Origin of the sequence: Pseudomonas sp. AL10 (genome assembly GCF_029960685.1) — a bacterium.
Lineage (GTDB): Bacteria > Pseudomonadota > Gammaproteobacteria > Pseudomonadales > Pseudomonadaceae > Aquipseudomonas > Aquipseudomonas lactis.
Window position 1 is genome coordinate 54,408 of sequence record NZ_JASBQZ010000006.1, and the last position, 57,671, is coordinate 112,078.

General features: G+C 55.8%; 47 protein-coding genes and 1 pseudogene (1 of these 48 only partly in view). 17 read left to right on the plus strand and 31 right to left on the minus strand.

What is annotated here, in order from left to right; genetic code table 11:
* The first annotated feature begins 399 nt into the window (after positions 1-399).
* Positions 400-651 carry an outer membrane lipoprotei OprI gene (gene oprI / locus QK296_RS08940; protein ID WP_003172710.1) on the plus strand — a complete coding sequence of 84 codons (252 nt, stop codon included), beginning with the start codon at positions 400-402 and terminating at the stop codon, positions 649-651.
* A gap of 102 nt (positions 652-753) precedes the next feature.
* A pseudogene (locus tag QK296_RS29040) lies at positions 754-828 on the plus strand (outer membrane lipoprotein carrier protein LolA); the annotation flags it as partial.
* On the opposite strand, the gene QK296_RS08945 reads toward QK296_RS29040, so the two are convergent.
* The 3 genes from QK296_RS08945 to QK296_RS08955 form a co-directional block, all read right to left on the minus strand.
* The gene (locus QK296_RS08945) at positions 824-1,789 is read right to left on the minus strand and encodes a L,D-transpeptidase family protein (RefSeq protein ID WP_282390828.1); all 966 of its coding nucleotides are present in this window, start codon (positions 1,787-1,789) and stop codon (positions 824-826) included. The pseudogene QK296_RS29040 and the gene QK296_RS08945 overlap by 5 nt on opposite strands.
* 78 nt (positions 1,790-1,867) lie before the next feature.
* Positions 1,868-2,161 (minus strand): hypothetical protein, encoded by a 294-nt coding sequence (locus QK296_RS08950; RefSeq protein WP_003189866.1) that lies wholly within the window; start codon positions 2,159-2,161, stop codon positions 1,868-1,870.
* Positions 2,162-2,219: 58 nt separating this feature from the next.
* A complete protein-coding gene (locus QK296_RS08955) occupies positions 2,220-2,825 on the minus strand; it encodes an arylesterase (protein WP_014717658.1) in 606 nt (201 codons plus the stop codon).
* A gap of 10 nt (positions 2,826-2,835) precedes the next feature.
* Between QK296_RS08955 and QK296_RS08960 the strand changes: the two genes are divergently transcribed.
* Both QK296_RS08960 and QK296_RS08965 read left to right on the plus strand, forming a co-directional pair.
* Positions 2,836-3,519 (plus strand): ABC transporter ATP-binding protein, encoded by a 684-nt coding sequence (locus QK296_RS08960; protein WP_003189864.1) that lies wholly within the window; start codon positions 2,836-2,838, stop codon positions 3,517-3,519.
* Positions 3,519-6,029 (plus strand): ABC transporter permease, encoded by a 2,511-nt coding sequence (locus QK296_RS08965; protein WP_282390829.1) that lies wholly within the window; start codon positions 3,519-3,521, stop codon positions 6,027-6,029. Before QK296_RS08960 ends, QK296_RS08965 begins: the two co-directional genes overlap by 1 nt.
* Positions 6,030-6,066: 37 nt before the next feature.
* Here QK296_RS08965 and greB read toward each other — a convergent pair whose 3' ends face one another.
* Complete coding sequence (gene greB / locus QK296_RS08970) at positions 6,067-6,546, minus strand: transcription elongation factor GreB (RefSeq protein ID WP_032897540.1); 480 nt, start codon at positions 6,544-6,546, stop codon at positions 6,067-6,069.
* Positions 6,547-6,670: 124 nt separating this feature from the next.
* Positions 6,671-7,717: a hypothetical protein gene (locus QK296_RS08975; protein ID WP_003189860.1), complete on the minus strand. Its 1,047-nt coding sequence runs from the start codon at positions 7,715-7,717 to the stop codon at positions 6,671-6,673.
* A 240-nt stretch (positions 7,718-7,957) separates the two neighbouring features.
* On the opposite strand from QK296_RS08975, the gene QK296_RS08980 reads away from it, so the two are divergent.
* From QK296_RS08980 to QK296_RS08990, 3 genes are read left to right on the plus strand one after another with little or no spacing between them, the layout of a single operon-like run.
* Positions 7,958-8,884, plus strand: coding sequence for an ABC transporter ATP-binding protein (locus QK296_RS08980; RefSeq protein WP_003189858.1), 927 nt, complete (start codon positions 7,958-7,960; stop codon positions 8,882-8,884).
* On the plus strand, positions 8,881-9,606 hold the full coding sequence (locus QK296_RS08985) for a hypothetical protein (RefSeq protein ID WP_003189857.1): 726 nt from the start codon (positions 8,881-8,883) through the stop codon (positions 9,604-9,606). Before QK296_RS08980 ends, QK296_RS08985 begins: the two co-directional genes overlap by 4 nt.
* Before the next feature lie 17 nt (positions 9,607-9,623).
* Positions 9,624-11,360 carry a Gldg family protein gene (locus tag QK296_RS08990; protein WP_003189854.1) on the plus strand — a complete coding sequence of 579 codons (1,737 nt, stop codon included), beginning with the start codon at positions 9,624-9,626 and terminating at the stop codon, positions 11,358-11,360.
* A gap of 4 nt (positions 11,361-11,364) precedes the next feature.
* Here the strand turns inward: QK296_RS08990 and QK296_RS08995 are convergent, their stop codons facing one another.
* From QK296_RS08995 to QK296_RS09005, 3 genes are all read right to left on the minus strand, one after another.
* On the minus strand, positions 11,365-11,673 hold the full coding sequence (locus QK296_RS08995) for a hypothetical protein (protein WP_003189853.1): 309 nt from the start codon (positions 11,671-11,673) through the stop codon (positions 11,365-11,367).
* A gap of 259 nt (positions 11,674-11,932) precedes the next feature.
* On the minus strand, positions 11,933-12,367 hold the full coding sequence (locus QK296_RS09000; protein ID WP_003189852.1) for a DoxX family protein: 435 nt from the start codon (positions 12,365-12,367) through the stop codon (positions 11,933-11,935).
* A 103-nt stretch (positions 12,368-12,470) separates the two neighbouring features.
* Positions 12,471-13,892, minus strand: a complete 1,422-nt coding sequence (locus QK296_RS09005; RefSeq protein ID WP_003189850.1) for a transglycosylase SLT domain-containing protein — start codon at positions 13,890-13,892, stop codon at positions 12,471-12,473.
* Between the two features lie 236 nt (positions 13,893-14,128).
* Between QK296_RS09005 and QK296_RS09010 the strand changes: the two genes are divergently transcribed.
* From QK296_RS09010 to QK296_RS09040, 7 genes are all read left to right on the plus strand, one after another.
* On the plus strand, positions 14,129-14,935 hold the full coding sequence (locus QK296_RS09010; RefSeq protein ID WP_137204632.1) for a TatD family hydrolase: 807 nt from the start codon (positions 14,129-14,131) through the stop codon (positions 14,933-14,935).
* A 96-nt stretch (positions 14,936-15,031) separates the two neighbouring features.
* A complete protein-coding gene (locus tag QK296_RS09015) occupies positions 15,032-16,501 on the plus strand; it encodes a methyl-accepting chemotaxis protein (protein WP_282390830.1) in 1,470 nt (489 codons plus the stop codon).
* Positions 16,502-16,699: 198 nt separating this feature from the next.
* Positions 16,700-21,526, plus strand: coding sequence for an RHS repeat-associated core domain-containing protein (locus QK296_RS09020; protein ID WP_282390831.1), 4,827 nt, complete (start codon positions 16,700-16,702; stop codon positions 21,524-21,526).
* A gap of 3 nt (positions 21,527-21,529) precedes the next feature.
* Positions 21,530-21,895: a hypothetical protein gene (locus tag QK296_RS09025; protein WP_169900119.1), complete on the plus strand. Its 366-nt coding sequence runs from the start codon at positions 21,530-21,532 to the stop codon at positions 21,893-21,895.
* A 169-nt stretch (positions 21,896-22,064) separates the two neighbouring features.
* Positions 22,065-22,475 carry a hypothetical protein gene (locus QK296_RS09030; RefSeq protein ID WP_057710895.1) on the plus strand — a complete coding sequence of 137 codons (411 nt, stop codon included), beginning with the start codon at positions 22,065-22,067 and terminating at the stop codon, positions 22,473-22,475.
* Positions 22,476-23,179: 704 nt separating this feature from the next.
* Positions 23,180-23,569 carry a hypothetical protein gene (locus tag QK296_RS09035; RefSeq protein WP_212613986.1) on the plus strand — a complete coding sequence of 130 codons (390 nt, stop codon included), beginning with the start codon at positions 23,180-23,182 and terminating at the stop codon, positions 23,567-23,569.
* A gap of 117 nt (positions 23,570-23,686) precedes the next feature.
* A complete protein-coding gene (locus QK296_RS09040) occupies positions 23,687-24,049 on the plus strand; it encodes an Mpo1-like protein (RefSeq protein WP_003189844.1) in 363 nt (120 codons plus the stop codon).
* Positions 24,050-24,058: 9 nt separating this feature from the next.
* Here QK296_RS09040 and QK296_RS09045 read toward each other — a convergent pair whose 3' ends face one another.
* From QK296_RS09045 to QK296_RS09055, 3 genes are all read right to left on the minus strand, one after another.
* Positions 24,059-24,856 (minus strand): thioesterase family protein, encoded by a 798-nt coding sequence (locus QK296_RS09045; RefSeq protein WP_003189843.1) that lies wholly within the window; start codon positions 24,854-24,856, stop codon positions 24,059-24,061.
* Positions 24,857-24,945: 89 nt separating this feature from the next.
* Positions 24,946-25,707, minus strand: a complete 762-nt coding sequence (locus tag QK296_RS09050) for a CHAD domain-containing protein (RefSeq protein ID WP_034135144.1) — start codon at positions 25,705-25,707, stop codon at positions 24,946-24,948.
* Positions 25,708-25,749: 42 nt separating this feature from the next.
* Positions 25,750-26,028 carry a hypothetical protein gene (locus tag QK296_RS09055; protein WP_003189839.1) on the minus strand — a complete coding sequence of 93 codons (279 nt, stop codon included), beginning with the start codon at positions 26,026-26,028 and terminating at the stop codon, positions 25,750-25,752.
* A 217-nt stretch (positions 26,029-26,245) separates the two neighbouring features.
* Here QK296_RS09055 and QK296_RS09060 point away from each other — a divergent pair, with 217 nt between their 5' ends.
* Entirely contained in the window at positions 26,246-27,283 is a 1,038-nt protein-coding gene (locus QK296_RS09060; protein ID WP_003189836.1) for a patatin-like phospholipase family protein, read from the plus strand.
* A 115-nt stretch (positions 27,284-27,398) separates the two neighbouring features.
* Here QK296_RS09060 and QK296_RS09065 read toward each other — a convergent pair whose 3' ends face one another.
* The 7 genes from QK296_RS09065 to QK296_RS09095 all read right to left on the minus strand — a co-directional run bounded on the left by QK296_RS09065 (position 27,399) and on the right by QK296_RS09095 (position 40,903).
* Complete coding sequence (locus tag QK296_RS09065; protein ID WP_003189833.1) at positions 27,399-28,088, minus strand: response regulator; 690 nt, start codon at positions 28,086-28,088, stop codon at positions 27,399-27,401.
* Between the two features lie 140 nt (positions 28,089-28,228).
* Entirely contained in the window at positions 28,229-30,871 is a 2,643-nt protein-coding gene (locus QK296_RS09070; RefSeq protein WP_282390833.1) for a sensor histidine kinase KdpD, read from the minus strand.
* A gap of 127 nt (positions 30,872-30,998) precedes the next feature.
* Complete coding sequence (gene kdpC / locus QK296_RS09075) at positions 30,999-31,544, minus strand: potassium-transporting ATPase subunit KdpC (protein WP_057710890.1); 546 nt, start codon at positions 31,542-31,544, stop codon at positions 30,999-31,001.
* Between the two features lie 112 nt (positions 31,545-31,656).
* Entirely contained in the window at positions 31,657-33,714 is a 2,058-nt protein-coding gene (gene kdpB / locus QK296_RS09080) for a potassium-transporting ATPase subunit KdpB (protein ID WP_205884972.1), read from the minus strand.
* 15 nt (positions 33,715-33,729) lie between these two features.
* Positions 33,730-35,424 (minus strand): potassium-transporting ATPase subunit KdpA, encoded by a 1,695-nt coding sequence (gene kdpA, locus QK296_RS09085; RefSeq protein WP_282390834.1) that lies wholly within the window; start codon positions 35,422-35,424, stop codon positions 33,730-33,732.
* 9 nt (positions 35,425-35,433) lie between these two features.
* On the minus strand, positions 35,434-35,523 hold the full coding sequence (kdpF, locus tag QK296_RS09090; RefSeq protein WP_003218754.1) for a K(+)-transporting ATPase subunit F: 90 nt from the start codon (positions 35,521-35,523) through the stop codon (positions 35,434-35,436).
* A gap of 223 nt (positions 35,524-35,746) precedes the next feature.
* A complete protein-coding gene (locus QK296_RS09095) occupies positions 35,747-40,903 on the minus strand; it encodes a hypothetical protein (protein WP_282390836.1) in 5,157 nt (1,718 codons plus the stop codon).
* Between the two features lie 393 nt (positions 40,904-41,296).
* Between QK296_RS09095 and eat the strand changes: the two genes are divergently transcribed.
* On the plus strand, positions 41,297-42,661 hold the full coding sequence (gene eat, locus QK296_RS09100; RefSeq protein ID WP_169855529.1) for an ethanolamine permease: 1,365 nt from the start codon (positions 41,297-41,299) through the stop codon (positions 42,659-42,661).
* A 111-nt stretch (positions 42,662-42,772) separates the two neighbouring features.
* Positions 42,773-42,940, plus strand: a complete 168-nt coding sequence (locus tag QK296_RS09105; RefSeq protein ID WP_003172675.1) for a DUF2897 family protein — start codon at positions 42,773-42,775, stop codon at positions 42,938-42,940.
* Positions 42,941-42,948: 8 nt separating this feature from the next.
* Here the strand turns inward: QK296_RS09105 and QK296_RS09110 are convergent, their stop codons facing one another.
* The 13 genes from QK296_RS09110 to QK296_RS09170 form a co-directional block, all read right to left on the minus strand.
* On the minus strand, positions 42,949-43,797 hold the full coding sequence (locus QK296_RS09110; RefSeq protein ID WP_169855528.1) for a DUF1989 domain-containing protein: 849 nt from the start codon (positions 43,795-43,797) through the stop codon (positions 42,949-42,951).
* A gap of 14 nt (positions 43,798-43,811) precedes the next feature.
* Positions 43,812-44,456, minus strand: a complete 645-nt coding sequence (locus QK296_RS09115; protein WP_169855527.1) for a GntR family transcriptional regulator — start codon at positions 44,454-44,456, stop codon at positions 43,812-43,814.
* Positions 44,457-44,599: 143 nt separating this feature from the next.
* Positions 44,600-44,932 carry a ComEA family DNA-binding protein gene (locus QK296_RS09120; protein WP_044272981.1) on the minus strand — a complete coding sequence of 111 codons (333 nt, stop codon included), beginning with the start codon at positions 44,930-44,932 and terminating at the stop codon, positions 44,600-44,602.
* Positions 44,933-45,865: 933 nt separating this feature from the next.
* Positions 45,866-47,860: a nucleoside-diphosphate sugar epimerase/dehydratase gene (locus QK296_RS09125; RefSeq protein WP_044272980.1), complete on the minus strand. Its 1,995-nt coding sequence runs from the start codon at positions 47,858-47,860 to the stop codon at positions 45,866-45,868.
* Between the two features lie 96 nt (positions 47,861-47,956).
* On the minus strand, positions 47,957-48,979 hold the full coding sequence (locus tag QK296_RS09130; protein ID WP_169855526.1) for a glycosyltransferase family 4 protein: 1,023 nt from the start codon (positions 48,977-48,979) through the stop codon (positions 47,957-47,959).
* Between the two features lie 52 nt (positions 48,980-49,031).
* Entirely contained in the window at positions 49,032-49,985 is a 954-nt protein-coding gene (locus QK296_RS09135) for an NAD-dependent epimerase/dehydratase family protein (RefSeq protein WP_120247698.1), read from the minus strand.
* Between the two features lie 18 nt (positions 49,986-50,003).
* A complete protein-coding gene (gene galE, locus QK296_RS09140; RefSeq protein WP_120247697.1) occupies positions 50,004-51,005 on the minus strand; it encodes a UDP-glucose 4-epimerase GalE in 1,002 nt (333 codons plus the stop codon).
* A 12-nt stretch (positions 51,006-51,017) separates the two neighbouring features.
* Complete coding sequence (locus tag QK296_RS09145) at positions 51,018-51,824, minus strand: glycosyltransferase (RefSeq protein ID WP_044272976.1); 807 nt, start codon at positions 51,822-51,824, stop codon at positions 51,018-51,020.
* Between the two features lie 40 nt (positions 51,825-51,864).
* Entirely contained in the window at positions 51,865-52,749 is an 885-nt protein-coding gene (locus QK296_RS09150; protein ID WP_169855525.1) for a glycosyltransferase family 2 protein, read from the minus strand.
* Positions 52,742-54,082: a hypothetical protein gene (locus tag QK296_RS09155; RefSeq protein WP_169855524.1), complete on the minus strand. Its 1,341-nt coding sequence runs from the start codon at positions 54,080-54,082 to the stop codon at positions 52,742-52,744. Before QK296_RS09155 ends, QK296_RS09150 begins: the two co-directional genes overlap by 8 nt.
* Entirely contained in the window at positions 54,079-54,990 is a 912-nt protein-coding gene (locus tag QK296_RS09160; protein ID WP_120247695.1) for a glycosyltransferase family 2 protein, read from the minus strand. Before QK296_RS09160 ends, QK296_RS09155 begins: the two co-directional genes overlap by 4 nt.
* A 761-nt stretch (positions 54,991-55,751) precedes the next feature.
* Complete coding sequence (locus tag QK296_RS09165; protein ID WP_120247694.1) at positions 55,752-56,999, minus strand: O-antigen translocase; 1,248 nt, start codon at positions 56,997-56,999, stop codon at positions 55,752-55,754.
* 2 nt (positions 57,000-57,001) lie between these two features.
* A protein-coding gene (locus tag QK296_RS09170) for a DegT/DnrJ/EryC1/StrS family aminotransferase (RefSeq protein ID WP_044272971.1) crosses the window boundary here: on the minus strand, positions 57,002-57,671 show its 3' portion. 458 nt of this gene lie beyond the right edge of the window; 670 of the gene's 1,128 nt are visible here — the last part of the coding sequence; its start codon lies beyond the right edge, outside the window; the stop codon is at positions 57,002-57,004.

Genomic DNA, 57,671 nt, shown 5'->3' on the forward strand with positions numbered 1-57,671 from the left:
TCGGCGACCGATAGCCTGAACATTGCCGGCAGTTGAACCTTGAGACGAACTGGCGCTCTTAAAGTCACCTCTAGATGCGCAAAAGATGCCTGGCGCAGTAAAGCCAAGCGCGACCAAAGTGCCCCGCTTCGTTATATAAAATTTCATCGATTTACAAGGCTTAACACATGCGGGCCGGCCCTTTCAGCCTGGATCCAATGTTCGTCGAGGCGCAAAAAACTGGACGGTTTTCATACAAACCGTCAAAAGATTAGCCAAAATAGATTCGGCACAAGAATTTTTTTTGCTTCTTGCGCAACGTCAGTTTACTTACTACAAGTAATGGGTAGTATGTACGCCGGCTATTAGCTCACTCTGAGAAAGTAGCCATTAAATTGAAAGTCCTTGAAGGGGAACACGATGAACAACGTTCTGAAATTCTCTGCTCTGGCTCTGGCCGCAGTTCTGGCTACCGGTTGCAGCAGCGTCTCCAAAGAAACCGAAGCTCGTCTGACTGCAACTGAAGACGCAGCAGCTCGCTCCCAGGCCCGTGCAGACGAAGCCTACCGTAAAGCTGATGAAGCTCTGGCTGCTGCTCAAAAAGCACAACAGACTGCTGACGAAGCTAACGAGCGCGCTCTGCGCATGCTTGAAAAAGCAAGCCGCAAGTAATAATCCTTCGGGGTTGTTATCAAGCCGATCCATTTATGGGTCGGCTTTTTTTTGCCTTTTATTTGGCACGCGCCACCTGTAGGAGCGAGCTTGCTCGCGAAGATGGTCAACGATGACGCGGGCGTCCTGAATGACAGCGGCGCCCTCAGGTTTTTCGCGAGCAAGCTCGCTCCTACAGCAGGTCGGCCGGCGTACTTGAGGCCACAGGCGCCGCGCCTGGCACACCAATTTCGGTCGGCAAGCCATCCTCGGCGGCGACCACGTCACGTACCTGGTCCCAGTTGACCCGCAGGTTATTGGACAGGTCTTCGCGCTTGAGCAACGCATTGATAACTGCGGTGTGCTTGTCGACCACCGAGGGCGTACCGTCATCGTTCAACGGCGTGTGGGCTTCAAGGTAGACCTTGCCGCCGCTGCTGCCGAACTTGTACGCGTCGTTGATGATGCGCACTGACGTGCCCACCGGCACCATGCCCGCCATTTCCAACACGTTGTTATTGAACATGCGGAAGCAGCCGTGGCTGGTGCGCGTGCCGATCCCGAATTTCATGTTGGAGCCGTGAATCAGGTAACCCGGCGTGCCCAGGGTGAACTTGAACGGCCCCAGTGGGTTGTCGGGGCCGGCAGGCACCACATTGGGCAGCGGGTCACCGTTGGCGGCGTGCTCGGCCTTGATCGAGGCCGGTGGTGTCCAGGTCGGGTTGGGCGTCTTGGCGATGATACTGGTATGGGCAATCGGCGAGCCCCAGCCTTCCCGGCCAATACCCAGCGGGAAGGTATAGACGACGTTTTGGCCTTTGGGATAGTAGTAGAGCCGGTATTCCGCCAGGTTGATCACAATGCCTTCCCGCGGCCCGGGCGGCAGGATAAAGCGTGTAGGCAGCACAATCTCGGTGCCCGCGCCCGGCAACCAGGCGTCGACGCCCGGGTTGGCCGCGACCATTTCCGAATAGCCCAGGTCGTAGGTGGTGCCAAGGTCAGCAAAGGTATCTTCGTACTTGGCCTTGATCACTTGGACCTGGCCAACGATGTCCTCACCGGGCGGAGGCAAGGGCAACTGCAAGGCCGCCGCCGAACCCGCCGCACAAAGCGCAGCAAGAGACAGGGAGCAGGTGACGACGGAAAGGCGCGACAACATCCGGAAAATCCTTCGCAAGACGACGGGTAGGGAAAAACTGATTGTATACGGCTTCGCAGCGCCAAGCTTCAAGCTGTTTTACAGCTCGAAGCGCAGCTCCGGCCAGATCGGCGGCGTGCCGCGCTTTTGCGATTCGAGAATCGCCCGGCATAACGGGCAGAGTCGCTGGTCTTGAAAAATCGAGCGGTTGACCGATGACCAGCGTGGCTGTGCGGGCAATAAAGTGCCGCAGAGCGTGCGATCAATGGAGCCGCCCAGTTCCAATTGACGCGCCACCAAATGCACCCGCACTTCCTGGCAGGCGAACAGGTCCAGCTGCTCGTCCGGCTCGATCAGTTGGTAGTTAAACAGGGACCAGGCAGGGCGCGACATCGAGGGCTCCAAATCAGGGGGGCGCCACCTTAGCCGAAAGCCTGCCGGTAGAAAAGCGTCATAGCAGCGGTTTTAGCGCCGGCCAGACATTTTCCAGCAACTTGTCTTGCGCCGCGACCGCCGGGTGCAGCCCGTCAGCTTGCATCAACTCCGGATGGCCACCCACGCCCTCGAGGAAAAACGGCACAAACGGCACCTTTTCTTTCTGTGCCACATCACCGAATACCTTGGCAAAAGCTTCGACATAGCGCTTGCCGTAATTGGGCGGAATCTGCATACCCAACAGCAGCACCTTGGCGCCGCTGTCCCGGGACTGCTGAATCATCGAAGCAAGATTTTGTTGCAATTGCGCAGGCGGCTGGCCGCGCAAGCCATCGTTGCCACCCAACTCGATCACCACCACGTCCGGTTTGTGCGTTGCAAGCGCCGCGGGCAGCCGCGCGAGGCCTCCTGCACTGGTGTCGCCACTGATGGAAGCATTGACCACTTTGTCGTCAAAACCCTCCTGCTTGAGCCGTTGCTCCAGCAACGCGACCCACCCTTTGCGGGTATCCAGGCCGAAACCGGCACTGATACTATCGCCAACGATCAGGACTGTACCCGCCGCTGCGTTCTGGGCCATGCACATCAAGGCCAGGCCAGCACTCAAAAACCACACTCGCATCGGATTCTCCATGGGCGCAAGCATTCTCACCGCGCGAAACCTTAGCAAAGTGGTTCCCAGCGCGGAAGGTGAACTGACTATCCTGCACGAACTGAGCCTGGAACTGAACAAGGGCGATAGCCTGGCTATCGTCGGCAGCTCCGGTTCCGGCAAATCCACGCTACTGGGCCTGCTGGCCGGCCTCGACCTGCCCAGCAGCGGCGAAGTCACCCTGGCCGGGCAAGCCCTGAGCACCCTCGACGAAGACCAGCGCGCACGCATCCGCGCCGAGCATGTGGGCTTCGTATTCCAATCCTTTCAGTTGCTCGACAGCTTGAACGCGCTGGAAAACGTGATGCTGCCGCTGGAGCTGGACGGTCGCCAGGACGCCCGCGAGCGAGCCAAACACCTGCTGGAGCGCGTAGGCCTGGGCCAGCGCCTGACCCACTCGCCTCGCCAGCTGTCCGGTGGCGAACAACAACGCGTGGCGATTGCCCGCGCGTTTGCCGCCGAACCGGATGTGCTGTTTGCCGACGAGCCCACCGGCAACCTCGACAGCCATACTGGCGAGCGCATCAGCGACCTGCTGTTCGAGTTGAATAAAGAGAGCGGTACGACCCTGGTACTGGTCACCCATGACGAGCGCCTGGCCCACCGTTGCCGACGCCTGATCCGCCTTGAAGCCGGCCTGATGGTCGCGCCCCTGGAGCCTTGATGGCACGTTTGCCGCTGTTGCGTCTGTTCAGCCTTGCCATGCGTCAGTTACTGCGCGACGCCCGCGCCGGTGAATTGCGCGTGCTGTTCTTTGCCCTGCTGGTGGCCGTGGCCGCCAGCACCGCCATCGGCTACTTTGGTGCGCGCCTCAACGGCGCCATGCTGCTGCGTGCCACCGAGTTCCTCGGCGCCGACCTGGTGCTCGAAGGCAGCTCGCCGGCCCGCCCCGAGCAAATCAAATCAGGGACCGAACTGGGCCTGGATCACGCCCGCATCGTGGAGTTCTCCAGCGTTATCGCCACCGACAATGGCATCCAGCTTTCCAGTATCAAGGCGGTCAACGAGCAGTACCCGCTGCGTGGCGACCTTAAAAGCAGCACCGAGCCTTTCGGCGCTGAAGTTCCGGGCAGTGCCCCAAAACCCGGCGAAGCCTGGGTGGAAGCACGATTGCTGACGGCGCTGGACCTGAAAGTCGGCGACAGCATTGATGTCGGCATGAAAACCCTGCGCTTGGCACGCATCCTGACCTATGAGCCCGACCGCGCCGGCAACTTCTACAGCCTCACGCCCAGGGTCATGATCAACCTGGCGGACCTGGACGCCACCGGTGTCGTGCAGCCAGGCAGCCGGGTGAGCTACCGCGAACTATGGCGTGCGCCGCAAGGCAGCACTGCGCTGCAAACCTATCGCGACCTGGTCAAACCGGGCCTGGCCGCCAACCAGCGCCTGCAGGACTCCCGCGATGGCAACCAGCAAATCGGCGGCGCGCTGGGCAAGGCCGAACGCTACCTGAACATGGCCAGCCTGGTGGCCGTGCTGCTGGCTGGCGTGGCCGTGGCGCTGTCGGCCAACCGCTTCGCCAGCCGACGTTTCGATGCCAGCGCGTTGTTGCGCTGCCTGGGCCTGTCGCGCCGTGAAGCGATGTTGTTGTTCACCCTGCAACTGAGTGTGCTGGGCTTGCTGGCGAGCCTGGCCGGCGCCCTGCTCGGCTGGCTGGCGCAGTTTGGCCTGTTCTATTTCCTGCACGACTTGCTCCCCGCCGACGTACCGCCGGGCGGGCTGCTGCCGGCCGTCGCCGGGATCGGTACCGGGCTGGTCGCCCTCGCCGGCTTCGCCCTCCCGCCGCTGGCCGCACTGGGCCGGGTACCACCGCTGCGGGTGTTGCGCCGCGATTTGCTGCCTATCCCCTCAAGCACTTGGATGGTTTACGGCGCGGCGCTGTTTGCCTTGGGCCTGATCATGTGGCGCCTGAGCCTGGACCTGGTATTGACCTTCGCATTACTCGGTGGCGGTGTGGTGGCTGCGTTGCTCCTGGGTGGCTTGCTGTTGCTGTTGCTGCAAAGCCTGCGACGGTTATTGGCTCGCGCCTCCCTGCCCTGGCGCCTGGGCCTGGGCCAGTTGTTGCGTCACCCGTTGGCGGCGGCAGGCCAGTCCCTGGCGTTTGGCTTGATCCTGTTGTCCATGGGGTTGATCGCGCTGTTGCGGGGCGAATTGCTCGACACCTGGCAAAACCAGCTGCCCAAGGATGCACCCAACTACTTCGCCCTGAATATCCTGCCGGCCGACAAGGACGCCTTTGGCGCCCGCCTGCTGGATGTCCAGGCGCAAGCGGCGCCGCTTTACCCGGTGGTACCAGGGCGCTTGATCAGCATCAATGGCGAACCGGTGCAGGAGATTGTCAGCAAGGACTCCAGCGGCGACCGTGCCACTCAACGCGACCTGAGCCTGACCTGGGCAGCCGACTTGCCAGCGGGTAACGTCCTGACGGCAGGTAGCTGGTGGTCGGCGCAACCCACTGATGGGGTTCCTGGCGTGTCGGTGGAAGCCAAAGTGGCCGAGAGCCTGAAGCTCAAGCTCAACGACCATCTGGTGTTCACCATCGGAGGGGAAAACCGTGAGGCGCGGGTCACCAGCCTGCGCACCATCAACTGGGATAACTTCCAGCCCAACTTCTTCATGATTTTCCAACCGGGCACCTTGAAGGATCTGCCCGCGACCTACCTCACCAGCTTCTATCTGGCTCCCGGCCATGACCAACAGATCGTCGACCTGTCACGGGCCTTCCCGGCGGTCACTATCCTGCAGGTCGAGGCCCTGCTGGAGCAATTGCGCAGCATCCTTGCCCAAGTGACCTTGGCGGTCGAATACGTGCTGTTGTTTGTACTCGCGGCAGGCATGGCGGTGTTGTTCTCTGGCCTGCAGGCCACCCTGGATGAACGAATCCGCCAGGGTGCATTGCTGCGCGCCCTGGGTGCCGAGCGTAAGTTGCTGGTCAAGGCCCGACGCATTGAGTTCGGCCTGCTGGGCGCCGTCAGCGGCTTGTTGGCGGCACTGGGCACCGAACTGGTGACCTGGGTGCTGTACCGCTACGCCTTTGACCTGGCGTGGCATCCCCACCCGTGGTTGTTACTGCTGCCCGTGATCGGTGCTTTGTTGATTGGCGCTGCCGGAGTGTTCGGCACGCGCCGTGCGCTGAATGCCAGCCCGCTGACCGTATTGCGCGAAGGCTGAAACCCGGATGGCACGTACCCAGCCAAGGTACGTGCCATCAGGCGGGCTTCACATATTCGATCTTGGTGATCCACCAGCACACCTCCCCGCCTGGGGTCTGTACGATTGCCTCGTCATCCACCTCCTTGCGCAGCAGGGCCCGTGCCATGGGTGAGTCGATGGAGATGTAATCCATGCGGTCGTAGATCTCGTCATAACCGACGATGCGAAAGCGCTTGGTCTCGCCCTGTTCGTTTTCGATTTCGACCCATGCGCCGAAAAACACCTTTCCCTCCTGCTCGGGCATGTACTCCACCACCCGCATGTCTTCCAGGCGTTTGCGCAGGTAACGCACGCGTCGGTCGATCTCGCGCAACAGCTTCTTGTTGTACTGGTAATCGGCGTTTTCACTGCGATCTCCCAGGGAGGCCGCCCAGGTCACTTTGCGCGTGGTATCCGGACGCTTTTCACGCCACAGGTAATCCAGCTCTTTTTTCAGCGCTTCATGACCTTCTTTGGTAATCAGCTTGGTACTCAAACGCTTGCATCCCCAGGCAATGTCCAATGGTGCCGTTATGCCAGGGCATCATGCCCAGGCAGCGGCTGGCTGGGACTGATGATAAATGAACCCTGGAAAGTATCCAGGCCGGCGCCCCATTACCTCACCCATGCCCCTCCAGCACTTGATCCAACTCAAGCAACGTGCCCTGCATACGCTGGCGCATACCCGACAACTGCAACATCATCATTGCCAGCTTCTCGGCCTTCTGGCTGACCTCCAAGCCCTGCTCTTGCAAATAGGCATGGCGCTGTTCAAGTTCACGGCCCTTCTCTTCCAGCTGGCTCTGCTGCTGTTGCAATCGCGCCTGCCACTGTTCGAGCATCTGTTCCTTCTCCAGTACTGCGCATTTTTTTTGCGTCAGTTCCTGGGCGACCTTGGCCAGGTTGCTCAGTGCGCTGTCCATTTCGAGCAAAGAGGTATGGTCCATCTGAGCAGGCGGGTCCAAGGGTTCGGGCTCAGGCTCAGGTGGGTCCAACCGCAGGTTGTCTGGCTCAAACTGACTGTCATTTTGTTCAACCAGAACCGGCGACGCAATGGTCTCAACCTGCTCCTGCGGTATCGCGACCAGCGACCGCGCCGGTTCCTCAACGGTGTCTTCATCCATAGGCTGCGGCGCAGTCGTGACTGAGCGCGGATTTCGCGGCGGCGCAACCATTTGCGACGAGAAGCGAATGGACGGCACGATCACTGCGCTGCTTTCGATCGCAGGCAACGCCGGGGCTGACATGCCCAGGGTGATGACCTTCATGACCAGAGCCTTCTTGATGATCACCGAGTGGTGATCCTCTGGCCTGGCCGGCGGTAACCGGCAGCCTTTCAAATCAATGAAATGAAAGGGAACCTGAGGTTCGGCAATGGGCGTCGTCTTCGAGCCAGCTGCGGCTGCCATCGTCAAGATCTGTTTGAAGACCTGCATGGCTAATTGCAGGTCTTCTTTGGAATCAACGCCTCCCAAGAAATACCGTTCAATCTTTTTACGCAGTGCCGCGATATAGACCCTGGAATGGCCGGGCTCGGCCTCCTCATCCAGGCTATACACCAGAAAGTTGGACGCCGTTTGCGTAACAGCAAACCCGCACAACAAGGCGCCGTTAACAGGCGTCCCTTCATCGTTGCGCTCAAGAACAAGAGTACGTAAAAGCATCATGGCAATCAGGCCTCATTACAAAAGAAAAAACCTTATATAAACATCCGATAAACATCTGGGCATTAATAAGTATTCAAAACAAAACAATTGTTTCAGCGAATTATCGGGTCGAACGTAGGATTCTTCTTATTAAGCATACTTCGCGTTCCCAAGCCTTCATATTGAACGTACCCTTTTTAAAGCACTTTTCCATACTGCCGGCCCCTCTCACACGCCCTGCAAAACTTATTCGGTAAAACCATGATCGAGATAAGCAACCTGACAAAACAGCTGGGCAAAACACGCGTAATCAGCAACGTGTCCTTCTGTGCCCAGCGCCAGGAGTGTATCGGCTTGCTGGGAGAGAGTGGTGCGGGAAAAACAACACTCCTGAGCTTGATCGCCGGGGCGATCAAGCCGACGGCCGGGCACATCACTGTTCAAGGTTTCAATACCCATACCCATTCAACTCAAGCCAAAAAGGTCATTGGCTATCAACTCCAAGGCGGCCTTGACCATCACACGATGTCCGTCAAACACATGCTCAATTTCATTGCTGCCATTCGCGGTTTGAGCGGGCTGGAAAAACGCAGCCAGGTGGCGCAGGTGGCCGCACGCCTGGAACTGCTGCCCGTACTCGACTGCCCCATCAGCGTACTTTCCCTTGGCTTGAAGCGCAGAGTGGCAATGGCCCAGGCGCTCCTGCATGCGCCAAGCCTGCTGCTGCTGGATGAACCCACAGAAGGCCTCTGTCCTGATCAACGCGTCAAGTTCCGGGCACTCATCCAGTCCCTGAACGAGGAAATGACCATCATCATCGCTTCCCGCCATTACCAGGAGCTGGCGGACATCTGCACCCGTGCCTTGGTTATGGCCGGTGGCCGCCTGGTGGCCGATGCCTCGCTGCCCGATTTACAGCGCAGCTCCCGGCATTTTCAGGCCGTCACCCTCGCAGCAGACACCCCGCTGGACTTGCTCGCGCTGGCCGTATTGCCCGGCGTCGCCGGCATCGAAGAAGACCGACATGCACCCGGCAAGGTGACGGTCCTGGCCATGCCTGGGCATTGCATATTTTCCGCAATCAACGCGCTTATCACCCATCGCGGCTGGAACATCACGTCAATGAATCTGGAGCCGGGTCGCCTGAACGATGTCGTTCACCATCTGAGCCAAGAGGTAACACCTTGAGACTGCTACCTGTCATTTTCAAACGACAACTGGCCAACTATGCCTGCGCGCCCAGCACCTATCTGAGCGTGGCGATTTTTCTCGCGCTATGCGCAGTGCTGGGGCTGCATTCCAGCCAATGGATGGAGCGCAACAGCAGCGATCTGCAGGCCTTTTTCGATCTGCATCCCTGGCTCTATCTCCTGCTGGTCCCCCTGTTATCGACGCAGTTGTGGTCGGATGAATCCAACGTCAGCTTTTACGACACCCTGAATGCCTTGCCTGTCACCTCAGTGGAACGAGTGATCGGCAAATTTATCGCAGCATGGACTGTCTGTGGCATTGCGCTGATGCTTAACTTCCCCTTGGTAATTGCCGTAAATTATCTGGGCACGCCTGACAATAGCGTTATCGCTTCGCAGTTCCTGGCCAGTTGGTTGCTGGCGGGAAGTTATCTTTCCGTGGGTTGCTTCATCTGTGTACTTGCGAACCAACGCCTGCTGATTTTCTTTTTCACCCTCGGCTTGTTGCTGACCGCCAGTGGGCTTTCGTCAGTACTGGATGCACTTGAACAACAAGCACCGATATGGGTTATCGACAGTTTGATGTCCCTGGATCCCATTGCCCGCTTCAGCGCGATGGATAACGGCAGACTCACACTGCATGACAGCCTGTACTTTATCAGCATGATCGTTGCTTTTCTGTTTGCAACCACCCTAACACTCAACTACAAAAGCAGTTGAGAAAAGGAAGACCACTGATGGGATCCGCTTTTCGTGCGGGTATGACACTTCTCGTCATATCACTGCTGTTTCTGGCACTCAATCTAGTCTGGGTACCCAAACTACCTACTGCCCAATGGGACTTTTCCCAAGAAAAAATCCATACGTTATCCCCAGCAACGCGGCAACTACTTGCCTCACTTGAAAGCCCACTGGATCTGTATTACTTCAATACCCTCCATGCGCCGCAAAAAAGCCAGGCATTAGAACGTTATGGTCGACGCGTCGAAGACGTGCTCAAGGCGTTCGAAAAAGCGGCAAACGGCATGATCAACTTACATATCATTAACCCCGCTCCCTTTTCTGAAGACGCCTACAAAGCCAGCTTGTTCGGGCTTGATGACACACAAGGATTTCTTGGTCTTATCGGCACCCGCGCTGGCCAGGGCGCCCAACGCATCGAAGCGTTCCGCCCTGAGCACGAGTCATTACTTGAATATGAGATCAGCCACCTGATCTCTAAGTTGGGGCATCCTGAGCGTGCCACTGTCGGCCTGCTGTCGGGCCTGTCGCTGGATAAACCGGGCAGCGAGCTGCTGGCGTTGATGCGCGAGCAATTCAATGTGGTGGAACTGGCGGCGAACATTGCTCAGGTACCGCCATCCATCGCGACATTGATGGTCATACAGCCGCACGCCTTACCTGAGCGGGCCTTATATGCCATTGAGCAATCGGTATTGAAAGGCACCCCGTTGATGATGTTCATCGACCCCGTGAGCGAGATAGGCGCTGACGCCGTGTCAGCGAACGCGAGAATGGAGGGGCTGCTGAACGCTTGGGGCATCCAGATGCCGGAGGACAAGCTGTTGATCGACAATCTTTATGCCTCATCAGCCACGCCCGGTCCGGGAATGCCCCGGGTACTGCACCCGGCCCGGCTACACCTGCCGCGACAGGCCATGGCCACGACAGATATCAGCACCTGGGGGCTGGACAGCGTCATCGTCTCAAGCAGTGGCGCACTTTCGCTAGCGCCCAAAAGCCGCTCACTGTTGACCCCGCTTCTACTGAGCTCAGGGCAATCGGCCCTGTTGAACGCCAAACGCTTTGCCTCGGCGACGACATTCGACTCGCTCATCGATGAAACGGCAACTTCAGGGCAGCGCCATGTAATCGCGGCGCGCGTTGAGGGGCCCGCCTACTCAGCGTTTCCCGACGGCTTCAAGGGCCAGCCGCCCGGGCTGCAAAAAGCAGAACTGATTCAGATGGTAGTCGTGGCCGACACTGACCTGCTAGCGGACACTCTCAGCCAGGCACGACCCAACGGCAACGCGCAGTTTGTATTGAACACATTGGATAACCTGGCGGCGCCCGACGCACTCAAACGCATTCGACCCCGTGTCATGCACCAACCGTTGCACAGGCTGGATCAGATGCGGGACCAAGCCGCGCAGGCGTATCGGAAAAATTCGGTTGAGCTGGAGCGACGACTTGAGCAGACGGAGCAAGCATGGCGAAAGTTGAACCCACTGCACACACGGCTTATCACCCAAGCGGTGGATACCAGTACCCAGTTGCAGGCACTGAACAAGGAGCGCCTGCAACTGCCCATCGAGTTGCATGCATTCAAGGCGCAGGCCTATGCCCCGGTGCAGCGTTTCGAGCGACAGCTGAGAGGGCTGATAATCGTGCCCCTTCCGCTGCTGTTGTGCCTGATTGCCTGGTTACTTTTCCTACACCAGCGCCGGCGTCGTACCCCCGCGATCTTTCACTAATCGCTCACCGACGAGCAATCAGCCCTTGCCGGGCAATGCGCGTCAGTTGGTGGATCACCTCATGGGCATTGCTGGCACTCGGTGCCTGAATCACTGCCAGGTCGAAACTGTCGCTGGCAAAACGGGCCAGGGAATCGCCGTCTTCAACAAACTGGATCAGGAACGCCGAGGGCCGACCGGAACGACGTGGCCAGCCGTCCAGATAGCGCAGCAGTGTCGGCTGGTGCTTGCCGCCCAGCAGGATTTTCGGATTGCGTTGCGTCAGGTCCGCGGTGATCGGGGCCAGGCGTATGAGGGGGCGTAGTGCATTCATCGTGTCGTGTCTCTGCCTCAAAAGTCTGCGGGCAGGTGAGAGGCAACACCGAACCAGCGCTTTAGCGGTATTTCGAAGAACGCCCTGCGTGAGCAAGCGTGCTTCTGTCGGGCTGCATTGAGACCCAGTGGCGCCCCGCAATTAGCTGTTTAAATCGGCGCATGAGCAGCATCCTAGAGAAGCCGGTGGGGCAGTGTCAAGAATCCCGGGCAACGAAAAGGCCCGCATCAGCGGGCCTTTTGTGCAGCTTGCAAAACGATCAGTGAGTGATCGCGCGGTCGACAGACAATTTGCCCGCACCTTCCAGCAACACCGCCAGCGCGCCACCGAGCAACGCCAGTGCGAACTCATAACCGTTGTTGGCCATGAACAGCCCGTTGTGGATGTGTACAGAGAAAATCGCCACCAGCGTCAGGAAGGTCAGGCCCAATGCAGCAGGACGAACCAGCAAACCGATGATCAGGGCCAGGCCGGCGAAGAACTCGGTACCGCCCGACAGCAGCGCCATCAGCGTACCCGGCGCCAGGCCGATGCTTTCCATCCATTGTGCGGTGCCCGCCAGGCCACCACCGCCAAACCAGCCGAAGAGTTTTTGCGAGCCGTGGGCAGCGAAGATGATGCCGACGAAGATGCGCAGAATAGTCAGGCCATAACCGGCGCGAGTGGACAGTACACGGGTAATCATTGGGCTCATGGGGTAAATCCTTTTCCAGGTAGGGGTTGGTTGGCCGCTATATTAATCAGTTTAAGCAATGATAAAAGCCGAAATATCGCCTAATTAATATCTAACAATTCGATTATTTGCGCGAGGCAATTTTAGCAGCTACCGGCTCAAGGGACTCCCGCTCCCGATCGAACGCCAAATAATACTTGTTGACGCTATTAACATAGCTGACGCCGCCCATCCCTACCTGCTCCATGGCAATGCGTTCAACCTGGAAGAACCACTGATTGGGGTTAAGCCCGCGGCGCTTGGCCTCGGTGCGCATGCCTTGCACTCGCTCCGGCCCCATGTTGTACGCCGCCAGCATAAAGGCCATGCGCTCGCGCTCATTGAGCTTGGGGCTGGCGAAAAACTTGCGACGGATCATCGCCAGGTAACGTGCCCCCGCTTGCACGTTATTGTCGAGCGTCTCGATATTGTTGACCCCCACCCGCTGGGCCGCCGACGGCGTGATCTGCATCAGGCCGGTGGGGCCGCCGCTGTTGCGTGCACCTGGGTCCAGGGAAGACTCCTTGAACGCCAACGCCGCCAGGTTCAGCCAGTCCATACCTTGCTCACGCGCATGTTTTTGCAAAACCGGGCGCAGTTTTTCCAGGCGCTGGCGGTCAGCCCGCGCCAATGGGTTACGGACCTGGTAGAGGCGTCGATAGATACGCTGGAAGGCCACATCCTGGTCGGAAGGCGTGTGATAGGTCTTGATAAACCGATCAATGCTGGCGCGCAGCATCGACGCGTCCTGGCGTACAAACCAGAACTCGTCGCCCGGCTCGCTGATCACCACCTGCTTGTCAAAGCGCAACTTGGGCAGGATTTTCGACCAGCGTTGGGCAATCGGTTTTTCCACGATCGTCAGGTGAAAAATCCCCGCCTGCACCATCTCCAGGACGTCTTCCACCGCCAGGCTGGGGTCAACCCATTCCACTTTCACCGGTGGACGCTTGTGCAGGGCCAGCTTTTGATTGACCTGACTGATGGCATCCGCCGCCGCACTGCCCGTGGTCAGCGTCACCGTGCGCCCCGACAGTTGCTCCAGCTTGGTAAAGCGTCGCTCACCCTTGACGCCCACCAACCACAACGGCACATCGCTGACAATCGGGGCGCTGGCGCTGACCTTGTGCACGCCCTTCACATCCAGCAACTCACCGGGTGCCACCAGGTCGCCTTCACCACGGGCCAGCGCGCCGAGTAACTGGTCCTTGGCCTTGGGGATGATCTTGAGGTTGATGGCCTGCCCATCACGGGCATGGCCGTTGAGGTATTGCTCGAAGGCGCGCAACCGGTGGTATTCGACGCCGATGGCCTGGCCCTGCACTTCACCGGAACTGTTGCGGCTCTGGTTGACCAAGACGCGCAGGGTGCGGCTGGAGCGAATTTGCGCCAGGTCACGGACCTTGCCGGGCTTGGTCACTTGCAGCGGCCCGTCAAGACGCGCGACCGCCGCCATGGGCAGTAGCAACGTCACGCATAACATAAGCAACGCCGAGGGTCGGATCATCCGCTCTCCGGAAAGAAAACTGGCCAGCGCCTGTGCGAATTACGCAGTGCTGGTGGTCAGAAACAGAGCGCTTTATGCGCTGGCAAGGCGTGCAACGGCGCCACAGTGGCAGGCAATCGGCCCACCACAATGTCGCTTGCGACGTTCAAAGACAGCGTTAACGCGTTGTAGTTCTTGGTTTTTCTTATCAATCTACAGCTCTGATATGCTTTCCGGCCGCAGGCGGAGATAGCACCATGCAACTCATTGATATTGGCGTCAACCTGACCAACCCCAGTTTCGACGAGAGGCACACGGCCGTTCTCGAACGCGCCTACGCCGCTGGCGTGCAGCAATTGGTACTCACCGGCACCAGCGTCGAGGGCAGTGAACAGGCCCAGCAACTGTGTGTAAAACTCGACGAAAGCGGCCAACGCCTGTTCAGCACCGCCGGCATTCACCCTCACTCTGCCAGCGACTGGAACAGCGACAGCGCCCAACGCCTGCGCAGCTTGCTGGTCGACAGCCGAGTGCGCGCCGTGGGGGAATGCGGGCTGGATTTCAACCGGGACTTCTCCCCTCGCCCCCAGCAGGAAAAAGTCCTCGAAGAACACCTGGCCCTGGCGGTCGAGCTGCAACTGCCGGTATTTCTCCATGAGCGCGATGCCAACCAGCGTCTGCTGGAGATCCTCAAGGACTACCGCGACCACCTGCCAGCCGCCGTGGTGCACTGCTTCACCGGTGAACAGGCAGCGCTGTTCAGCTACCTGGACCTGGACTTGCACATTGGCATCACGGGTTGGATCTGCGACGAACGCCGTGGCACTCATCTGCATCCGCTGGTCAGGGAAATTCCCCGAGGCCGTCTGATGCTGGAAAGCGATGCGCCCTACCTGCTGCCACGCACCCTGCGCCCCAAGCCGAAGAATGGTCGCAATGAACCGGCGTACCTGCCCGAAGTACTGCGCGAAGTGGCCCTGCACCGTAACGAAACGATGGAAGACCTGGCGCTGCACAGCACCGCCTGCGCCCGGCGCTTTTTCGGTTTGCCTGCCGTGGATTAATGCAGCGCATTGACCCATGTCAAAAGCGTTTTTCTGAATAGCGGCACAATAATGGCACCTTGCCAATACTGTTTCCGCTATCAGAGAAAACCTTCCATGGGTGCCTGGCTTAGCAATATCTCGCTCAAATACAAATTCTGGGCCGTCAATGCGGTCGCCTTCATCACCACCCTGCTGCTGGTGCTGTACGCCGTACAGCTTGAACAACAGGCGCGCAGCCAGGCGTCGCAGGCATCGGCCCAGGCCCAGGGGCGCTTGCTCAGCGCCTGGCCAGCCGACAAAACCTTGCCCACGGGTGAGCACTGGCTCACCTTTGCCAAAGGCCAGATCCCCCAGGATCTGCCCGCCCTGGGCACTGCCAACGGCTGGACTGAACTCAACCCCATGCCGTTGTTCGGCGAAAACCCGCTGATCGGGGCCGAAGTGATCAGCCGGGCCGACGGCCAGCAGGTCGCAGTCCTGGCCTACGCGCCGAGCCTGAGCCAGGTGTTCCGTGAACGCTTCACTCATTACGCCGTCGCCGTGGCAGTGCTGATGCTGGCCATGCTCGGCGCCTCGCAGTTGTTGATCCGCTTCCTGCTCAGCCAACTCAACACCCTCAAGGATGTGATGCTGCACGTTGAAAAAACCGGCGACCTCTCGGCGCGGGTGCCATTGGCTTGCAAGGATGAAGTCGGCCAGATGGCCAGTGCCTTCAACGCCATGCAAGCTGGCTACCAGCGGGTGGTCAATACCGTGGCCCGCACCGCCCGGCAACTGGACGACGGCGCCGCACGCCTGGCTAGCAGCATGAACGAGGTACAACACGGCATGCTCGGCCAGCAGAGCGAAACCGACCAGGCCGCCACCGCCATCAACGAAATGACCGCCACCGTCTACCACATCGCCCAGCACGCAGGCGCCACCCGTGACTTGTCCCAGTCCGCCGACACCCTCGCCGGCAGCGGCCAGGCTGTGGTCACTCGGGTGCAGCGTTCGATCGCCGGGCTGTCCAGTGGCGTACAGCAGACCGCCGAAATGATCCAGAAACTGGCTGAAGACAGCCAGAAAATCAACGGCGTGGTCGGGGTGATCCACAGCATCGCCGAACAGACCAACCTGCTCGCCCTCAACGCCGCCATCGAAGCCGCCCGCGCCGGGGAAATGGGCCGCGGTTTCGCGGTGGTCGCCGACGAAGTGCGCAACCTGGCCAAGCGCGTGCAAAGCTCCACCGACGAAATCACCCGCATGGTCTCGGCACTGCAAGCCGGCACCCGCGACGCCGTGGACTTCATGCAGGAGAGCTCATTCAAGGCCGATGACTGCGTACAGCAGGCCCAGGAAGCCGGCCTCGCGCTGGCTGAAATTACCGGGGCCGTGGCACAGATGCGCGAAAGCAACACCCAGATTGCCGTGGCCGCCGAGCAACAAAGCCATGTCGCCGAAGAAATGAACCGCGCCGTGGTGAGCATTCGCGATGTGACCGAAAACACCGTGCATCAAACCGTGGCATCAGCGACTACCAGCAATGAACTGGCGACGCTGGCCGGGGAGTTGAGCAAGGCGATTGGGCAGTTGAAGTTGTAAGACTGTTCCAGCTGTAATCCGACTCCTACGACCAAGCCTCGGTTTACCTGAGGTTAAGACGAAACTTCCTCGCCCCTCTCGCGAATAACGCCGACTTCTTTTACCTGACAACCGCTGCAAAGTCCCTCGCCTGATCAAACAGTGCGAGGGATTGCAGATGGTGGTTTTCGTTAAAGCCCTAATGGATGGGGCTGTCTCTTGATCTCGGTGTTGGCCAACCTGGTGCTGGTGCCGATGGATCCCGAAGCGCCGAAGGTTGAGCGCGTATTTGCGGATTTCCGCACCTGCCTGAATACCTTTGATACGTGGGCCGACAGCTTTTTAAGTGGTTCGGCACTTAGTGTGGAGCAGGTATTCAAGGTGGGAGAACAGGTCGCACTGGTCGCGCCGGCTTCTTCCAAAAAAACCAGTCGCACGGTCGCTCAATGCAAAGCCCAGGGCGGGCTGACCCTGGTGCATCTGTTCGAAAGCACGCAGTTCGTGCCCATCGGCAACACGCCTGTGATGCTGCAAGCCGTTGCTCGGGACGGCAGCCCGGTAGGTGCACCACTGCATCGCACCATTGGCCCCAGCGGCATTCTTGAAGTCAACGACTGTACCCGCGACCAGACGTACGAAATCACCTTTTACCCCAACGTTTCCAAGGCTCACGTCCAGGCGCTGTATGCGTCCTATGAGTCTGTGATCGCCGGGCTGGAAGCGGATTTGCGCAAGGCCTGGGCCGAGTACTTCAAGCCTCGATGGGCAGACTTTGCCAAAGCGCCTGCTTACAAGCGCAGTGCGTTACAGGGCATGGCCTTTGCTGCCGGGCTTGGCGGCGCGCTTTATAACCTGTGGGACAACATCACCGAGCTGTACGACCTGCTCGCCAATCTCAAATCCAACAGCGAAAAGTTGCTGAAGTACCTGTCCGAAGCTGAGCTGAAGGCGCTGCTCAAGCTGGGCAAAGACACGCTGGCCAAGGGGTTGCTGGTACTCAGTGATGAGCCGCTGTTGTTTATCTACCTGTCGGCGCTGGTGGCCTGGGTACGCATGCTGCCGCCACCTGACATGTACGAACTGCTGGGTGAAATCACCGGCGAAGTCTTGATCAATCTACTGCTGATCTGGGCCACGCGAGGCATTGGGGTCCAGCTGCGCCTGGGTGCTCAGATCCTTAGTGGCGTCAAGTCCGGCCGGGCGCGGGCGTTGTTGGAATTGCTGGCCAAGCAGGTGACGGGGCCTCGGCTGGAAGCTCATGTCGAGGTCGCCAAGCCGGTGTTGCTGAGCAGTGCGGCGACGCCGGTCAAGGCCGTGCCAGTGGTTCCATTGAAGGCCGGCGACACGCTGGTTTCGAACCCGGTGCCGGTGGTTCGCAACAAGACCCGACAGACCGTGTTGGTCCGTCAGGAACACGTCGATGATGTGCCTGCCGTGGCGTCGAATCCGAAAGGGGATGCGACGGCGCCAGCGGACAAGACGGTCACCAACGGCTGCCCGGTGTCGATGGTCACCGGGGAAGAATTGCTCACCCTCACCGATGGCGCGCTGGACGGGGTTTTGCCGTTTGAGTGGACGCGGCTGTATCGCACCAGTGCGGTGGATGTGGATTGCGGGTTGGGGTTTGGCTGGAGTCATGCGCTGGCGCACAGGCTTTGTGTGTCGGGCGATTCGGTGGTGTGGACCGACCATGAGAACCGCTCGACTACCCTGCCCTTGCCCACATCTGCCCGACGCGCGATCACCAATAGCCTGGCGGAAGCAGCGATCTACTTGGGCTCGGCTCCTGATGAGTTAGTGCTGGCCCAGGCGTCGCGGTTCTATCACTTTCGCGATGGAGTGCTGGTCTCGATCAGCGATGCGTATGACAACCGGCTGCGCATTTGCCGTGATCCCTCCGGGCGGATTGAGCGGCTGGATAACGGTGCTGGCCGCTCGCTGCTGCTGCGTTATGAATTGGATCGCATCGTGGCGGTGGACTACCAGGTTCATCGTGCCAAAGGCCGTGATCCCTACGTGTGGGAGACCGAGCAGAACGTCGTTTCCTACGCCTATGACGAAAATGGACGACTGGTTTGCGCGACCAATGCTGTCGGTGAAAGCGAGCGTTATCGGTACGACGATCAGCACGTCATTCTTGAACGCCAACTGGCCGGTGGGGCGAGTTTCTTCTGGGCGTGGGAACGATCTGGCAAAGCGGCGCGGTGTGTCCGGCATTGGGCGAGTTTTTCCCAGATGGACACGCGCTATGCCTGGGGGGATGACGGCCGTGTCACCGTGCATAACGCCGATGGCAGCCAGGAAGTGTATGTCCATGACCAGCGGGCGCGGTTGGTGCAGCGCATCGATCCGGACGGCGCGCAGCATTTCAAATCCTACGATGCCGAGGGGCGGCTGACCGTCGAACAGGATCCGCTGGGCGCGGTGACGGCGTATCAGTACGACGAAGCCGGACGCTTGGTGGCGTTGTTTCCGGGGGATGACGAGCCGACGTCTTACGAGCATGACAACGGCTTCGTAAGGGTTGTAAGGCGCGGTGAGGCGGTTTGGAAATATGAGCGCAATGACCAGGGTGACGTCATCCGCAAGATTGATCCGGATGGCAGCGCGATCGACTACAGCTACAACAAACACGGGCAACTGACGGGGGTTTGGTACCCGGATCACAGTTGCCATCGGCTGGTGTGGAATGAGCGTGGGCAGTTGCTTGAGGAGCAATTGCCCAATGGTGGGATCAAGCGTTATCGCTATGACGACCTCGGAAGGCAAATCGCCCGTGAGGATGAGCACGGCGCGCAAACAGTCTATGAATGGGACAGCGTCGGTCGGCTGATTCGCCTCGTCTTGCCAGGCGGCGCCACACGCGAATTCAGCTACAACCCCTACGGCAAAATCATCGCCGAACGCGACGAACTCGGCCACGTCACCCGCTACGAATACGCAGACGGCCTGCACCTGATCAGCCGCCGTATCAACGCCGACGGCACCCAGGTCAAGTACCGCTACGACAACGCCCGGCTGCTGCTCACCGAAATCGAAAACGAAGTCGGCGAAACCTACCAGCTCGACTACCACCCCAATGGCCTGATCCAACAGGAAACCGGCTTCGACGGCCAACGCACCGCGTATGCCTACGACCTCAATGGCAACCTGCTGGAGAAAACCGAATACGGCGACGATGGCAGCCAATTAATCACCCGCTACCAGCGCGACCACGCCGGGCGCCTCGTACGAAAAACCCTGCCCGATGCCAGCGTTGTCGACTACGCCTACGACCGCCAGGGCAACCTGCTCAGCGTCGACGACGGTCACTGGGCGTTGGCCTACGAGTACGACCGCCAAAACCGCCTCACCGCCGAACACCAAGGCTGGGGCACCCTGCGCTACGGCTACGACGCCTGCGGCCAGCTGAAAAACCTGCGCCTGCCGGACAACAACCGGGTCACCTTCAACCACGACAAAGGCGGCCACCTCGCCACCGTCGAACTCAACGGAGAAGTGCTCACCTCACATCTGTTCAAGAACGGCCGCGAACACCAGCGCCAGCAAGGCCAACTGCTCAGCCATTACCACTACGACGATCAACACCGCCTGCATGCCCATGCGGTGACCCAGCAACAAAACCACCTCTACCAACGCCAATACGACTACGACAAAGCCGGCAACCTCGCCCGCCTGCTCGACACCCGCAAAGGCGAACACCGCTACCACTACGACCCCCTCGCCCGCCTGACCCGCGCCGACCACTCCCAAGACGTGCAGGAACGCTTCGGCCACAACCCGCCCGGCAACCTGCTGATGCAAGACCGCCCCGGCCCCGACATCGTTGCGGCCAACCGCCTGATAATCCAAGGCGACCGCCACTACGACTACGACGCCTTCGGCAACTTGATTCGTGAGCGGCGCGGCAAAGGCCAGCTACTCATCACCGAATATCGCTACGACTGCCAGCATCGGCTCATCAGCGTCACCCAACCCAACGGCCAAACCGCCCGCTATCGCTACGACCCATTTGGGCGCCGCATCAGCAAGACCGTAGACGGCAAGACCACCGAGTTTTTCTGGCAAGGCGACAAGCTGATTGCCGAGCACTATGCAGACTGTCATCGCAGTTATATCTACGAGCCCAACAGCTTCCGCCCATTAGCACTGCTGGAAGGCTACGGACCACAAGCCACAACGCCCTACCACTTCCAACTCGACCACCTAGGCACCCCGCAAGAACTCACCACACCGGAAGGAGAAATCGTCTGGTCAGCTCACTACCGCGCCTACGGCCAGATCGCACGGCTCGACGTAGGCAAAATCGACAATCCGCTGCGTTTCCAGGGACAGTATTTCGACCAGGAAAGCGGCCTGCACTACAACCGCCATCGCTACTACAATCCGGATATTGGTCGTTACCTGACACCGGATCCGGTGAAGTTGGCGGGTGGGATCAATGGGTACCGTTATGTGCCCAATCCGACGGGATGGGTAGATCCGCTAGGCTTGAATACATGCCCAGGTGCTGACAGGTGTAAAGCCAGCACCAGTGCTCCAAACCCTGCGGAGAGTGTTAACCACGGAGAGCCTGCCTTACCGCAACTGACCCGCACGCAGCGGCAGGCGAGAATTGATGAGCTAGCAGAGGCAAACGCCTACAGACGTCTGAAAGAGATAGAGCAAGCGTTCCCAAGAGCACATTTTTTGGAGAAGCACGGCGCGCAGACAACGCGCGGCTCTCAACTTGAAAGAGTACGATCAGGTAAAAATCCGACCACAGGAGAAATTGAAAGATACATTGGCGGAAACAAAGATGGCGAGCCCAAAATACCTACTGCTGCGACTCGGTACCTCAGCCATCGAGACCAACTTAACGCTATTTACCGTGCCAGACTTATACTTAGGCGCACAAATTTAGAGACATCTCGAGAACCGATGAATATGGGAAAAATAATTGGCGAAGGGTACAAAAGAAATAGCTTTGAATACGGAAAGCAAAGCAAAGCCATTGTAATCCTGGACATCAACGGCAATCCAATCACTGCGTACACGGAGTTTTAGGCCATGAAGCTCACCCCGAAACTATCAATCATCAAAAGCTTACTATTCACCTACAGCATTGAAAATTATGACGACCCTGAACGAGAGCGCTTCATAGCATCAAAAAACATCAATGATGAAAAGGAGCTTACGGAGCTGTTTGACAAATTAACCAAACCAGAATTTCTATCCTACAGACCCAAAGAGCGCCAATGGCACATTGACACACTTCACCACTACCTAAATACGGATGAGAATTTCGAGTCCGTATTTTACTTTCTCGACACTTATTTTGACTATGAAATAACTAATCATAGGCAATTTATGAAAGTATTGCTTCGCTGCCTAGAGCATTACAACTTGGACGCCAACGCAAGCGAATCAAAGTAAATAAATCCTACAAAACATCTGCCTGAGAAAAAACGGGAGAAACTTAGTTAAAATATCTACCAACCATTAAGTAAATTTATTTCCTCTCACTTCATCCCTTTTCACCCACGTTACTGAAGGGCACCGACAGCTACGCAGTAGAACTGGACAGACTAGAAAGGCCAAGAAGATGAGAACTCAAACTCTAGAACATTTGATTACCGACTACTTGGAACAAGTAAAAAAGGCTACCGACTTACTTGAGCAAGTCTTTGGAACCAAAAACATCATTGGTCTATGGCGATCCAAAAAGATCCCACAGCGCGGGACGGTCGCTGCAAATATCACCTACGAACTGCACGGTATTGGTTGCAGTGTTTACTTATCTGAAATATGTGTCGACTTTGATTACGGCCCGGACGATAGGGTCGACGGTTTCGACTCGTGGAGGCTGTATATGTACGCATGCGAAACACCCAGCAAGTACAAAAAACATACAGATAAACAAGCCTTGGAACGTGAGTTCAATGCGTACCTAAAAAAGGGCAAAGCCAAGAAAATCGAAGGGTCCACATCTAATTTGTACTTCATACAGTCTTGATGCCGTTCAGGTAAATCTCCTTACCCTAGACACCCTGAATATCGAATATGGGATGGGACTTGACCCCGATAGCTGTGAACCAGCCAATACATGTGCAAACTGCCCCACCGGAATCGGTGCAAGCCCTAATGCTGGTTAGTCAAGCGAACGCAATGCCCAAAGCAACGAAGATCAAATGTGGGAGCTGGCTTGCCTGCGAAAGCAGTAATACAGTGACAGATGCCGTGACTGACACGCCGCCTTCGCGGGCAAGCCCGCTCCCACAGGGGATCTGCGCTTAACTGACTGGCGCTCCTCCCACATTCGAACCTGCTGCGTTATGCAATCAAGTAATCTGATCAGCGCTTGGAAAGCTCCATAATCATCAGACTCAACAAATAAACCCGCGGCACCACGCTTTCCACCGATGGTTTGGATGAGCCTTTTCGCAGGACGAACATACCCAACACCGAATACAGCGTATCGAAATGGGGCAAAGACCAATATGGCAAATCATTTCCAACAGAATGGCGAGTACAAACCGGTCCCAATAGAGGAGCGGAAGTGAATATTGACGATCCTATGCTTGTGCCAAGTAAAGAAGGCCCGAAATCACCTCATATTGGCTATCAAACACCTGGAAAGAGAGGCGACGGAGGAGCCAAAAGAGGCCATATACTGCTCCAACTGGTTCCTGTCAGCCGGTCCAGAATAGGTGTCCCCTGATGAGTTATCTGGAAGACGAAATAGACGAAGCCTTTAATGCGCTGAACCTCGACGCTGGAAAGCTTGATTCGAGCGAACTCAACTTGTTGATAAGCTCTCTGACGAGAAAATTCTTCAAAGCGCAAAGCAATGTGCTTGATCCCGTCGAACTGAACGAGAAAAGCACCGAACACAACCCTGACTTTTGGAAGGAGGTGCCGCATCGCATTAGCGGGAATGGCCTGGTTCTGCTGGTATTAGATTCAGCGTACAGCGCCTGGAGAATGGAAAACGCTCGAGTGCTCGCCTCTTTGTTAGGCGAAACCACCGGATATCCGTTTTGGATAACCGATAACGAGCTGACGTTCTTAGTACACATGGACGATCATGACTGTGTCATTTGGGCATGAGCGCCACTCCGCCTAAATTGCAGACTATGAGGTCCATAGCCAGCCCCAATTCGCCACCTCGCCCACCTCAACCTAAACTCTGTTCAAGTTGTTTCAACGGACAGAGGATTCACCACCATGGGCAAACGTCACCCCAATCTCCCCGCCTGGCAATGGCGTCAGTACCCACAGAACCATCAGCACCCGACCAACCTGGCGTTGCACCTGATTGCCGTGCCGCTGTTTATCGTTGGTTTCCTGTTGATCGTGTCGGGCGTGTTCAGCCTGAGCCTGGCCAGTTTCGCGGTCGGCGTGATTGGCATTGTCGCGGGCCTGGCGTTGCAGCGTCATGGCCATAGCCTGGAGGCTCAGGCCAGTGAGCCGTTCAGCGATCGTAAAGATGCGGTGCAGCGCCTGGTGGTCGAGCAGTTCGTGACTTTCCCGCGCTTTGTGCTCAGCGGTGGCTGGTGGCGCGCCTGGCGGCAGCGGCACCACCACTGACCGGCAGGTTCAGGCGAACACCACCACAGTCTGACGGCTGAGGGCGATCAACTCGCCGGTCGGGCTCCACAAGGCAGCGGCAGCGTGGCCGTAGCCGTCGCGGGCGTGTTCGATGTTGACGTGGTACTGGCACCAGTCGAGTGTGGTCAGGTCTTGCAGTGGCTGGATGAACTCGATGGTCCAGGTCAGGGTGCTGCCCGGCGCGGGCTTTTTCAGGTGCGGCAGCAACGCCGGTGGCCAGGCGTCGACCAGGGCGAGGATGTGCGCCTCGGTCAGTGGCTCTTCTTTTACATCCCCTCGCAACCGTACCCAACCGCCCATGTCGCGGGATTTATTGCCGGTAAACGGCAGGCCACCCACACTCCAGCGCATTGCCAAGTGGCGCATGAATTCGGGGGTAACGCCCTTGATATAGGGCAGTTCCTGGCACTCATCCCAATGTTTGAAGACCGGTGGCGGCTCACTTGCCACGTCAATTTCCGAGGGGCGAGAAGCGCCAAAACTGGCCTGGACCAGGGTCGCCACTTCACCGTTCTGCACCACGCGCCCTAGCAACTGGCTGACCGCCTTGCCTTCGCGCAGCACTTCGACTTGATAGCTGGCAGGTACATCCGGCGCTACCGGGCCGACAAAGGTGATGGCCAGGGAGCGCAGCGGTCGATCCGCCGGCACCTGAGCGCGCAGCGCCTCGTATTGCAAGGCGGCGACTAGGCCACCAAAGGTAGCCCGGCCCTGGGCCCATTCGGCAGGGATGGTGACATCCAGCGGATTGCTACGGGCAGCATCGAGCAAATCACTAAAGCGCATGGCGACCTCACATCAAGAAAATCGTGGAGGAATCTTAACCATCCAATTCGGCAGGCACAGCGCCTATTCCGGCCAAAAACCGTACCGGTTTAAAAACACTCGGCGCTGAGTGTGTCCAGCACGCGGTCGGCCTTGCCTTGCGCCTTGAGCATGGTGCGCTGCCACACCGCGACACAGGGTTGCAGGTCTGGCTCGTGGCCGGCCTGGGCCAGCCATTGCCAACAGTCATGCCAATCACCCAGAGCGCTCTGGGCTTTTTTCAAATGCGACAGAGCATTAGCGGGTAATTTGTCCAGCTCCGGATACGCCTCGGCGGCATAGCGCACACGCTTGATCAGCAACCGTAGCCGGTGGCGATCATGATCGGGATCCTTCAGGGCCTCATCGAGTCTCTGCCATTGCTTGGCCAGGCGCTTCTGGATACGCGGGCGCAAGCCTTTGAGCAGTTTCTGGTGCTGGGACGCGCGGATAAACCGCGGGAATGCATCCAGGATCAGCAGCAAGTGCGCCAGTTCCGGGCTTTGCGCCACTTGGCGGTAAGCCTCGGGCTGCAGACGCAGGCGCCGATCAGCTGCCTCGTGATGCCCGTGCTGATGCAAATACGCCGCCAGCACCTCTCGGTCGCGTAGCGGCGTAGTCAGTTGGCCAACCGTGCTGGCGGCCAATTCAAGCTGTTCGACACCAGGCAGCCCGCGCAAAGGGCGCAACAGGCTGCGCAGGCGGCGCACCGTGGTGCGCAAATCATGCAAGGCTTCATCGTCAGTGACGGCGGCGAGGCGAGCCTGGCAGCTCAGTAACCCTACTTCCAGGCCAATGACCTGAGCGACTAACTGATTGACCAACGCTGACATCCTGCCCTCACTTTCCGATAAAAAATCCTGCCCGCCGCTGGGTCATCGCCCGGCGCGAGACTCACGAATGTAGAACCGCGCTTTCTCGGCCTTGTTGGAGCAACCCTCGAACGCTTCAAACTGCTGCTGAGTCTTGGCGCCAGTCAACAGCGACAAAGCCTTGGAGTAGCTGACAGTGCCGGCAAAACCTTCGGCCTTGGCCAGGTCCAGTTCTTTCCAGGCGGCGTCCAATTGCGAGCCGCAGCTGTCGCGATACGCGGTTTTCCCGGCACAGCCAGCCAAGGCCAACACGATCACAGGCACACAGATCCAGGCTTTCATTGATGACACCTCAAAATATACAAATTCAGTCGTAGCCTGTAGACGTTGCCTACAGGGAAAAGTGCCTTGTCCTTAGCCTGAAATCAGTAGTACCTATTGCCAGAGCATACCCGAGCCTGATCGCCAGCCTGGAAAAATATTGCGCGCTGTCAGCAAGGATTGAAGCAGGCCCCTTGATGGGTGCATTGTGGGCCCCTGTTTTGCGAAGGATCTGGCCATGAAGAAACGTGTTGCGTTAGTGCTGGGGTCTGGTGGGGCCAGGGGCTACGCCCATATCGGGGTAATCGAAGAAATCGAACGACGCGGCTATGACATCGCCTGTATCGCCGGCTGTTCCATGGGCGCCGTGGTGGGTGGGATCTACGCCGCCGGCAAGCTCGACGAGTACCGCAACTGGATCGAAAGCTTGGACTACCTCGACGTACTGCGCCTGGTGGATGTGAGCTTTCGTCTGGGGGCGATTCGTGGTGAAAAGGTGTTCGGGCAAATCCGCAAGATTGTCGGCGACATCAATATCGAGGAGTTGCGCATCCCCTACACCGCCGTCGCCACCGACCTCACCAACCAACAGGAGATCTGGTTCCAGGAAGGCTGCCTGCACCAGGCCATGCGCGCCTCGGCGGCGATCCCCAGCCTGTTCACCCCGGTGATGCAAGGCAACCGCATGCTGGTGGACGGCGGCCTGCTCAACCCGCTGCCCATCGTGCCGGTGGTGTCGAGCCATTGTGACTTGATCATTGCGGTCAACCTCAACGCCACCAACCAGAAGCACTATCAATTGCCGGTGATCCAGCGCCCGCCAGCGTTCAAGAGCCGCTTCAACAGCCTGGCCAAGTCACTGGGCTCGCACCTGCCGTTTCGCCGCAAGCAGGCGGAGCAGTTGATGAAACTGGAACAAGAAGCCTTGCAGGCCCAGGCCGCCGAAATCAACCCGTGGCTGGAGTCTGCCGAACCCGAAGCCCAACAACCTGCCGCGGCGCCGGAGAAAGCCGGCGCACCGAAGTCGGCGACCGGCTCGTTCATCATCGACAACGTCGGGCCTGCATCGCTGCTGGACCTGATCAACCAGAGTTTCGAGGTGATGCAAACCTCATTGGCGCAATACAAGATCGCTGGGTACCCACCGGATGTGCTGATCAACGTGCCGAAGCGGGTGTGCCGGTTTTTCGAGTTCTACAAAGCGCCGGAGTTGATTGCTTTGGGGCGGGAGATTGCCAGTGATACGTTGGATCGGTATGAGAGTGAGCAGAGTTGAACGTGGAGGTGTTGCTGATGGCCTCATCGCGGGCAAGCCCGGCTCCCACAGGGGAATGCATTTCAACTGTGGGAGATGGCTTGCCTGCAATGTCGCCAGCGCAGGCACCACAGACTCAGGCACCTAGCAACCGATACCCCACCCCCGCCTCGGTCACGATAAACCGTGGCTGGGTGGGGTCATCCGCCAGCTTCTGGCGCAGGTGCCCCACCACGATACGCAGATAATGGCTGTCCTCGGTGTGGGTCGGGCCCCAGATGTCCTTGAGCAATTGCTGCTGGGTAATCACCCGCCCCGGATGCCGGGCCAGTTGCGCCAGCACTGCGTACTCCTTGCGGGTCAGCGCCACCTCGGCACCGTCCAGCAGAACGCGGCGATAGGCCAGGTCTACGGTCAACGGGCCAAAACTCAGGGCGGCTTCCTGGGCTTCTCCGGCCGGTGCCTGGCGCAACAGCGCGCGTACACGGGCGAGAAACTCCTGGATACCGAACGGCTTGGTCACGTAGTCATTGGCGCCACCGTCGAGGGCCTCGACCTTCTGACCTTCGCTGGCCCGCACCGACAGCACCAGCACCGGCACGCTCGACCACTCGCGAAACTCGCGCAGCACCTGCTGGCCGTCCATGTCGGGCAGGCCCAGGTCGAGTACCAGCAGATCCGGTTTGCTCAAGGCCGCTTGGGCCAGGCCTTCGTTGCCGGTGCCGGCTTCGATCACCTTATAGCCTTGGGAGGCCAGGCTGATGCGCAGGAATTTGCGGATCTGCGGTTCGTCATCAATGACAAGAATCGTCGCGGTCTGGCTCATGGTGTCTCATCAAAACCCATTAAAAAATCACCCCCCCTGTAGGAGCGAGCTTGCTCGCGAAAAACCCATAGGCACCGCGTAAACTCAGGACGCCATCATTGTCGTTAACGACCTTCGCGAGCAAGCTCGCTCCTACAGGATTATTCCAGGACAGGTTGTGTGGGCAGCGGTAGAAACAAGGTAATGCAGGTGCCGCGCCCCTCAATGCCATCGGCCACGCTGATATGCCCACCGTGTGCGCCGACCATGCCCTGGCAGATCGCCAAGCCGAGGCCGGTGCCCTGTCCGCCTCGATCACCACGGGCAGCGGTGTAGAACATGTCGAAAATCTTCGCCCGCTCCTCCTCGGGAATCCCCGGTCCTTCATCCGCCACGGCAAAAAACAACTGCTCATCCTGCACCCCAGCCCGCAACTGCAAGCGGCCCTGGGGGGGCGAAAACCGTGCGGCGTTTTCCAACACGTTGACCAAGGCCTGCTCAATCAACGCCGCATGCACATACAACAAAGGCAGCTCCGGCGGCACATCGGTGCTCACCTGCAACGGCGCCAGCACGGCGCGCAGTCGCCCAAGGGCACTGCCGACAATATCGCCGGGCGACACCCAATCGCGTGCCAGTTTCAGCGCACCATGACCCAGGCGTGTCATGTCCAGCAGGTTCTGGATATAGCGGTCCAGGCGCTCGGCTTCATCACGGGTGCCTTCGAGCAATTCGCGGCGATCCTCCAGCGGGATGGCTTCACCCAGGGCCAGCAGGCTGTCGATGCTGCCGCGCATGGACGTCAATGGCGTGCGCAAATCGTGAGACACCGACGCGAGCAAAGCGCTGCGCAGTTGTTCGGTTTCGCCGTGCAGGCGCGCCGATTCCAGCTCCTGCCCCAGTTGTGCCCGCGCCAGCGCCTGGGCCAGCGGTTGGCTCAACGCGGTGAGTAAGCGACGACGTTGCCCGCTCAATTCCAGGCCAGGCTTGGCACTGACACCCAGCAACCCCAAGGGCCCCTCTTCACCTGACAGCGGCCACCACCACCAACGCCCAAACGGCAAGGTGCCGGTGCCCATGCCGGCCGGCTGATCATGCTGCCAGGCCCAATCGGCGGCGGCGCGTTCAGCTTCGGTGAGGGTCAACGGGCCACCGGTCTCGACCTTCCAGCCGCCCTGACCGTCGCGATTGACCAGGCACAGGTCGAGCTCGTTCCAACCTTGCAGATGGTGGGCGGCAGCGCTGATGACGGCTTGGCGGTCGGTGGCAGCGGTGAGCTTGCGCGACAGGTCGAGCAGCTCGCTGGTTTCTTCCTGGGTATCGCGCAACGCCTGCAACTGGCGGCGCTGGCGTGCGGCGAGGTTGCCGGTCAACGCCGCCATCAACAGAAAGAACAACAGGGTCAGCACGTCTTCTTCGCGCTGGATGGCGAAGGAAAAATTCGGCGGGATAAACAGAAAATCGTAAGTCAGAAACGACAGCGCCGCACACACCAGGGACGGCCCCAGGCTGCTGCGCACCGCCACCAACAGCACGGCGGCGAGAAACACCAACGAGATGTTCGGCAGCGCCAACGCACTGGACACGGCCCAGGCGACTGCGGCAGCGGCGAGGGTCGCCACCACCGCCAAGGCGTAATCGAACCACACCAAACCGCGCACATCCGGCAGGCGCGGCGGTGCAGGCATGTCATCGCTGTCGAGGACGTTGATTTCCAAGCCGCGGGCATTGCGCAACAGGCGTGCCGCCAAGCCGCCACCGAACAGGCGCCGCCGCCAGCGCATCCGTGACTGCCCCACCAGCACTAAACTGGCGCGGCGTTCGGCGGCGTGCTGGATCAGGGTCTTGGCCACTTCCCCCGCGCGCAGCAACACCACTTCCCCGCCCAGCCGCTCTGCCAATTGTTGGGCGTTTTGCAGGCGCAGGCGCGATTGCTCATCCCGCGCACGGCCGTTGTCGATGTGCACCAGGCTCCAGGGCAAATGCCGACGCTGGGCCACGCGGCAGGCATGGCGCACCAGTCGTTCGGCTTGCGCATCGCCATCCACACCGACCAAAAGGCGCCCACGCACTGCCGGCGCGGCCTGGCCGAGTTGGCGGTAACCCTGGGCCAGGTCATCGTCGACGTGGGCGGCGGCGGTTTGCATCGCCAGCTCGCGCAGGGCCATGAGGTTGGTCTGGGTGAAAAACGCATCGATGGCCGCACGCGCCTGTTCGGGCACATACACCTTGCCGTCACGCAAGCGCTCGAGAAGCTCGCGAGACGGCAGGTCGATCAGCAGCAGTTCGTCGGCCTCTTGCAGCACCCAGTCCGGCAAGGTTTCGCGCACGTGTACGCCGGTGATGCCGCGCACCTGGTCGTTGAGGCTTTCCAGGTGCTGGACGTTGACCGTGGTGAACACGTTGATGCCGGCGGCGAGCAGTTCCTGAATGTCTTGCCAGCGCTTTTCATGACGGCTGCCGGGGGCGTTGCTGTGGGCCAGTTCGTCCACCAGCACCAGCTTGGGCTTGGCGGCGAGCAGGCCGTCGAGGTCCATTTCTTCGAGCATCACGCCACGGTATTCGCTGCGCAACAGCGGTTGTTGCGGCAGGCCGCTGAGCAAGGCTTCGGTCTCGGCGCGGCCGTGGGTTTCGACCACCCCGGCGATCAGGCGCACGCCCTGGCGCAGTTGGGTGTGAGCCGCCTGGAGCATGGCGTAGGTCTTGCCCACGCCGGGCGCGGCGCCGAGGAAGACTTTGAGCCGGCCACGACCGTCCCGGGGCAGATCGGCTAACAGGGCATCGGCGCGGCCGGAGTCGCTCATGCTCGGGGGTTCCTTCAGGTATTTATGGAGAGTCTTCAAGGCCGCCATCGCGGGCAAGCCCGGCTCCCACAGTGGAATGCATTCCAAATGTGGGAGCCGGGCTTGCCCGCGATGGCGATCGCTTGGCTTACAACGTTTCCAAAGCCATGTTGAGGGCCAGGACGTTTACTACGGGCGGCCCTACCAACGGGCTTTCGATATGCTCATCCAGCAACCGCTGCAAGGTTGCCACCGGCACATTTCGCGCCGCCGCTACTCGCGCCAGTTGATAGGCAATCGCCTGCGGTGGCAAGTGGGGATCAAGGCCGCTGCCGGAGGTTGTCAGCGAGGCCAGTGGCACCGGGCCCTGGCCCGGCACTGACTGCTTGTTGGCCTCCTCGAATATGCGAGTGGCCAAGGCCGGATTGCTGGGCCCCAGGTTACTGGCACTGCTGGACACTGTGGCAAATGCACCGGCTGACGGGCGTGGGTGAAACCAGCGGTCACCGGTAAAGTCCTGGGCGATCAGGCTGGAGCCACGCACCTTGCCGCTGGCGTCGTGCACCAGGCTGCCATTGGCTTGATCGGGGAAGGCCACTTGCGCCACGCCAGTGACTACCAGCGGGTAGGCCACGCCGGTGATCAGGGTCATGAGCACCAGCAAGCTCAGGGCTGGGCGGATGATGTTGGACATTTCAGACTCCTCAATTCAGTGGTGCGGTGGGACGCGGAGCGTCCGGGGCGGCGGCGTTCCCACGCAGAGCGTGGGAACGATCAGCAGAGCGTGGGAACGATCAGCGGACAGGTCAAACCAGGTGCAGCGCGGTCAGCAGCATGTCGATGGCCTTGATGCCCACGAACGGCACCAACAGCCCGCCCAGCCCGTAGATCAGCAGATTGCGCCGCAGCAATGCCGCCGCACTCGCCGCCTGTACGCGCACGCCGCGCAGGGCCAGCGGAATCAGCACCACAATAATCAGCGCGTTGAACACGATGGCCGAGAGGATCGCGCTCTGCGGGCTCTGCAAGTGCATGATGTTGAGCACGCCCAGTTGCGGGTAGATCGAGGCGAATAGCGCCGGCAGGATCGCGAAGTACTTGGCCACGTCGTTGGCGATGGAAAAGGTCGTCAGCGCGCCACGGGTCACCAGCAGTTCCTTGCCGATCTGCACCACGTCCAGCAGCTTGGTCGGGTCGCTGTCGAGGTCGACCATGTTGGCCGCCTCGCGCGCGGCCTGGGTGCCGTCGTTCATCGCCATGCCGACGTCAGCCTGGGCCAGCGCCGGGGCGTCGTTGGCGCCGTCGCCGCACATGGCAACCAGGCGACCATCGTTCTGCTCATGGCGAATGCGCGCGAGTTTCTTCTCTGGCGTGGCCTCGGCCAGCACGTCGTCCACCCCCGCTTCAGCAGCGATCGCGGCGGCGGTCAGTGGGTTGTCGCCAGTGACCATCACCGTACGAATCCCCAACTTGCGCAGCTCGGCAAACCGCTCGCGGATACCGGGCTTGACCACGTCTTTGAGGTGGATCGCTCCCAACAATTTGCCATCGGCGCACACCAGCAAGGGCGTGCCGCCGCTTTGGGCGATCTTGTCGATTTCCCGCGACAGCGCAGGCAGCAGGTCGCTGCGTTGCTGGCCGATAAACGCCAGCAGCGAGTCCACCGCGCCTTTACGGAACACACGGCCCTGGTAGTCGACACCGGACAAGCGCGTCTCGGCGCTGAAAGGTACGGCGGTCAACGCCTCCAGGCTCGGCTCGGCCTGTGGGTGCAAGGCGCGCAGGTATTCAACGATGGACTTGCCTTCCGCCGTGTCATCGGCCAGGGACGCCAGCAGCGCGCCTTCGGCCAATTCGCGGCCACTGACGCCAGGCGCCGCGACCACGGCCGAGCAACGACGGTTGCCGAAGGTGATGGTGCCGGTCTTGTCCAACAACAGCACATGCACATCCCCCGCCGCTTCCACGGCGCGGCCAGACTTGGCGATCACGTTGAGACGCACCAGGCGGTCCATGCCAGCAATACCGATGGCCGACAACAAGCCACCAATGGTGGTAGGAATCAGCGTCACCAGCAGTGCGACCAGGAACACCAAAGGCAAGCTGCCATTGGCGAAATGGGCGAACGGCTGCAAGGTCACCACCACCAGCAGGAAGATCAGGGTCAGGCCGATCAGCAGGATATCCAGCGCGACTTCGTTGGGGGTCTTCTGGCGCTTGGCGCCCTCCACCAGGGCGATCATGCGGTCGAGGGTGGACTCGCCCGGGTTGGCAGTGATGCGGATCAACAGCCAGTCCGAGACCAACCGCGTGTTGCCGGTAACGGCTGAGCGGTCGCCGCCGGACTCGCGGATGACCGGGGCGGATTCGCCGGTGATCGCCGCTTCGTTGACCGCCGCAATACCTTCGATGACCTCGCCGTCGCCGGGGATCATCTCCCCGGCGGTGACGCGTACCACATCGCCCTTGCGAAGGCTGGTGGCCGGTATCATTTTGAAGCTGCCATCGGCCTCCTGGCGACGCGCGCTCAAGCCTTCGCTGCCAGCCTTGAGGCTGTCGGCACGGGCCTTGCCACGCCCCTCGGCCAAGGCTTCGGCGAAGTTGGCAAACAGCACGGTGAACCACAGCCACACGGCGATTTGCACGGCGACAAATGTTGGAACGGTGGTATCGGGCACAAAGCACAATACGGTGGTGAGGATGGCAGTCAGTTCGACCACCAGCATCACCGGCGAGCGTTGCAGTTGGCGTGGGTCCAGCTTGACGAAGGCCTGGACCAGCGCCGGGCGCCACAGCGCAGAGATTGCGGTTTTGGCAGGCTCCTGGGTTTTGACCGGGGCCGCGTTTTTTGCAGGCATATTCATTTTCATATCCCTTAACTAGAAGCCCATGCTCAGGTGTTCAGCGATGGGGCCCAACGCCAGTGTCGGCAGGAAAGTCAGGCCGCCCACCAGCAAAATGGTCACGGTCAACAGGGTGACGAACAGCGCACCATGGGTGGGGAAACTGTTCTGGCCAATCGGTGCAGCCTTCTTCATCGCCAGGCTGCCGGCCAGGGCCAGCACCGGGAGGATGTAGCCAAAGCGGCCGATCAACATGCCCAAGCCCAGCATCAGGTTATGGAACGGAGTGTTGGCGCCGAGGCCGGCAAACGCCGAACCGTTGTTGGCACTGGCCGAGGTGTACGCGTAGAGCAACTGGCTGAACCCATGGGGGCCAGGGTTACTGATGGCACCCGCCGGGCCTGGCAGGCTGGCGGCGATGGCACCCAACACCAGCACGCCGACCGGCATCACCAGCAGGGTCACCACCAGCAATTGCACTTCCTTGGCCTGGAGTTTCTTGCCCAGGTATTCCGGGGTGCGGCCGATCATCAAGCCGGCGAGGAACACCGCGATCAACACGTTAAGCAACATGCCGTACATGCCGGCACCGACACCGCCAAAGATCACTTCGCCAACCATCATGTTGACCAGCGCCACCATTCCACTCAGGGGGCTGAGGCTGTCCTGCATGCCATTGACCGAACCGTTGGAGGCCGCGGTGGTGGTCACCGACCACAGCACGGTACCGGTGGTGCCAAAGCGTGTTTCCTTGCCTTCCAGCGGTGCGGTTTGCTCCACCGCCGGATTGTTCAAGGTTGGGTTGGGCTGGTACTCAGACCACAGTGACGTCGCGCCGCCGATCAGGAACAGCGCCAGCATGCACGCGAGGATCGCCCGGCTCTGGCGCAGGTCCTTGACGTAATGGCCGAAGGTAAACACCAACGCCACCGGGATCAGAATGATCGAGGCCACTTCAAACAGGTTGGCCCAGGCGGTCGGGTCTTCAAACGGATGCGCCGAGTTCACGCCGAAGAAGCCACCGCCGTTGGTGCCCAGTTGCTTGATCGCAATCTGGCTGGCGGCCGGCCCCAGAGGAATCACCTGGTCCACGCCCTGCAGCGTGACGGCATCCACATAGTGGGCGAAGGTTTGCGGCACGCCCTGCCACACCAGGAACAGTGCGAGCACCGGGCACAACGGCAGCAGGCCGTAGAGGGTGGCGCGGGTCATGTCGACCCAGAAATTGCCCAGGGTCTGGGCAGATTTACGCCCTATCCCACGGCATAAAGCGACCAGGACCGCGAGACCGGTCGCCGCACTGACGAAGTTCTGCACCGTGAGGCCGGCCATCTGGCTCAGGTAACTCAAAGACGCCTCGCCGCTGTAGTTCTGCCAGTTGGTATTGGTCATGAAACTGACGGCAGTGTTGAACGCCAGGGTCCATTCCTGGCCCGGCAGTTTTTGCGGGTTCAGTGGCAGGGAGCCCTGGAATAACAGGATCGAGAACAACAACAAGAAGCCCGCCAGGTTGAACGCGAGCAAGGCCAGCATGTATTTCTGCCAGCTCTGTTCTTGCTGCGCATCCACGCCCGAGAGGCGGTAACAGGCCTTTTCAACAGGCCCCAATACGGGCGTGAGCCAGGTGCGCTGGCCTTCCATCACCTTGTAGTAGAACCGCCCCAGAAACGGTGCCGGCACCAGTACCACGGCGAAGAAGGCGATGATCAGCCAATAGTCATAACTGTGCATAGCCCGCTCCTAGTTCCGATCCGCGCGTAACAGCGCAACCAGCAGATAAATGAACAGCGCCACGGCCAATAGCAGTGACACCCCGTCCAGAACGCTCATGGAAGTCTCCCCTTCTTGCGGCGATTGCCGCGTGTGGGGGTATTGTCCGCAGGAGCGGTGTAAAGGAACGAGAGCGAGGGCTTGGGTGGGGCGTAAAGATGGCGTAAAGAGTGGGTTTATGCGGGGTTTACAGGGGCCTTATCGGGCAATCACCCAAGGTGCCAGATTAATGATCGAGAGCACATCGAGCATTGCACTGCCACCTTTTGACCCACTGTGTGATTTACAGAGGTGTGAACAAGTCGAAAATCCCCCCTGGCACCGAGGCGATGTTGGGATTTACCTGCGAATCTTTAAGTACCGACACTTGGTACTCAGGTAAGCCCGACCTACCCTCGAAGTGCGACAGCGTTGCCTTGCTCTGGCCTTTTCTCAAGGTCATTTCCAGGGCAGCTTTCATCTGCGCCTCGTCGGTGAATATCGCAAGACCGTGGTTAGGGTCAAAATAGAACCATGTCTTGTTACCATTCGGATCAACTACCACACGGGCCATCAAACCATGGTCAGGGCTGCTGATTAACAAGGTTTTGGTTTCGCTGCTACTGGCCAAATCGGAAATGATATCGGTGTAGGGAACCTGTTTAAGTTCACTAGATTGGTGATATTTAGCTCCGACTTTCTCCTGAAGCCGGCTCAGCTTACTACGGAAGTTTTCGACTTGAGTGCCGCGCAGCTGTTCGGCATCGGCTTTAGCCGGGTCCAGTTTTCGCAACTCTGCAATCTCATGGCGCGTAGGCACGGGGCGCATCGCTTGGCTTAGATTTTCAAGAAAGATGTCGTGTTTGCCCTGTTTGAGGGCTTCCGCCATCAGCGTAGACAGCGCCGCACACTCACCCTCCGACAACAAATCAACGCGGCTGAGGTATAACCCCTGAGGAATACCATTGATCACAATAGGCGGGCGGGCATCTTTAAAGCCGATGTCTTCGCTGAAACGTTTAGAGTTTCGCTTGCTCGCCTGTTCTCTTATTTTTTCCATATGCCTGACCAGGTAACCCATTTGTTCGGATGTGCGTTCGGGTACGAGAGCCAGCTCTGCGACCTGATTGAGAGTCAACTTTTCCGTCAACTCGTCCAACCCGTCCGGCCGCGCTGAGCGATACCCTTTCGCATAGCCTTTTTTATCACTGATGGCCGCATTGATATGGGCTATTTTGAACTTATCGGGCAGGGCTTCCAGGTCCTCTATTCGTTTTGCCAGGCTGCCGAGTTGAGCCGGCGTACGAGGCTGGGCGACGGCAAGACGTTTTAACTGTTCGATGGTCATCGCTGGAGAGTAGCCGTAGACGGCTTGCGGGTTTAACTCTCTCCACCCCCTTGAATACGTGGAGAGATCTTTACTCTTTGCCTCGGCTATAGCGTTAGCGTAGTCAGTGCGAAAGTTAATATTGGGCGGCACAGGAGGCGCCAACGTGTTTGCTATTCTTTCCCACGACAGATAATCAGAGAACCCTTTGATTTCCCCTTTGATTGCACCTTGCTCGGGCTTGAAATCCTTCGCGGTACCATAGGGGCGGCCGCTGATAGGGTCATAGAGCCCCCATTTACCATTCTGAAAGACCGCAGGTCCGTGTAGGGTCTGCTCGCCCACCTTGAATGTACCGTTGGCCACCGCGTCATAACGCTTACTGAGGTTGATCAACTCCGGCGAGCTTAACGTGCTTTTGAAAGAGCGCAGGGTGTCTCTGACGTGGCTGACGCCTTGAGTAATCACTTTGCCCCCGCCCTTAATCAAATCGCCAACGCCACTAAGCGGGTTGAGCTCACCTAACACGGCCGCCCCCATTATCTTGGTGACTTTTAATCCTTTCTGCAGCGCCTTCCCCGTTTTAGCCAGCACTTTCGCCGCTTTGGCGGCGGCCCCGATTCCCGCGGTGATAAAGCCCAGCAAGTCAAAGGCGACATCTGTGATTCCCTCACTGTAGTTCCCGTCTATAAAGTTGACGATTGCCGAGCGAAAAGGAATAAGGTCGAGAAGAAAGTTCATCACCGCTTTCCCCTCCTCTTTATCCTTTTCGACGGACGTCATGCCCATCGCCTCTTTTCGAATGGCAGGATCATCAAGGTTCAATGCTTTCACAACCGAGTCGGCGATGTGGTTAGCCCGCTCGTCGAGGAACAGATACGGTACAGACGGGGTGGACGGCCTTGCCTCATCCAAGGGGTGTCGCTTGGCATCATCCCCCTGCTCTGCTAATACGCCAAGCGGGAGAAATTTTGAAACTGTATTCAAACCATCAATCTGTTTGCTTAACTCTTGAGCGGGGAAGAACTCCTCGACTTTAGAAACTTCGTTCTGAATATACTCAGGCTTGCGCGGAACCGGAGTGTCACTCAGTTTTTTGATCAGACCCTTTTCCGTGTCGAATTCGTAGTTACTGGTAATGCCTTTATATTTTGCCGTTACTATTATCTTTTTACTGGTATGAAACAGCGTATCTTTGACGACTCCAATTTTATAGCTTTTCTCTTGATAATATTGGATTTCGCCAAAAATGAGTTTCTCCTTGTCCTCGGGAGGAAGATTTGTCAAAGCATTGACAATCGATAATTTTTGAACGGTCTTATGCTTAGCCGTTACTGTTGAAAAGGCCTCATCAAAGGCGTTCTTGATATTGCATTCCGGGCGTTTAGTGAACGCGATAAACGTGTCAAGATCAATACCATCGTCCTCTATAATGTTTTTCCAGCGTTCATTCAGGCTCACCCCTTCCATGACGGCATCAAGCATAGAATAAGAAGTTGGAGGAACATAAGACGAATCGCTAAGGGAGACTGAAACGGAGTCGGGTTCGACGAATTTTGGTTCCTCAAATGAAACGTTGTCGCCAAAGGTTTTTCTGAGTAGTTCCAAAGCCATCTCTCGACGGTTTGGCAAGGGTGTGTCCAATAACGTGGAGGCTTTTTGCAGTTCTATTTGCTGATGGTTGAAGGCCTCTTTCGCCTTGTTGATGTCGTCCTGGGTGTAAAGCAAGTCTTGCTTGAGTTCCAGAATGTTATGGGCTACGGCCCAATTGAGCAGTACCCCTGTTTGCGCGGATTCGGGAGCAGGCGCTCGGGTGTCGGCTGCGATCATCACCTCGGCAAAGGTCATATTGGCAGCGCTGCCTGGAGACTGGGCTTCAATGGCAGCAACGGCAATGCACAGGTTTGCCCACGCGAGGCTGCCGTACACCACGCCGTCAGGAATATCCTTCACCAGTAATTGCGGGGCTGCCCGCATCAGCAACAGGTACGCCCCCGCCTTCGCCATCGCCGGTGATGCTCGGCCGGTTTCAATGAGGTGCTGGCTCAGGCCTTCGATGACGGCCGAGAGGGGTTTGCCCCAGTATTTCTTGTCGGTCAGGTCGAAACCGGCTACCCAATTTCGATGCGGCCTTGTGAGAGACTCCGGGTCCAGTGCCAGGTTAAGGAGCGCCAGCGTATAGTCATTGACGCTGATGTCTGTGGAGACGCCACCCAAGTTGGTTTGCATCTCTAATCCCATGGCATGCCCTTGCGGGGAGCCCACGAGTGCCTCCAGCGTCTTCACCGGATCCTGCAATACTTCCTCGGAGAGCGGTTGGCACTTGTTGAGGTAGTCCAGTAGCCCCATCTGAGTACTGGCCATCTGGTCACGTGCAACGGCCCGCACCGTCTGCTGCTCGCGGGCACTCATAGGAATCGGCCAGGACAGACCGCCCCCGAAATTGCCCAACGGGTGTCGCTGGGCCCTTGCAACTGCCGTTTGTGCCAGGGAAAACAACTCTTCCAGGGTCTTGGGCAGAGGCAAGTCATTTTCGATGATGAATGCCTCCAGACTGATCGACTTGCCCGGTTCGCGGATAGATGACTGGTAATGAGCAGAGTCTGGGGCAATCCTCATCGGCGTACTTTTCAAGATGGCCGATATATCCTGCGGCGTGGCATTTTCCGGTAGCGCCTGGCCGGCCTGGTTAAGCTGCTGTGCCAAGTACTGCCAGTTGCTGCGGTCCGCCATCCGTTGCTGCATCACTTGGCGATTGTCCAACTCGCTCAAACGCTCCAGCAGCCATTCATTACGTGCTCGAAGGACGTTGTCGGCGCTGAAATGTGGCGCCAAGGCAGACGCCTGATCCAAGTCCTTGAGTGTTTGCGATCGTTGCCAGAGGTCCGTTTTCCCTATACCGCTATCGTCGTCCAATAGCGCTTGCAGCTCGGTGTTTACCTGCTGCTGCTGGCGTTCGAGCAATTGCGGTACGCCTGCGGCAATGACGTCGGTGGTAAGTGGAACAAGGGTTTGGCTCAGCTCGTTTTCCCAACCAGGCTTGAGGCTTTGCTCGACCGAAATGGGCAAACTCTGCTTGGCCTGTTGCGCGGCATAGGCGTTGTTACTGAGGCGCTGGCGCAAGGCTTGCTGGGCTTTGGCCGGGCTGTCGAACACCTCGTAGCCATCGCGGGGGGTATACAGCACCGTCAGGCCGCGTTGCTCGCTGGGTGGTAGTGCCCTGTTAGTGTCCGAGCGATTGAACGGACGCTGTGTCGACGAACCATCACCACTGGTGATCAGGAAGGCACCTGCCATCAACGTACCGTCGGGCTTTGGCGTATCAAGCTTGAGCGGATACACCCCAGGCCGCTCTCCATCCGGCATGGCATTTTCCCGCGCCTCCAGAGTGGGGTACTCAATCGCTTTGTCGATCAGCGTCTTGGCGGCCGGGAGCATCGTGCCCTCTTCTACCTGAAGCGCTGCAAGGATAGACAACATCTGCCGTTGAATACGCAGTAACTCGCCTTGCCGTGCCTCAGGGTTCGCTTCGCCAGGGCGTGGCTCCGTCCAAAATCGCGCAAGACTCGAGGGCAGTTCTTTTTCGATGGTTTGGGCAATCGACAGCAGGCTAGCGGCAACGTCCAGCTGTTTATTGCGTTCGGCCGGCGCGCCGCCCAGATAAAAACCGGAATCGGTGGTGGCGGGGCCCGTAGAGGCGTGCGAGCCACCGCCCCCCTTGGACGTCTTGAGCGCGTTAAAGAGTGCCTCAGTGGCAGGCTCTACAGAGAGCAATGTGCGCTGCCCCAGCTCATCAGTGTGGTAGCGATGAAAATAGAGTTTAGTAACGTCCAGCGGCGTCTGTTTGTAGAGCGCCGCGGCGAGTTGCTGCTCGATGACGCTCGAAAGTGTCGGCTGCTGGCCCATCAATGCCTGGACTTGCTGATTCAGCGCCCGAAACTGATGAAGCAGCTGAAGGTGTTTTTCGCTTACTTGCCGATCGTTTTTCAAGCCGGCCGGGGTCACGCTGATGGGGGCAATGCCCTCTACGTTAGGAATCGTTGATGGCTCATTTGCCGGCGATCGGGTATTGGCCTCGGGCAATAGAACGTTCTGCGAGGGGGGCAGATCCCGGCGCGCATGAAGAGCAGTCATAGCTGAAGTCATTTTGGGTTTCTCAGATGTAGTAGCCCATGCGTCCCTGACGATTATTTGTGTAACACTCTTCCTGAATGGGCACCGCATAGTGAAAACTGAGCAGTGAACGGTTCCGACCAGATCGACCATTAATCGTAAGTTGGCGTAAATAGACCGCCTCAAACAGCCCATTGACTGCAACCATGTCGTGGACCAACGCATGCACCAGCGTCAGGTCATGACGGATGAACCGACCAGGCTGCCGCCCCCATCTGGTGCGCTTCGGGAAACTTCAAACACAAAACCATCCTCCAAGCGACACTGACGCCGCTTTACGACGTAGCGCCATGGCATGGCACGCCTGCTGCAACACGCTGAACCATTTCCAAACGGTTCAGGGAGCGCAGCAAAATGAACACACAACTCAAACCCACCTTGGGCACCTTGCACCTATGGGGCATCGCCGTGGGGCTGGTGATCTCCGGCGAATATTTCGGCTGGAGCTATGGCTGGGGCGTCGCCGGTACCCTGGGCTTTCTAGTGACCTCGCTGATGGTTGCCGCGATGTACACCTGCTTTATCTTCAGCTTCACCGAGCTGACCACAGCAATTCCCCACGCTGGCGGCCCCTTTGCCTACAGCCGTCGCGCCTTTGGTGAAAAAGGCGGCTTGATTGCCGGCCTGGCCACCTTGATCGAGTTCGTCTTCGCCCCGCCTGCGATTGCCTTGGCCATTGGCGCGTACCTGAACGTGCAGTTCCCGGCACTCGACCCCAAGCACGCCGCCGTCGGCGCCTACATCGTGTTCATGGGCCTGAACATCCTCGGGGTGAAACTCGCCGCCACCTTCGAGTTGGTGGTCTGCGTGCTCGCCGTCGCCGAACTGCTGGTGTTCATGGGCGTAGTCGCCCCGGCGTTCAGCTTCAGCCACTTCGCCCTGAACGGCTGGGCCGGTTCCGACACCTTCGGCGCCCCGGCGATTGCCGGGATGTTTGCCGCCATCCCCTTCGCCATCTGGTTCTTCCTCGCCATCGAAGGCGCCGCCATGGCCGCCGAAGAAGCCAAGGACCCCAAGCGCACCATTCCAAAAGCCTACATCAGCGGCATCCTCACCCTGGTGATCCTGGCCATGGGCGTGATGTTCTTCGCTGGCGGCGTAGGCGACTGGCGCACCTTGTCCAACATCAACGACCCATTGCCACAAGCGATGAAAACCGTGGTGGGCGACAGCTCCGGCTGGTTGCACATGCTGGTATGGATTGGCCTGTTCGGTCTGGTGGCGAGCTTCCACGGCATCATCCTCGGCTACTCGCGCCAGTTCTTCGCCCTGGCCCGTGCCGGTTACCTGCCGTCCTTCCTGGCCAAACTCTCACGCTTCCAGACGCCGCACCGGGCCATCCTCGCCGGCGGCGTGGTGGGCATCGCCGCCATCTACAGCGACGGCCTGATCAACCTGGGCGGCATGACCCTGACCGCCGCGATGATCACCATGGCGGTGTTCGGTGCCATCGTCATGTACATCATGAGCATGCTCAGCCTGTTCAAACTGCGTAAGACCGAGCCGTTGCTGGAGCGCACCTTCCGCGCGCCAGGCTACCCCATCGTGCCGGGTATCGCGCTGGTGCTGGCGGTGGTGTGCCTGGTGGCGATGGCCTGGTTCAATACTTTGATTGGGCTGATCTTCCTGGGCTTTATGGCGGTGGGCTTCATCTACTTCCAGATGACCGCACAAGACCGCATCGATGCGCCGGCGGATGCAATGTTGACCGGACAATAGCGTCTATGAGGCAGAACGGGCCTACACTGAACTACTCAGAAAGCCCGTCACTCAAAGCAGTGGTTACCGTGGGAAAATTTTCCCACGAACCTCTGCCTCAAGGAGCGTCTTATGCCGTGGTATGCATGGTTGATTATGGTAGTAGCGATCGGGTCGATCGTCGGTGGCCTGATGATGCTGCGTGACAGCGCCAACAAGGTGGAACTCACCGACGAACAACGCAAACGCGTAGCCGAGCGCAATGCCCAGGCAGATGCCAAGGATGCGCAGGATCGCTGAATATTGGGTTACTCCCAATCCGCCTTGGCAATATGCAAGCCGTGCTGCCCTTTGTAGGCAGCACGTTCCGGTTGGCTCCAGCCATTGAGCAACTCATCCTCCAGCCGGTAGATCTCCACCCCCAACGGACGACACACCGTCAGTGGATCCTGCGCATCCGGCCCCCACATCGGTAGCGACAAATCCCCGCCTGGGCACGTCGACAACGCACACAGCAAATCAATCTCGGCAAAAAACTCCAGGTAATCGCCCTTCTTCGCCGGACAGGCTTTCATGAAGTACATGTCATCCTGATTGAGCCCGGTGCACTGGAAAATATTCAACACGTCATGCACATCGAATTCCGTCAGTCCATGGGGCAATACCGCACGGGTCAGGTTCGAGTGGCAATGGTGGTGAAAGTCCTCCCCGGTCAGCAAACGGTTCACATAGGGGTCGCACCGCGTGCCCAACAAATCGTGCAAACGCCCACCGTGCTCATCAATGCCGTAGCTGGCCAGGCTGTCATCGGTAATAGTGACCAAGGGCCGTAGAAAAGGCAGGTTCGACCACAACCGATCATGGGTGCTGACATGGGCGCCTTGCAGCTGCCGAGTGCGCGCGGCCCACAAGCGTTCGCGTGGGTCGTTGGCGTTCCAGACATTAAAATCCCCCACCTGCGGCCCCACCGGTGTGGTCACACGGAACACATGCCCGGCCGGCACCTTCCACGCTCTCCCCGTTCGAATCGGCACCTCGAACTGTTCGATCAACGTGCGCTGGGTTTTCTGATCACGAATACGCTCATAGAACGCCGTATCCACCTGCAACGCCGAACCTTTGCTGACCTGGTACGCGGCGGGATAGTCTTTGTACATGGGGCACTCCTCCATCAAGGGCGATCAAACAAGGCGAGAGAAAGGCGTTCCGAGTCATCCAGGTACAGACTCATCGCCTCGCTGGCGGCCTGGGTTTGGTTGCGGGTTAGCAATGTGTATATCTCATGGTCACGCTCCAGCCAGGGTGATTGGAAGCGCTGCTCATCCGGCGCGGCGCAGAACGCCAGGCGTAACTGGGCTATCACCTGAGCGAAGAACTCGTCGAACAACGGGCTGCCCATCAACGCGACGATCTGTTGGTGAAACATAAGACTGTGGGTGGCCACGGCTCGCCAATCTTCGCGCTCCCTGGCCAGGGTGGTGGCGTCGATGGCGTTTTGCATAAGTGTTGATTGAGCGTCCGTCAGCGGGCCGCTTTGGGCTATGGCCTGCAATTCCAGGGTGCGGCGGACGACGAAGAGGTCGCGTACTTCTGCTCGCTCCAAGCGCCGTACCATCACGCCTTTATTGCGGACATAACGAGTTAGACCCTCCTGGCCCAGACGATGCAGCGCCTCGCGGATGGTATTGCGTGAGGCGTTGTAGCCCTTGACCAACTCGGCCTCGACGAGCGACACACCCGGCAGCAGCCGCCCGCCGATGATGGCGGCGCGTAGTTCCAGGGCGATCTGCTCGGCTAAAGATAAAGTGAGTGGCATTGTTACCTCGAGATTGTTGAACAATCACTGAGGAAGAGGTAACCACGTTTCGTGCCAATGCTGCGTCAGTGAGTAAATCGCAAGGTCCGTTAGTTAAAGGAAAGGCCGGTGTATGACCGGCCTTCCGCGCTGTTTTCAGATCCTCAATTAATAACCAGCCTGTCGCGATTCTTTTCCAGCAATGCCTTGCCGATGCCTTTCACTTCCAGTAACTCATCCACCGCCGTGAACGGGCCGTTGCTCTCGCGATAGGCGATGATTGCCTTCGCCTTGGAAGCACCAATGCCGAACAGATCGCGGCGCAGGGTTTCGGCGTCGGCGGCGTTGAGGTTGACCTTGGAAGATTGTTCAGTCTTGGTCATCTGGGTGGAGATGGGGGTTGGGGGCTCTGGCTTGATGGACGGCGCAGCGGTGGTGGCGACGGAGAGGCTGGTGAGGAAGGCGAAGATGAGGGATGAGAGGTAGAGGTTTTGCATTGGTGACGCTCCATGACATCGGTAAGAGAAAAAAGCAGCTTTTCCGAAGCTGCTTTTCAAAATTAGATGATGCTGGGAGAGAGTCAAAAGTGAGTGAGTTACAGAATGTGAGGCGGCAACAGGCACTGCATCTAACTTGCCGCCTGAATGAACGACAGATAGATTGAAAATAGAACAACACGCCGCCTGCTGACCCAGTCATCGTCGCTAATTCATAGCAATCAATATAATTTAACTTCATCTAACCATACAACCTCCCATGAGTAGCGAGAACAATTGCCAGCAACTTAAAAAACCGCCAGAGCGGCAAGTAAAACTGTGCCAAAGACGTCTGTTAAACCTCACGCATACAAAAAACCAAACTGCCCCTTACCCAGGCTCTTGAATATAATGAAAAAATAACCAAAACCTTTAAGTAACAAACATCCGCTTCGACGATTCCAGGCTGTGGCTTCGAAGGAAAAATGCGAAAAATTACTACAAACAGAATAATAAATGCATAGAGTCCGTTAATATACTGGTGGCGATTCATATGCGTGATTACATGCTAGCCAAGTTCGAGTTATTATATCAATATCTTCATACCGAAAACCCAGCGCTAATTCCCTTACACGCGTTTCCGACCAAAATGATATTTCCGATCATACCTAGACGTTACGCAAAAATCTGGCGTATGGTACGAATAGTTAAGATCCAAAAATCAAGAGTATGGGTCTTCGGAAAACAGTTCAATCAGTGCTGACCGACTTGTTTTTCAAAATATTTATTTTCCATGAAGTCCGTGATTGACAATCAGCAGGGGTCAGGTCCGATCGCAAAGGCGTAAAGGTCCGCAGATATTCAATACCCCCTAATGCATCGCATATTTTAGGGGGGATGTGGGGAGTTTCTAACGGACCAAGTATAGGCTAATGCATTAGCATGGTGAAATATTCAGGGAGCCAGCCGACGCTGCTGATAGATCCAGTCGACGATTTCCCCGTCAGGGGCGTAACCACTAACAGTTTCACGCAGAAGCTGTCGGACACGAGCGTAGTCATCATGATCAACTGCGGCCAGCAACTCGGTGAGTTTTTCCTTGAGTACATCCCAAGACAAGTGGTCTTCGTTAGCACTCATAATCATCGGATGTTGCGTAGCGACAACATTGTCACCGATCAACAACTCTTCGTAGAGTTTCTCACCGGGACGTAGCCCGGAAAATTCGATGGAAATATCGCCATGGGGATTTTTGTCAGAACGTACACTTAAACCGGACAGGTGAATCATCTTCTCAGCCAATTCTACAATCTTCACCGGCTCTCCCATGTCCAGTACAAATACATCACCGCCCAGCCCCATAGATCCCGCTTGGATGACCAATTGGGCAGCTTCGGGAATAGTCATGAAATAGCGAGTAATCTTGGGATGAGTCACCGTCAGGGGGCCGCCGGCTTTGATCTGCTTGTGAAACAAGGGGATCACAGAGCCAGAAGAACCTAAAACATTACCGAAACGGACCATAGTAAAGCGTGTTTTGTTGACGTGGGCCTGGGCAGAATCCCCATTGAACAACATAGGTGCAGACTCATGACTAAGGGCCTGCAGCGTCATTTCAGCGAGCCGTTTAGTACTACCCATTACATTTGTAGGTCGAACAGCCTTGTCTGTGGAAATTAAAACAAAATTATCGACACCCGCCATCAACGCAGCTTGAGCGGTGTTCAAGGTTCCAATGACATTATTCAACACGCCTTCTGCAATATTGTGTTCAACCATAGGCACATGTTTATATGCGGCTGCGTGATAAACAGTATTAACGCGCCACGTTCTCATAACATCCAAAATTTTGGATTGATCTCGTACCGATCCGAGAATAGGTAGAAGCCGAACCGATAGCGACTCACGAGTTACACGCTGTTCGAGTTCAGAAAGTATGCTATAGAGATTAAACTCACTGTGCTCATATAACAGCAGTGTCGTCGGTTGCAGTGACAGTATTTGACGGCATAACTCTGATCCAATAGAGCCTCCAGCACCTGTCACAAATACGACTTGCCCTCTAATACAGTGCTCCAATAGTTCGGCCTGAGCAGGAACTGCATCACGCCCTAAAAGATCCGCAATATCGACTTCTTGAATGTCATCAACCTTCACCCGGCCGCTCGCCAGATCCATGAATCCAGGTACGCTACGCACATGAAGAGGAAAGCCTTCCAATAAACCAAGAACTTCACGCCGCCTTCCGCGCGAAGACGAAGGAATGGCCAACAATATTTCCTGAGCACCTGTGATATCGATCATCTGCTGAATATGCTTAGGTTTGTAAACCTGAAGTCCCGAAATGACCCGATCAGCAATACTGGCATCATCATCGATGAATGCCACCGGACGCATTAATCGCCCCATTCGGAGCGCAGCAACCAACTGATTACCAGCTGCACCTGCGCCATAGATAGCAACTTTGGGTAAGCCATCATCGCGACTAGCAAAAGGAACGTGCTGCGCTGCAGCAAACCAGTCACCCAAGAAATATTGACGCATGCCCAACCGCAAGCCACCTACCATAATCAAACTCAACCACCAGTAGTTGAAAATGATCGACCGAGGTACAACATTTTGATGATTGCTATACCAATATACCACTACCCCCAAAATAAGAGAGGATAAACTCACCGCCTTTATTATTGCGATTAACGCATCATTGCCAAAATATCGCATTACGGCGCGATACATGCCAAATCGAATGAACAGGGGTATGGAAATAACCGGACAGCTAAGAAACAGCCATAAATGCTGCCTCACCGGATTACTCATTTCATCAATGCCCAGGCGAACGACAAATGCCAGCCACAGCGCAAACCACACCAGTAAAATGTCCGCAATTACCTGAATCACACGTTTCTGGCGGCGTGGTAGACCCAGTAGCGCTGTTCTAATTTTATCCATAACCCCGTTGTTCGCCCCTTGCACCCTAAGTCAAAAAAATCCCGCAGTGCGTGATCAGAATAAGCAACGTTAGTCTACTGTATTTTGAACCTATACTTAAAGATCATTCCGCTCCAGCGCGCCGGCCCTAAATCGCAAAGCCAACGCGACCAATGGGACATAAGCCAGAAGCACTCCTAGCACGCCGTCTAAAATGGAAAGCCCGACGCACAGTGCAATCGGCAACAGGAAAAATACATTAATGGACAACACTGCAAGCGTCACCGGCAAATGGCTCCCTAGCTGGCGAGAGGCGTGCTGGTAGGCATGACTTCTATGCGCTTCGTATACCTTGTCACCTCGAACCAAACGCCTGACCAGCGTGAATGTCGCATCTACAACGAAAACACCCACTAAAATTAGCCATACCCAAAGCAGCTGAGGAGCGGTCCAGGCTGCATATAGAGACAAAACTCCGAGCATCACCCCCAGAAAACCGCTACCTGCATCCCCCATAAAAATTTTCGCAGGAGGAAAGTTCCAATACAGAAACCCAAAAACCGCACATGAGAGCAGCAAGGGCACACCAATTAGCTCTGTGTAACCCGTTAACCAATAGATCAACGCCGCCCCCAAACAAGCGCATATGGCTTGAACGCTGGCGAGACCATCAATTCCATCCATGAAATTATAGAGATTTAGCATCCATACAAGATACAGCGCGGCGAAGAAATACCCCCCCCAGCTTAAATCCAAGGAAACCCCGAAAATAGATATCGGAGCCAGCCCATTAATCCAGAACAATGCCCAAGCAGCGCCTGCGAAATGACCAATCAGCCTCCAGCGAGCAGCAATATGTCCATGATCATCCAGAAACCCGAGAATAGCGATACCGGCTCCCGTAGCTGATAATGCCCATACCAAATCCCAATCTATAACTCCAGCAGCACCTAAAATAGGTAAAACTGACAAAAAACTAACAACGATCGCCACCCCTCCCCCTCTGGGAGTAGGGACAGAATGAGAACTGCGGGCGTTAGGGATGTCCATTAAGCTCTTCGCCAACGCATACCGTCGCAGAGCACCGGTTAGAATTAAAGAGAGCAACATAACACCAAGTAGTAAAAGCCAAGAGATCATTTGAATAAAATTCCGAAAATCACAGAAAATAAACAGGACACCCCAAAAAGACCTACATCTTTTTGAACAGTCGCCCACTGGCTTTAAGTGCTTCTCCCGTACTCAATACAGGTCGCCAGCCCAGCAAGTCAGTTGCCTTGGAGGAATCGATAACGAGTGAGCCATAGAGCTGTGAATACACCGATTTTCTTCCAACCGCTGTCAACACCAAGGCAATTAACCAAGATGGAAAGTAGAAAAGAATAATCTTCTGGTTCATGCCTTCAGCCAATTTTCTTAAAATAAACTCTATCGAAACATCCTCTCGATCGGATATGAGAAAGAGTTCGTTAGCTGCCGCAGGATGACTTAGGCAAACATATATAAAATCTATTAAATTCTCTAGCGCAATTAAACTGCGTTTATTTTTCACGCCCCAAAAAGGCAATGGAGCTTTCGCGGAAATCAACTTTAGCAAACGGTTGAAGTTACCCGGTGCGGACGCCGAGTACACTAGCGGAGGACGGATGATGACCAACTCCATGTCATAATCAGCCAAGAGTTTCTTTAGTGCGTTCTCCCCCTCCAATTTGGAAAATGCATAATCTGCGTGAGGAGCAGACGGTGACGACTCATTGAACGGCAGATCTCCTGTTTCTGCACCATTCACGCCAATTGAACTAATAAAAACAAAACGTCTAATGCCAGCCTCGGCGGCTTGTTGAGCCAGCGCTAGGGTTCCCTCAACATTAGTTTTTCTGAACTCAGCAACCGGATTCCCACTACCATCGTTGAGAACATGAGCACGGGCCGCAGCATGAACAATAACGTCAACGCCTTCCAGAGCCTCTCCCCAACGCGTGTGCCTATTAATATCTCCGATAGCTATGACTTTTGCTTGATCAGTCTCCACCTGCCCTGCATTTCGTACAGCCAATACGAGCTCAAGTGAGGGATCAAGTAAGAGTCTTTGAGCAAGGGCACTCCCTACAAATCCTGAAGCCCCAGTTATCAAAATTTTATTCATTAAACAACACTCAAGTCGTTAATAGCCGTCAGGGTTGCGCGATTGCCATCTCCAGACATCTCTGCACATATCATCCACTCCTAACACCGCACTCCATCCTAATAACCGCTGGGCCTCGGTCGGATCTGTGTAGCACACCGCAATGTCACCGGGGCGCCGAGCTGTTATTTCGTAAGGTATCGTCTTACCGGATGCAGACTCAAACGCATGTATGAGCTGCAAAACCGAGTATCCCACACCTGTGCCAAGATTGACCGTCAAGACTTTCGGTTCATCAAGAGCCTGAAGCGCCTTCACATGACCTTTGGCAAGATCGACAACATGGATGTAATCTCTGACTCCCGTTCCATCAAGCGTTGGATAGTCGCCGCCAAAGATAGAAAGCATATCTCGTCTGCCAACAGCAACTTGTGCAAGATAAGGCATCAAGTTATTGGGCGTTCCAGCTGGATTTTCACCTATTAAGCCACTGGAATGAGCACCCACTGGATTAAAATAGCGTAATAACGCTATTTTCCAGCTATCTGCTACAAATAAGTCTCGCAATATTTCCTCTACCATAATCTTCGTACGGCCATAAGGATTAGTTGCTTTTAGTGGAAACGTTTCATCAATAGGTACAGTGGCAGGATCTCCATACACAGTCGCGGATGAGCTGAATACCATGGATCTACATCCAAACTCTTGCATGACATCACATAATGCGAGAGTGCCTACCACGTTATTTTCATAATAACTAAGAGGGTCTACTACAGAATCACCTACGGCCTTCAGTCCAGCTAAATGTATCACTGAATCAATATGGGGGTGCGCTTCGAAAACCTTACGTAAATCAGCACGATCAACTACATCGCCTGTATACACCGGGATGCTTACGCCGGTTATTTCAGTAACTCTTTCAATCGCACTGATAGAGCTATTACAAAAATTATCAAATACCACCGGAGAATAACCTGCGGCGATGAGCTCTACCAACGTATGAGTGCCTATATAACCTGCACCACCAGTCACTAAAATCACAAAACCTCCAAGTTATCGAGCAAGCTTATAAAGTGCTTTTTTGACACTGTCCGGCGGCAATCTCACTGCACAACGAATGATATAGTTCATGACATAATCAGAGTTTGTCAAAAAACCGATTTTCCGCTGAAACGCCAAAAGTTTCAACTCACCCTTCAGAAAATTGATTCCTCGACGTGTAATAAAATCTTCCCCTGTGCGCATGAGTAGTAACACCTCTTGAATGTTTGCAAACTCATATCCCCGGACGATCATGACAGACCACAACCCATAGTCCTCAGGGAAAACCGATGGATAGCCGCCCACCGCTAGAACTGCAGATTTTCTAAACATAACTGCGGGATGGCTGACTGGGCTGCGCCGTTTTGCAAAACTGACAATATCAGAATGGTGCTCAGGCAGCCGGCGTATGCTCCGGACAAGAGTCATATCCTGGTTACGCTCCTCAATCCACGCGCTTGAAACTGCGACTTGAGGAAATCTTTGCATATAATCAATTTGCCGTAGAAAACGCGCAGGCAGACTAACATCGTCAGTATCCATTCTAGCGACGAGTTCATAACGACAGTGCTTAAGACCTTCATTTAATGCAGCAGAAAGGCCGACGTTGGCATCAAGCTTTACGGAAATAATATTCAGCTTTTCCCTGAATACATCAATTTCATCCGATAATTCTTTTGATATCGGCCCATCCTCAACCACCACGATTTCGGTCGGAGGGCAAATCTGATCGACCATGCTAGCAAGGCACTCACGGAGATATTGAGATTTTTCTCGAGCATAGACCGACATCAAAACCGAAAACTTTACATCTTGCATATATACTCCACGCGCTGAGTAATCAGCAAAGCAATAATTATTAAAAGGGCCCCATTTTGCCGCGACAGGCATCCTTGAGCCCTCTTAGTACATAAGCAAGCCTCAGTTTTTTCTGATCGAAAAACGCAACATAAACAAATAGCTTCACAATGAATACTAATGAATATTTAAGCTTCCACTTAGCCGGTACATATGCCTGCCGAAGTAAAAAAATAAAGTTTCTGTATTGATAATAATGCCGAATTGGACTTGGTTTACCGACCCACCAGAAAAGTAACTTTACGTGCCCCTCTCCTAGCATATGACCTATTTCAAGTTTCGAGTCAACAAAGCTCTTATATCCTTTTTCCGCCGCACGCCAACACCACTCCCAGTCTACGAAATCAATGAATAACTCTTCTCTTTTGACTCCCACAACACTGAATACGTCAGTTGATATTAAAAATCCAGAACTCAGCGTATATTCAACCTGCTTCAGACCTTCTCCTCGAGAAAGCCCATCATATACATGGTCTGTTGAAGCATTAACCGCGAGCGGACCGACGCCAGCAACCTGCGCACCTTTAGTTACCAGTTCATTGAACGATGTGACAATTGAGGAAACGTACTCAGCCGGCAGTGATGAATCCTGATCCATTTCCAAGACGAACTTAAAGCCCGCAGCGGTGGCTTTAATAATCCCGACATTTTGGGCTCGAGCAATACCGACATTCTCGGTCTGTTGAAGAAGCTCGATTCGAGTATCTTCCATGGCTAGTTCGACTAGAGCTCGTCGTGCGAACTCACTTGTCGAATTATCCACAATAAAAACCTTACAAACTTGCGAAATATAACTACTCAAGTTTACGTAAAACTCAGCAAGATCAGGATTGTAGGTAATTACTACAATAGCGACTCCATTTGTTACCGCGTTATCCTTAAACACTGACCATACCTCGTTGCGAGAAGGCTCTCAGAATCATACCAAAAACTTTTATCACAAAAAACAATATAAAAATATCTAAAATATAAGATAGACCAATAGCGGGCTCCAGCAACATTGGCAACGCTCTCAACCAAAGGGTCGCTGCTAGGGCGTAATAAAAGTCGCTACCCGCCACACGTGACATAGTAGAAATGGAGCTAAGAACAAAGCTCAGCATCATTACAAACAGCAATCCACCTGCATACCCTAAATACTTGTATGCGAACAGATCATAGTGGCTGGTTGGGCCTCCCGCCACATCAAATGTTGGATACCAGTATAAAAGAGACTGGCGCCCGACTGTATAATCGTTTACGGGGTGCCCTACTGCGTTGCTGAGAGTTGTCACTCCGACGAGAGGAGAGAGCATTTGTAAAAAGAAACTATCGGTTTCGAGACGTTCAATTACATTCCCCGGCAAAGCAAAATAATATTTGTCTGCGTTTGCAAATACCCTTAAGACCAAACGCTCAACAAGCACCGATGAATTTGGCATATAAACACCGCGCTCGGAAACATCAACACCACTATTTTCCAAATTCCGGGTCAATATATATCCCGCAAATAGCAGAACCGTAACCCCCAGCAAGAACAATTTTGTAAAACCAACTCTAACGCTAAACTTTGCGAAGAACAAAACTAAGATGACCGCATAAATCGATTCAAGGATTGCAAACTTAGCGCCATTCAAAAAAGAACTGATGAGGATATCAAGGAACAGTCCACCTATCATAAGCACTGTAACGAAGTTCACATTTTTGCTACGAAAACGTCGACCAATCCACAAGGTTAGATAGGAAATTATAAACAATCTGAACCCATCTGCAACACGTACAAATGCACCAAATCCTCTATTTTGCTCAAATCTGTTGGTCTCTGCAGAAGAGCCAAACCCTACATTTATTATCAAAAACAACGCCAATAGGGAATATAGAATAACAACCACAATGAATTCTGATCGACCTTTGCCCTCTGGTACCAAAAACAGCCTCACCATCTTGGGAAACCATAGAGCCCGACCGTGACAAATGGAGTAAACGATCATAAACATAGAACAATAAGAAAAAAGTATTAGCAGTAAGTATGTTTCTACTTTGCCACTAACATACATGAATAGAACGACGCCGTAAGCGCTCCCCATTGTGAACGTCCAATAAAAATGGACAGGATCCAGGTATCCGGCGACCGCTTTGCCCCGTATGCAAAAATAAAATAGGGCCATAACAAAAACCATACAACTCAACAACAGACCCAAGTTCCCAAATGCCAAATCAAAAAAATCTGTATCGCTCATAATTTATCTCTTAACATATGAACGTAAGCGACGTAGGGTATGCACGAAACCCCTCCTAAAAACTGCTTTAAACCAACATATTTAATGATTTTAACAACCACACGAAAATCGCGTGTTTTTAGCGCAACCAGAATATAGAAAGCCAACGCCCGGGCCTGAGCTTGTGCACGTAATTCTTCGGGAGCAATAGCATCTAAAGTTTGAACGACCATGCCATATTGCTTAAACGTATCCTTGTAAGAATTGACATCATGTTGACGATAGCGAACGACATTAATACCCGACAAAAAAGTAAAGTCTTTACCGAACTTGTCATACTGCGTGAATAATTTTACAAAAACCGGATAATCGTCCCATTTCAAGCCGACATCCCAGCCTCCTATCTCTCTGAGGGATGACGTCTTGAACAAGGTCGACTGAAGAAGTATAGGTGCGGGATAATCCAAATATAATGCACTTCTGCGTTGTAATGGAGATAGTTGAAAAAATGTATCATGTTTCTTTTTATAAACAGGGCCTTCGTCCTCCCGGTCGCCATAAAAATAAACTGCATCACCAATGATAAATTTCAATTCAGGTGAGCGCTGCATTTCCTTCAGCATTATATCCATGCCCTCAGGAATAACGACGTCATCTGAAGCTATGAAATAGACCAGTTCAGTCTCAACCATCGAAAGCGCTAGATTTAACGAATTAACAAGGCCTGAGTTTTTTTTGCTGACCACGCTTACACGTGTAGCTTCCGTGCTGGTTTCAAGGTAAGCCTGAATGACGCCCATGGTATTATCAGGAGAGCCATCATCGATTATCAAAACACGCGTGGCTGCTGGCTCTACAGCTAGCGCCGCGTCGAGGCATGAAACAATAAATTCAGCATGATTATATGAAGGAATAACTATTGTGAGCATTATTTTATCTACCTAGCGATGCCAAGTTACATTATTCTTAAGGATTACTGCAGGCGCACCAGCAATAAAGCTCCTTGGCGCGTACACCTTGTTAACATATGACTTACTGCCAATAATGCATCCATCGCCCACGGCCCCTCCGGGTGTACATGTCACGCCCTCGCTTATCCAAACATGATTACCGATGCTGACAGGCGCGATTTTTATCTCTCCATTTATACTATGCTGAGTACTATCCGTTATATAGCATCCCCAAGATACAATGGTACCCACCCCAATGCTAATATCTGACGAGCACAAAATTATACTCTTGCAGGTAAGCCCTGATATTTGGGAGGGACTTCTGCCTCCCAACGTAAGGGTCGCACCTTTTAGAAGATTGATTTTACACCCATCCCCCAAATGAAATTCATTAATAATATTGAATGATGATGAAGCCTCCAAATTAATACATAGGGGTTCATTTCCACCTAGCCAATTTTCGAATACAAATATATTCTTCGCCTCGGATAGAACTTTTGCAGTCCTTGCCCTGGCAATTTTAACCTTGAAAATTTCAGCGGAAAAATAAAGTCTTGGCAAAAGACTGAAACCGCACAGACGATTCGTCAGATACAAAGAGTATAAAAAGTTAATAGGAAACTTAACTACCGCGATCACAGGATGAAAGTAAAATGTCTGCAGGCATATATAGACCCACAAACTTGCTCGACTGGTAAGAGCTCGTCTCAATAAAAAAGCTCGCAGTTTTCTCAGCATGCTCACAAAACCTTCAGTTTACTAAATTTATACATTACGAAAATCAAGCATACAACATAGTTCACGATGTGCGCATAAGCGCCCCCAACCAACCCATACTCCGAGACCAACAACATGGACAAGAGCACAAATGTTATTGAGAAAAAAATCTCAATAAAAATAAAGATCTTGAACTCCGCCCGACTAATAAAGACATAAGCCACAAGCCAACTGGCGATCTTTAACACATCTCCGAATAGCTGCCAGCCCATAATCTCTTCGATCGGAAGAAATTGTTTGGAGAAAAGCATTTCGACTATAAAGACTCGTAACGCATATATTGAAACTGCACCAACTATCGTGACGGGGACGATAATCTTTGCACCATTGACGATCTCTGAACGAAGACCAGCATGCGTTTTAAGTTCAGCTAATTTCGGAAGATAGTAAACTGACAAAACTGTCGTCACCAGCATTAAATACGCAGAACTCAGTCGCCATAGAGCTTCCCAGTATCCAGCACTCTCTACTCCTAAATTTTGAACTACATATTGCCGTACCAAAATCTGACTAACCGGTACACAGGCCGCAGATACGATAGCCATCAGCGCAAATTTAGACAGGTTTTTTGCCGCGCCTTTATCAATTTTTCCGTAAAAATTTGAAATTTTGAACCATTTCAAATTCCAGCATATTATCAATGTAATGAAAAATGCAACCGACTGGAAAGTAGCCAAAGCAATAAGAGCACCGTAGGCTCCCCAGAGCATGACGAAATAAAACACGAAGCCGATAGAAAGTAAGCTACCGACGATGTTAGCCATCACATAGCGAGGTACTTCTTTTTTTCCGACCAGGATAGCGAGTAGAAGAGCATTTAGTACAAAAAACGACAACGCTACGGAAAAACATAAGAACACTGACGCATAAGCTGCGTCGCCCAAAAAAAGCTTTGCGAGCGGAACGCTAAATACTGCAACCAATAGTGAAAACAGGACAGATATGCCTATCGCAAGCGTGCCTGCAGTTTTCCAGATCGTAATCTGCTTAAGCTCATCCTCAACATATTCCGCTGTATATTTGGTCACCCCGGTATTCAACGCTCCGCTCGCAAACGTCGTAATAATAGTCATCGCGTTCTGGAACTGCCCCAACGCAGCGTAACCTGCTGGACCGACATACACGGCAAGGATTTTATTTATTCCTAAAAGGGTCAATATCTTGACCAGAACGGCGATGCTATTAAAAAGACTTGTCTTTATGAGCGTCATACTTACGACTCGTTTGTTGAGAACGAGTTGCAAGCCTTCACTACAGCATGAGCTTCATCATCTGTCATAGTTGGCCCGATGGGAATACTGATAACTTCCTGATGAATGACTTCGGAGATAGGAAAGCTAAGCTCATTCCACTCTTGATAGGCCTTTTGCTTGTGAGGCGGAATTGGATAATGGATCAGCGTTTGAATATTATTGCTCTGCAGATGCTTTTGGAGCGCCACACGCTGAGAAGTTCGAATAACAAATAGATGCCATACTTGGCGAGCCATATTTGTGTCGTAATTACTCGGGTCCAATGGAAGTTGGATGAGAGGGTTAGAGATACCTTCAAGATAAATTTTGGCTATATGCCTTCTTGCCGAAGTATCTTCATCGAGGTGAGCAAGCTTTACACGTAAGAACGCAGCTTGAATCTCATCCAAACGGCTATTGACCCCTTGAATATCATTTTTATATTTCTCGTGAGAACCATAGTTTCTCAATGCTCTGAGGGTCGTAGCAAGCTCATCATCATCGGTCGTAATTGCACCCGCATCGCCCAAGGCTCCCAGGTTTTTACCTGGATAAAAACTAAAGCCTGAAGCATGCCCCCAACTGCCAGCTTTCCTTCCGTCAATTGCGGCACCATGCGCCTGTGCGGAGTCTTCGAGAACTAGCAAGGAA

Bases quoted from the DNA above. Each gene is read 5' to 3' on its own strand.
- QK296_RS09010 (WP_137204632.1), top strand. From the start codon at position 14,129: ATGCAACTCATTGATATTGGCGTCAACCTGACCAACCCCAGTTTCGAC.
- QK296_RS09155 (WP_169855524.1), bottom strand. From the start codon at position 54,082: ATGAGCGATACAGATTTTTTTGATTTGGCATTTGGGAACTTGGGTCTG.
- kdpF (WP_003218754.1), bottom strand. From the start codon at position 35,523: ATGAGCGTTCTGGACGGGGTGTCACTGCTATTGGCCGTGGCGCTGTTC.
- oprI (WP_003172710.1), top strand. From the start codon at position 400: ATGAACAACGTTCTGAAATTCTCTGCTCTGGCTCTGGCCGCAGTTCTG.
- QK296_RS08960 (WP_003189864.1), top strand. From the start codon at position 2,836: ATGGGCGCAAGCATTCTCACCGCGCGAAACCTTAGCAAAGTGGTTCCC.
- QK296_RS09120 (WP_044272981.1), bottom strand. From the start codon at position 44,932: ATGCAAAACCTCTACCTCTCATCCCTCATCTTCGCCTTCCTCACCAGC.
- QK296_RS08990 (WP_003189854.1), top strand. From the start codon at position 9,624: ATGGGATCCGCTTTTCGTGCGGGTATGACACTTCTCGTCATATCACTG.
- kdpC (WP_057710890.1), bottom strand. From the start codon at position 31,544: ATGTCCAACATCATCCGCCCAGCCCTGAGCTTGCTGGTGCTCATGACC.
- QK296_RS08980 (WP_003189858.1), top strand. From the start codon at position 7,958: ATGATCGAGATAAGCAACCTGACAAAACAGCTGGGCAAAACACGCGTA.
- QK296_RS09160 (WP_120247695.1), bottom strand. From the start codon at position 54,990: ATGCTCACAATAGTTATTCCTTCATATAATCATGCTGAATTTATTGTT.
- QK296_RS09045 (WP_003189843.1), bottom strand. From the start codon at position 24,856: ATGCGCTTTAGTGATTTGCTCGATGCTGCCCGTAGCAATCCGCTGGAT.
- QK296_RS09050 (WP_034135144.1), bottom strand. From the start codon at position 25,707: ATGTCAGCGTTGGTCAATCAGTTAGTCGCTCAGGTCATTGGCCTGGAA.
- QK296_RS09030 (WP_057710895.1), top strand. From the start codon at position 22,065: ATGAGAACTCAAACTCTAGAACATTTGATTACCGACTACTTGGAACAA.
- QK296_RS09110 (WP_169855528.1), bottom strand. From the start codon at position 43,797: ATGTACAAAGACTATCCCGCCGCGTACCAGGTCAGCAAAGGTTCGGCG.
- QK296_RS09130 (WP_169855526.1), bottom strand. From the start codon at position 48,979: ATGATCTCTTGGCTTTTACTACTTGGTGTTATGTTGCTCTCTTTAATT.
- QK296_RS09060 (WP_003189836.1), top strand. From the start codon at position 26,246: ATGAAGAAACGTGTTGCGTTAGTGCTGGGGTCTGGTGGGGCCAGGGGC.
- QK296_RS09165 (WP_120247694.1), bottom strand. From the start codon at position 56,999: ATGACGCTCATAAAGACAAGTCTTTTTAATAGCATCGCCGTTCTGGTC.
- QK296_RS09145 (WP_044272976.1), bottom strand. From the start codon at position 51,824: ATGCAAGATGTAAAGTTTTCGGTTTTGATGTCGGTCTATGCTCGAGAA.
- kdpB (WP_205884972.1), bottom strand. From the start codon at position 33,714: ATGAATATGCCTGCAAAAAACGCGGCCCCGGTCAAAACCCAGGAGCCT.
- QK296_RS09035 (WP_212613986.1), top strand. From the start codon at position 23,180: ATGAGTTATCTGGAAGACGAAATAGACGAAGCCTTTAATGCGCTGAAC.
- QK296_RS09125 (WP_044272980.1), bottom strand. From the start codon at position 47,860: ATGGATAAAATTAGAACAGCGCTACTGGGTCTACCACGCCGCCAGAAA.
- QK296_RS08950 (WP_003189866.1), bottom strand. From the start codon at position 2,161: ATGTCGCGCCCTGCCTGGTCCCTGTTTAACTACCAACTGATCGAGCCG.
- QK296_RS08965 (WP_282390829.1), top strand. From the start codon at position 3,519: ATGGCACGTTTGCCGCTGTTGCGTCTGTTCAGCCTTGCCATGCGTCAG.
- QK296_RS08995 (WP_003189853.1), bottom strand. From the start codon at position 11,673: ATGAATGCACTACGCCCCCTCATACGCCTGGCCCCGATCACCGCGGAC.
- QK296_RS09115 (WP_169855527.1), bottom strand. From the start codon at position 44,456: ATGCCACTCACTTTATCTTTAGCCGAGCAGATCGCCCTGGAACTACGC.
- QK296_RS09105 (WP_003172675.1), top strand. From the start codon at position 42,773: ATGCCGTGGTATGCATGGTTGATTATGGTAGTAGCGATCGGGTCGATC.
- eat (WP_169855529.1), top strand. From the start codon at position 41,297: ATGAACACACAACTCAAACCCACCTTGGGCACCTTGCACCTATGGGGC.
- QK296_RS09055 (WP_003189839.1), bottom strand. From the start codon at position 26,028: ATGAAAGCCTGGATCTGTGTGCCTGTGATCGTGTTGGCCTTGGCTGGC.
- QK296_RS08955 (WP_014717658.1), bottom strand. From the start codon at position 2,825: ATGCGAGTGTGGTTTTTGAGTGCTGGCCTGGCCTTGATGTGCATGGCC.
- QK296_RS09070 (WP_282390833.1), bottom strand. From the start codon at position 30,871: ATGAGCGACTCCGGCCGCGCCGATGCCCTGTTAGCCGATCTGCCCCGG.
- kdpA (WP_282390834.1), bottom strand. From the start codon at position 35,424: ATGCACAGTTATGACTATTGGCTGATCATCGCCTTCTTCGCCGTGGTA.
- QK296_RS08945 (WP_282390828.1), bottom strand. From the start codon at position 1,789: ATGTTGTCGCGCCTTTCCGTCGTCACCTGCTCCCTGTCTCTTGCTGCG.
- QK296_RS09000 (WP_003189852.1), bottom strand. From the start codon at position 12,367: ATGAGCCCAATGATTACCCGTGTACTGTCCACTCGCGCCGGTTATGGC.
- QK296_RS09040 (WP_003189844.1), top strand. From the start codon at position 23,687: ATGGGCAAACGTCACCCCAATCTCCCCGCCTGGCAATGGCGTCAGTAC.
- QK296_RS09065 (WP_003189833.1), bottom strand. From the start codon at position 28,088: ATGAGCCAGACCGCGACGATTCTTGTCATTGATGACGAACCGCAGATC.
- QK296_RS09005 (WP_003189850.1), bottom strand. From the start codon at position 13,892: ATGATCCGACCCTCGGCGTTGCTTATGTTATGCGTGACGTTGCTACTG.
- QK296_RS09025 (WP_169900119.1), top strand. From the start codon at position 21,530: ATGAAGCTCACCCCGAAACTATCAATCATCAAAAGCTTACTATTCACC.
- QK296_RS08975 (WP_003189860.1), bottom strand. From the start codon at position 7,717: ATGATGCTTTTACGTACTCTTGTTCTTGAGCGCAACGATGAAGGGACG.
- QK296_RS09135 (WP_120247698.1), bottom strand. From the start codon at position 49,985: ATGAATAAAATTTTGATAACTGGGGCTTCAGGATTTGTAGGGAGTGCC.
- QK296_RS09095 (WP_282390836.1), bottom strand. From the start codon at position 40,903: ATGACTGCTCTTCATGCGCGCCGGGATCTGCCCCCCTCGCAGAACGTT.
- QK296_RS09015 (WP_282390830.1), top strand. From the start codon at position 15,032: ATGGGTGCCTGGCTTAGCAATATCTCGCTCAAATACAAATTCTGGGCC.